This window comes from Thioclava sp. NG1 (assembly GCF_003122275.1).
Classification (GTDB): domain Bacteria; phylum Pseudomonadota; class Alphaproteobacteria; order Rhodobacterales; family Rhodobacteraceae; genus Thioclava; species Thioclava nitratireducens.
The window spans coordinates 112,048-167,954 of record NZ_QFBB01000010.1 but is presented as its reverse complement, the minus strand read 5'-3'; the positions used below and the strand labels follow the sequence as shown (position 1 = coordinate 167,954).

Annotated in this window: 56 protein-coding genes, 1 other RNA gene and 1 riboswitch (2 of these 58 only partly in view); of the genes, 30 read left to right on the top strand and 27 right to left on the bottom strand. The window is 63.7% G+C overall.

From position 1 onward, the window contains the following. The 4 genes in view from DEM26_RS17070 to DEM26_RS17055 are tightly spaced (at most 33 nt apart) and all read right to left on the bottom strand, a layout consistent with a single transcriptional unit that may run on beyond the window. A protein-coding gene (locus tag DEM26_RS17070; protein WP_109172909.1) for a Gfo/Idh/MocA family protein crosses the window boundary here: on the bottom strand, positions 1–111 show its 5' portion. Its footprint begins 924 nt before the window's first position; the window shows 111 of its 1,035 coding nt (coding positions 1–111); it begins with the start codon at positions 109–111; the stop codon falls past the left edge of the window. Then, positions 111–395 (bottom strand): YciI family protein, encoded by a 285-nt coding sequence (locus DEM26_RS17065; protein WP_038067927.1) that lies wholly within the window; start codon positions 393–395, stop codon positions 111–113. Before DEM26_RS17065 ends, DEM26_RS17070 begins: the two co-directional genes overlap by 1 nt. Before the next feature lie 10 nt (positions 396–405). Further along, entirely contained in the window at positions 406–1,482 is a 1,077-nt protein-coding gene (locus tag DEM26_RS17060) for an SDR family oxidoreductase (protein ID WP_088718332.1), read from the bottom strand. 33 nt (positions 1,483–1,515) lie between these two features. Then, positions 1,516–2,583, bottom strand: coding sequence for a 2,3-butanediol dehydrogenase (locus DEM26_RS17055; RefSeq protein ID WP_088718331.1), 1,068 nt, complete (start codon positions 2,581–2,583; stop codon positions 1,516–1,518). A 202-nt stretch (positions 2,584–2,785) separates the two neighbouring features. Here DEM26_RS17055 and DEM26_RS17050 point away from each other — a divergent pair, with 202 nt between their 5' ends. The 9 genes from DEM26_RS17050 (at position 2,786) to DEM26_RS17010 (ending at position 12,652) form a co-directional block, all read left to right on the top strand. Further along, entirely contained in the window at positions 2,786–3,700 is a 915-nt protein-coding gene (locus tag DEM26_RS17050) for an NAD(P)-dependent oxidoreductase (protein ID WP_088736280.1), read from the top strand. Positions 3,701–3,816: 116 nt separating this feature from the next. Further along, on the top strand, positions 3,817–5,439 hold the full coding sequence (locus DEM26_RS17045; RefSeq protein WP_158275146.1) for an extracellular solute-binding protein: 1,623 nt from the start codon (positions 3,817–3,819) through the stop codon (positions 5,437–5,439). A 199-nt stretch (positions 5,440–5,638) separates the two neighbouring features. Further along, positions 5,639–6,325: a GntR family transcriptional regulator gene (locus DEM26_RS17040; protein ID WP_088718328.1), complete on the top strand. Its 687-nt coding sequence runs from the start codon at positions 5,639–5,641 to the stop codon at positions 6,323–6,325. A 169-nt stretch (positions 6,326–6,494) separates the two neighbouring features. Continuing rightward, positions 6,495–7,487 (top strand): TRAP transporter substrate-binding protein DctP, encoded by a 993-nt coding sequence (gene dctP, locus DEM26_RS17035; RefSeq protein ID WP_088718327.1) that lies wholly within the window; start codon positions 6,495–6,497, stop codon positions 7,485–7,487. Between the two features lie 61 nt (positions 7,488–7,548). Then, positions 7,549–8,082, top strand: a complete 534-nt coding sequence (locus DEM26_RS17030) for a TRAP transporter small permease (RefSeq protein WP_088736282.1) — start codon at positions 7,549–7,551, stop codon at positions 8,080–8,082. Next, positions 8,079–9,374 (top strand): TRAP transporter large permease, encoded by a 1,296-nt coding sequence (locus DEM26_RS17025; RefSeq protein WP_088736283.1) that lies wholly within the window; start codon positions 8,079–8,081, stop codon positions 9,372–9,374. Before DEM26_RS17030 ends, DEM26_RS17025 begins: the two co-directional genes overlap by 4 nt. Positions 9,375–9,400: 26 nt before the next feature. Then, positions 9,401–9,856 carry a type II 3-dehydroquinate dehydratase gene (locus DEM26_RS17020; protein ID WP_109172908.1) on the top strand — a complete coding sequence of 152 codons (456 nt, stop codon included), beginning with the start codon at positions 9,401–9,403 and terminating at the stop codon, positions 9,854–9,856. After that, positions 9,856–10,737, top strand: coding sequence for a shikimate dehydrogenase family protein (locus DEM26_RS17015; protein ID WP_109172907.1), 882 nt, complete (start codon positions 9,856–9,858; stop codon positions 10,735–10,737). The genes DEM26_RS17020 and DEM26_RS17015 overlap by 1 nt, the downstream gene beginning before the upstream one ends. A gap of 13 nt (positions 10,738–10,750) precedes the next feature. Further along, positions 10,751–12,652 (top strand): bifunctional sugar phosphate isomerase/epimerase/4-hydroxyphenylpyruvate dioxygenase family protein, encoded by a 1,902-nt coding sequence (locus DEM26_RS17010; protein ID WP_109172906.1) that lies wholly within the window; start codon positions 10,751–10,753, stop codon positions 12,650–12,652. Positions 12,653–13,144: 492 nt separating this feature from the next. On the opposite strand, the gene DEM26_RS17005 is transcribed toward DEM26_RS17010, so the two are convergent. The 12 genes from DEM26_RS17005 to DEM26_RS16950 all read right to left on the bottom strand — a co-directional run bounded on the left by DEM26_RS17005 (position 13,145) and on the right by DEM26_RS16950 (position 28,777). Further along, entirely contained in the window at positions 13,145–13,837 is a 693-nt protein-coding gene (locus DEM26_RS17005; protein ID WP_109172905.1) for an adenylate/guanylate cyclase domain-containing protein, read from the bottom strand. A 24-nt stretch (positions 13,838–13,861) separates the two neighbouring features. Beyond that, positions 13,862–14,788 carry a TIR domain-containing protein gene (locus DEM26_RS17000; protein WP_109172904.1) on the bottom strand — a complete coding sequence of 309 codons (927 nt, stop codon included), beginning with the start codon at positions 14,786–14,788 and terminating at the stop codon, positions 13,862–13,864. Positions 14,789–15,187: 399 nt separating this feature from the next. Next, a complete protein-coding gene (cobA, locus tag DEM26_RS16995; protein WP_233243164.1) occupies positions 15,188–16,081 on the bottom strand; it encodes a uroporphyrinogen-III C-methyltransferase in 894 nt (297 codons plus the stop codon). Between the two features lie 64 nt (positions 16,082–16,145). Further along, a complete protein-coding gene (locus DEM26_RS16990) occupies positions 16,146–17,117 on the bottom strand; it encodes a glycosyl transferase family protein (protein ID WP_109172903.1) in 972 nt (323 codons plus the stop codon). Further along, positions 17,114–19,750 carry a molybdopterin-dependent oxidoreductase gene (locus DEM26_RS16985; protein WP_369907862.1) on the bottom strand — a complete coding sequence of 879 codons (2,637 nt, stop codon included), beginning with the start codon at positions 19,748–19,750 and terminating at the stop codon, positions 17,114–17,116. The genes DEM26_RS16990 and DEM26_RS16985 overlap by 4 nt, the downstream gene beginning before the upstream one ends. Before the next feature lie 14 nt (positions 19,751–19,764). Then, positions 19,765–20,097 carry a nitrite reductase small subunit NirD gene (gene nirD / locus DEM26_RS16980; RefSeq protein ID WP_088736181.1) on the bottom strand — a complete coding sequence of 111 codons (333 nt, stop codon included), beginning with the start codon at positions 20,095–20,097 and terminating at the stop codon, positions 19,765–19,767. After that, complete coding sequence (gene nirB, locus DEM26_RS16975; RefSeq protein ID WP_109172923.1) at positions 20,094–22,532, bottom strand: nitrite reductase large subunit NirB; 2,439 nt, start codon at positions 22,530–22,532, stop codon at positions 20,094–20,096. Before nirB ends, nirD begins: the two co-directional genes overlap by 4 nt. 11 nt (positions 22,533–22,543) lie before the next feature. Then, on the bottom strand, positions 22,544–24,208 hold the full coding sequence (locus DEM26_RS16970; protein WP_088736180.1) for an ABC transporter ATP-binding protein: 1,665 nt from the start codon (positions 24,206–24,208) through the stop codon (positions 22,544–22,546). 5 nt (positions 24,209–24,213) lie between these two features. Then, positions 24,214–25,299, bottom strand: coding sequence for an ABC transporter permease (locus DEM26_RS16965; protein ID WP_088736179.1), 1,086 nt, complete (start codon positions 25,297–25,299; stop codon positions 24,214–24,216). A gap of 75 nt (positions 25,300–25,374) precedes the next feature. Further along, positions 25,375–26,736, bottom strand: coding sequence for a CmpA/NrtA family ABC transporter substrate-binding protein (locus DEM26_RS16960; protein ID WP_109172901.1), 1,362 nt, complete (start codon positions 26,734–26,736; stop codon positions 25,375–25,377). Between the two features lie 284 nt (positions 26,737–27,020). After that, positions 27,021–28,196, bottom strand: a complete 1,176-nt coding sequence (locus tag DEM26_RS16955; RefSeq protein ID WP_109172900.1) for an ABC transporter substrate-binding protein — start codon at positions 28,194–28,196, stop codon at positions 27,021–27,023. Then, positions 28,193–28,777: an ANTAR domain-containing response regulator gene (locus DEM26_RS16950; protein ID WP_088736176.1), complete on the bottom strand. Its 585-nt coding sequence runs from the start codon at positions 28,775–28,777 to the stop codon at positions 28,193–28,195. Before DEM26_RS16950 ends, DEM26_RS16955 begins: the two co-directional genes overlap by 4 nt. Positions 28,778–28,906: 129 nt before the next feature. Here DEM26_RS16950 and DEM26_RS16945 point away from each other — a divergent pair, with 129 nt between their 5' ends. The 10 genes from DEM26_RS16945 to DEM26_RS16900 all read left to right on the top strand — a co-directional run bounded on the left by DEM26_RS16945 (position 28,907) and on the right by DEM26_RS16900 (position 37,007). Next, entirely contained in the window at positions 28,907–29,275 is a 369-nt protein-coding gene (locus tag DEM26_RS16945; protein WP_109172899.1) for a sulfurtransferase, read from the top strand. 456 nt (positions 29,276–29,731) lie between these two features. After that, an RNA gene (gene ffs / locus DEM26_RS16940) (signal recognition particle sRNA small type) lies at positions 29,732–29,828 on the top strand. Positions 29,829–29,933: 105 nt separating this feature from the next. Then, positions 29,934–30,845, top strand: a complete 912-nt coding sequence (locus DEM26_RS16935) for an MBL fold metallo-hydrolase (RefSeq protein WP_109172898.1) — start codon at positions 29,934–29,936, stop codon at positions 30,843–30,845. Positions 30,846–30,908: 63 nt separating this feature from the next. Next, positions 30,909–32,639, top strand: a complete 1,731-nt coding sequence (locus DEM26_RS16930; RefSeq protein ID WP_088720155.1) for a DNA polymerase III subunit gamma/tau — start codon at positions 30,909–30,911, stop codon at positions 32,637–32,639. 128 nt (positions 32,640–32,767) lie between these two features. Continuing rightward, a complete protein-coding gene (locus DEM26_RS16925; RefSeq protein ID WP_075775691.1) occupies positions 32,768–33,112 on the top strand; it encodes a YbaB/EbfC family nucleoid-associated protein in 345 nt (114 codons plus the stop codon). A 4-nt stretch (positions 33,113–33,116) separates the two neighbouring features. Beyond that, positions 33,117–33,716, top strand: a complete 600-nt coding sequence (gene recR / locus DEM26_RS16920) for a recombination mediator RecR (protein WP_078547815.1) — start codon at positions 33,117–33,119, stop codon at positions 33,714–33,716. A gap of 226 nt (positions 33,717–33,942) precedes the next feature. Then, positions 33,943–34,608, top strand: a complete 666-nt coding sequence (fzlA, locus tag DEM26_RS16915; RefSeq protein ID WP_075775693.1) for an FtsZ-binding protein FzlA — start codon at positions 33,943–33,945, stop codon at positions 34,606–34,608. A gap of 81 nt (positions 34,609–34,689) precedes the next feature. Continuing rightward, positions 34,690–35,730 (top strand): tRNA epoxyqueuosine(34) reductase QueG, encoded by a 1,041-nt coding sequence (queG, locus tag DEM26_RS16910; RefSeq protein ID WP_109172897.1) that lies wholly within the window; start codon positions 34,690–34,692, stop codon positions 35,728–35,730. Between the two features lie 46 nt (positions 35,731–35,776). Beyond that, entirely contained in the window at positions 35,777–36,718 is a 942-nt protein-coding gene (locus DEM26_RS16905; protein WP_109172922.1) for a DMT family transporter, read from the top strand. A gap of 103 nt (positions 36,719–36,821) precedes the next feature. Further along, complete coding sequence (locus DEM26_RS16900) at positions 36,822–37,007, top strand: hypothetical protein (protein WP_075775695.1); 186 nt, start codon at positions 36,822–36,824, stop codon at positions 37,005–37,007. 87 nt (positions 37,008–37,094) lie between these two features. Here DEM26_RS16900 and DEM26_RS16895 read toward each other — a convergent pair whose 3' ends face one another. Further along, a complete protein-coding gene (locus DEM26_RS16895; protein ID WP_075775696.1) occupies positions 37,095–37,964 on the bottom strand; it encodes a branched-chain amino acid aminotransferase in 870 nt (289 codons plus the stop codon). Between the two features lie 152 nt (positions 37,965–38,116). Between DEM26_RS16895 and DEM26_RS16890 the strand changes: the two genes are divergently transcribed. The 7 genes from DEM26_RS16890 (at position 38,117) to DEM26_RS16860 (ending at position 43,707) form a co-directional block, all read left to right on the top strand. After that, the gene (locus tag DEM26_RS16890) at positions 38,117–38,614 is read left to right on the top strand and encodes a MarR family winged helix-turn-helix transcriptional regulator (protein ID WP_075775697.1); all 498 of its coding nucleotides are present in this window, start codon (positions 38,117–38,119) and stop codon (positions 38,612–38,614) included. Continuing rightward, positions 38,614–39,327, top strand: a complete 714-nt coding sequence (locus DEM26_RS16885; RefSeq protein WP_088720151.1) for a response regulator — start codon at positions 38,614–38,616, stop codon at positions 39,325–39,327. Before DEM26_RS16890 ends, DEM26_RS16885 begins: the two co-directional genes overlap by 1 nt. Positions 39,328–39,697: 370 nt before the next feature. Continuing rightward, on the top strand, positions 39,698–40,258 hold the full coding sequence (gene petA / locus DEM26_RS16880; RefSeq protein WP_075775699.1) for a ubiquinol-cytochrome c reductase iron-sulfur subunit: 561 nt from the start codon (positions 39,698–39,700) through the stop codon (positions 40,256–40,258). A 12-nt stretch (positions 40,259–40,270) separates the two neighbouring features. Next, a complete protein-coding gene (gene petB / locus DEM26_RS16875; RefSeq protein ID WP_075775700.1) occupies positions 40,271–41,587 on the top strand; it encodes a cytochrome b in 1,317 nt (438 codons plus the stop codon). A 20-nt stretch (positions 41,588–41,607) separates the two neighbouring features. After that, positions 41,608–42,408: a cytochrome c1 gene (locus tag DEM26_RS16870; RefSeq protein WP_075775701.1), complete on the top strand. Its 801-nt coding sequence runs from the start codon at positions 41,608–41,610 to the stop codon at positions 42,406–42,408. Positions 42,409–42,485: 77 nt separating this feature from the next. Further along, the gene (locus tag DEM26_RS16865) at positions 42,486–42,833 is read left to right on the top strand and encodes an antibiotic biosynthesis monooxygenase family protein (protein WP_109172896.1); all 348 of its coding nucleotides are present in this window, start codon (positions 42,486–42,488) and stop codon (positions 42,831–42,833) included. A 91-nt stretch (positions 42,834–42,924) separates the two neighbouring features. Next, positions 42,925–43,707: an NYN domain-containing protein gene (locus DEM26_RS16860; protein ID WP_109172895.1), complete on the top strand. Its 783-nt coding sequence runs from the start codon at positions 42,925–42,927 to the stop codon at positions 43,705–43,707. Between the two features lie 21 nt (positions 43,708–43,728). Here the strand turns inward: DEM26_RS16860 and DEM26_RS16855 are convergent, their stop codons facing one another. From DEM26_RS16855 to DEM26_RS16835, 5 genes are all read right to left on the bottom strand, one after another. Next, positions 43,729–44,349, bottom strand: a complete 621-nt coding sequence (locus tag DEM26_RS16855; protein ID WP_075775704.1) for a TetR/AcrR family transcriptional regulator — start codon at positions 44,347–44,349, stop codon at positions 43,729–43,731. 230 nt (positions 44,350–44,579) lie between these two features. After that, positions 44,580–45,680, bottom strand: coding sequence for a chorismate synthase (gene aroC, locus DEM26_RS16850; RefSeq protein WP_109172894.1), 1,101 nt, complete (start codon positions 45,678–45,680; stop codon positions 44,580–44,582). A 107-nt stretch (positions 45,681–45,787) separates the two neighbouring features. After that, positions 45,788–46,135 (bottom strand): DUF2794 domain-containing protein, encoded by a 348-nt coding sequence (locus DEM26_RS16845; RefSeq protein ID WP_075775706.1) that lies wholly within the window; start codon positions 46,133–46,135, stop codon positions 45,788–45,790. A gap of 286 nt (positions 46,136–46,421) precedes the next feature. Continuing rightward, positions 46,422–46,724, bottom strand: a complete 303-nt coding sequence (locus DEM26_RS16840) for an I78 family peptidase inhibitor (protein ID WP_109172893.1) — start codon at positions 46,722–46,724, stop codon at positions 46,422–46,424. Positions 46,725–46,729: 5 nt separating this feature from the next. Next, complete coding sequence (locus DEM26_RS16835) at positions 46,730–47,098, bottom strand: I78 family peptidase inhibitor (protein ID WP_088720148.1); 369 nt, start codon at positions 47,096–47,098, stop codon at positions 46,730–46,732. Between the two features lie 73 nt (positions 47,099–47,171). On the opposite strand from DEM26_RS16835, the gene DEM26_RS16830 reads away from it, so the two are divergent. After that, positions 47,172–48,302, top strand: coding sequence for an S-(hydroxymethyl)glutathione dehydrogenase/class III alcohol dehydrogenase (locus DEM26_RS16830; protein WP_109172892.1), 1,131 nt, complete (start codon positions 47,172–47,174; stop codon positions 48,300–48,302). 126 nt (positions 48,303–48,428) lie between these two features. Here the strand turns inward: DEM26_RS16830 and DEM26_RS16825 are convergent, their stop codons facing one another. Genes DEM26_RS16825 through thiB form a run of 3 tightly spaced genes read right to left on the bottom strand, consistent with a single transcriptional unit; the run spans position 48,429 to position 51,638 of the window. Beyond that, positions 48,429–49,124, bottom strand: coding sequence for a thiamine ABC transporter ATP-binding protein (locus DEM26_RS16825; protein WP_109172891.1), 696 nt, complete (start codon positions 49,122–49,124; stop codon positions 48,429–48,431). Further along, on the bottom strand, positions 49,108–50,670 hold the full coding sequence (locus DEM26_RS16820) for a thiamine/thiamine pyrophosphate ABC transporter permease ThiP (protein WP_109172890.1): 1,563 nt from the start codon (positions 50,668–50,670) through the stop codon (positions 49,108–49,110). Before DEM26_RS16820 ends, DEM26_RS16825 begins: the two co-directional genes overlap by 17 nt. After that, positions 50,646–51,638, bottom strand: a complete 993-nt coding sequence (gene thiB / locus DEM26_RS16815) for a thiamine ABC transporter substrate binding subunit (protein WP_109172889.1) — start codon at positions 51,636–51,638, stop codon at positions 50,646–50,648. Before thiB ends, DEM26_RS16820 begins: the two co-directional genes overlap by 25 nt. 36 nt (positions 51,639–51,674) lie before the next feature. Next, positions 51,675–51,779: riboswitch (TPP riboswitch) on the bottom strand. 173 nt (positions 51,780–51,952) lie between these two features. Here thiB and DEM26_RS16810 point away from each other — a divergent pair. Beyond that, on the top strand, positions 51,953–53,554 hold the full coding sequence (locus DEM26_RS16810) for a DUF4139 domain-containing protein (protein ID WP_075775752.1): 1,602 nt from the start codon (positions 51,953–51,955) through the stop codon (positions 53,552–53,554). 31 nt (positions 53,555–53,585) lie between these two features. Here the strand turns inward: DEM26_RS16810 and DEM26_RS16805 are convergent, their stop codons facing one another. After that, a complete protein-coding gene (locus DEM26_RS16805) occupies positions 53,586–54,278 on the bottom strand; it encodes a hypothetical protein (protein WP_109172888.1) in 693 nt (230 codons plus the stop codon). Between the two features lie 137 nt (positions 54,279–54,415). After that, a complete protein-coding gene (locus DEM26_RS16800; protein ID WP_075775714.1) occupies positions 54,416–55,066 on the bottom strand; it encodes a carbonic anhydrase in 651 nt (216 codons plus the stop codon). A gap of 203 nt (positions 55,067–55,269) precedes the next feature. On the opposite strand from DEM26_RS16800, the gene DEM26_RS16795 reads away from it, so the two are divergent. Both DEM26_RS16795 and DEM26_RS16790 read left to right on the top strand, forming a co-directional pair. Then, positions 55,270–55,614: a hypothetical protein gene (locus DEM26_RS16795; protein WP_109172887.1), complete on the top strand. Its 345-nt coding sequence runs from the start codon at positions 55,270–55,272 to the stop codon at positions 55,612–55,614. Positions 55,615–55,699: 85 nt separating this feature from the next. Next, positions 55,700–55,907, top strand: the 5' portion of a protein-coding gene (locus tag DEM26_RS16790) for a leucyl aminopeptidase family protein (protein WP_233243162.1). Its footprint extends 1,217 nt past the window's final position; the window shows 208 of its 1,425 coding nt (coding positions 1–208); it begins with the start codon at positions 55,700–55,702; its stop codon lies off the right edge, out of view.

Here is a 55,907-nt window from a genome sequence, read left to right as displayed (position 1 = left end):
CTCCACTGCGCGGACGACCTTGATATCCTCGGGAGCGCTCGACAGAACGGAGAGCATCTTCTGCCCCCACCAGCCGAGCCCGACGAGGGCGATTTTGACCGGCCCCGACATCAGCGATTGTCCACGCGCTTCGAGAACGGACGGATCGAGACGGACTTCCACAGACCGACCTTCGCGAAGGGATCGTTGCGGTTAAAGTCTTCGACCTCTGCAAGGCTGTCAGCCTCCAGCACAAAGCAGCTGCCGATCATGGTTTCCTCGTCATCCGCGAGCAGCGGGCCCGAGATAACCGTCTTCACTGGCGCCTGAGCCAGATAGGCCTTGTGGTCCTCGTAATTCGCCAGCCGTTTGTCGACGGCACCGTCATGGTCAAGGCAATGGATCACGTAGTGCATTGCGGTCTCCTCAGTTTCCGGCCGGAATGATCTTGCGCGCGCGCAGTTCGTCGAACACGTCGAAGAAGCTGTCCGGCGTGCTCTGATAGGCGTCGAAGCCCAGCTTCCGGCTGTTCGTCATATCGGTGAAGCATTCCAGCTCGCGACCCAGGTCGGCGTCGCTGTGCCACCACGAGGCGAGCTTGGTCACAGGGATGTCCTGCAGCCCATATTGCGCCACCATCTCGGACCAGATCGCGGGCGCATCCGCCATCTGCTCTTCGAGCGGCGTCGTGTGACCGGGGTATTCCGCGACCTCGAGGCCGAAATACTCGGCGATCCGCGCCCAGAGCCAAGTCCAGCGGAAGACGTCGCCATTCGCAGTGTTGAACGGCATGTTCGCAGCTTCCGGCGTCGTCGCCGCCCAATAGAACTGTTTGGCGAGGATGCGCGCATCGGTCACGTCGGTGACCGCGTTATATTGCTCGGGCGAGCCGGGATAGAGGAACGGCTTGCCAGTGTGCTTGCAGATCGAGGCATAGACCGCGAGCGTAACCGCCATGTTCATGTAATTTCCGACCGTGAAGCCGATCATCGTGTGCGGGCGGTGCACCGACCAGGTGAAGCCGTATTTCTCGGCCATCTCCAGCAGCACATCTTCCTGCGCGTAGTAGAAGTTCGGCCCCGGCAGACGCGGACTTGATTCAAGGAAGGGCGTGTAGGGCGTAACCTTGGCGTAGTCGTCGAACGAACCGAGGTAATGCTTGAGGCCCGTGACCAGCGCCCCGTGCTTGATCGGCGCGCCTGCGATCCCCTCAAATAGGTTGCGCACCATCATCCCGTTCACGCGGACATTCTCTTCCTCGTTCGCCTGACGCGACCACGTGCAATAGAACACATGGGTCACGTCCTTGGCCGCAGCCAGCGCGGCCTTGCTGCCCTCTGCATCGGTCAGATCCGCGGCGATATGACGGTCGGACCACTCAAGATCGACGTCGCTGCGCGACACCGTGACGACCGTCCAACCATGAGATTTCAACTCGCGCGCGGTGTAGCTGCCCGAGAGACCGGTAGCCCCGACAATCAACGCAATATTCTGTTCAGCCATGGGTCTTCGCCCCTTTCTTGCAGTTCGGTTTCGTCAGGTGGTGACGAGAATTTTCAGATGTTCTCCGGCAGGATCGAGCAGCGCCTCGAAGCCTTTCTCCACGACGTCCTCGGCACGGATGCGGGCCGTGATGACTTTCTCGATCGGGAAATTGCCCGAGGCGACCATGCGCGCGATGCGCGGCCAGATCTGGGTCGGGTAGCACCAGGTCGCTTCGACCGTGATATCCTTGAGCGCCCAGAGCATGGCGTCGATGCTGGCAGGCTTCATGTGCAGACCGACCTGAACGACCTTGCCCTGACGGCGCACCGCCTCGACGCAGGCGTTGAGCGAGCGCTCGAGGCCCACGCATTCCAGAGCCACGTCGACGCCGACGCCTTCCTCGGTCAGATCGCCCACGACTTCCTGAAGGTTGCCCGCGCCGGGATCGACGACGAAGGCATAGGGAGCAATCTCGGAGATGATCCGGCGGCGGTTCGGATTCGGCTCGGAGACGATGATCGTGCTAGCGCCCGCTGCATGGGCCGAAAGCACCGTCAGCGCGCCGATCGGACCTGCGCCCGACACCAGCACGGTGGAGCCTGCCGTCACCCCGCCCCGATCGACGCCGTAAAGCGCAACCGCCGCCGGTTCGATCATCGCAGCCTGCTCGTCGCTCAGCGCGTCGGGCACGGGCTGGGCGTTGTAGTCCTTGACAACGGCCTTCTCGCCCATGCCGCCCCAGGCCCAGCTGAGGCCGATGCAGCCGAGCTGCGGCGAGAGGTGATAGAGACCGCGCTTTCCGTAGTAATCATTGCGTGGCGCTACGAGCGGCTGGATAGAGATCCGATCGCCCTGCGCAACATCGCTGACCGCATCACCGACCTTCAACACGCGGGCCGAAAACTCGTGCCCGAGGATCTGCGGGTTGCTCGCACCGGTGTAGACATGCGGCTCAGCGGGCGTGACGATCGGCCCCGCGATATACTCATGAAGATCGGTGCCGCAGATGCCCGTGATGATCGGCTCGATCAGCACGTCATCGGGGGCAAGCTGCCCGGACGGCTCCTCCACATCCTCGACGCGGATATCCTTTGCTCCGTGAAAACGAACGGCTTTCAATTCGACCTCCTCCTGTCCTGTCGGCGCGGCGACTGCAGCCTGTGATCCGCCTGTCGGACCGCGGCACCGTCGCGCTGCTTGCCATGATTCGTAGCAAACCGATCCGATCGCATCAGGAAAAAAATCTCCGCTCCGGAAAAATTACTTCAGCGCTCGCCGAAGCGGCATCTTAGGGTGAGGCAAGACAAACGGAGACATATGGATGAGCAACATGGCGAGTGCGCCCCACCTCCCCCAATCCGAATCTCGCGCGGTCGGCTGGATCGGCGTCGGAAAAATGGGCGGGCCGATGGCGCGAAATCTCCTGGACAGCGGCGTCGGGCTTACCGTTGTGGAACCCGATTCGGGCAACCGTGCGAAGCTTGCCGAGAAAGGCGCAAAGACCGCCGACTGCGCGCGCGATCTGCGCGATGTGCAGGTCGTCTTCTCTACGCTGCCCAATGACGACGCGCTGATGGCGGTGGTATCGGGAGAGACCGGGCTAATTCACGGCCTACCGCGCGGTGCCTTGCTGGTGGAAATGAGCACCGTCTCGCCGGAATGTTCCGAGCGCGTTGCGCAGATCCTGAGCGAGGCGGGCCTGCGCTACCTGCGTGCACCGCTCTCCGGCAGCACGGATCTCGCCGCAAAAGCGGCACTGACGGTTCTTGCGTCGGGCGATCGTGCGGGCTGGGACGAGGTGCTCCCCCTCATCAAGACCTTCTCGGCACGGCAGTTCTTCCTCGGAGAGGGCGAGGAAGCGCGCTATATGAAGCTCGTGCTAAACACCCTCGTCGGCGCCTTCTCGGCCGTGCTATCGGAGGCGCTGGCTATTGGCGCGAGCGGGGGGCTGTCGCGGGCCGACATGATGGAAGTGATCTGTGAAAGCGCCGTTGCCTCGCCGCTGTTCAAATACAAGCAAGAGGCGGTGGTCAACGATGACTACACCCCCGCTTTCACCGTCTCGCAGATGATCAAGGATTTCACGCTGATCAGCGATGCGGCGCGCCGCAATGACGTGCCGCTGATGACCACCGGCCTGATCCTCGAACTCTATCGGAGCGCGTCGAACGCTGGCATGAGGGACGAAGATTTCTTCGCATTGGTGAAATGGCAGGAAAAATTGTCGACAAGGTGACTCCGGTCGGGCAGCATCCGGACGCAATGCAACCACAGGATGCTGATCTGACGAGCCACGAGCTTTCCAGAATCGTCGATTTTCTTCGACGGTTGCGGGCGCCGTTCGACCATCAGATGCCCGGTGCCAAGCCCGACGTCTATCAGAATATCACGCTGGAACTGGTGGACGCGCATCTGCGACTGAGCCCGATCGACAAGTCAGGGCTCATCAGCCTTGCCGATGTGCCCTATAGCACCGGCAACCGCATGATCATGAAGATGATCGATGACGGGCTGATACGGCAAGTGCCGCGCGGGAACGGGTTGAAGACGCATTTCCTCGAGCCTTCGGAAAGCTTGTTAAATGCCTTCATGAGCTATGCCATCCACGTCAAAGGTCACATGGCGAAAACCTTCGGTCTGCGGCAAGGCACCGAAACGAGCGAATACTACTTCGGCGGCAGCTATTTCGCAGCGCAGATCATCTCGCCGGTGCGCGGCGAGGACATCACCGGACTCAACCTTAGCGACATCAAATTCCTGCTCAACGATGACAACTACTTCATCGCGATGCGCAACATGTGGTCGGATTTCCGAAATGAATTCGGCAAGCGTAGTAGCTTTGACCTGCAACGCCTCCCCAATCTCTACGCCAAGTCGCGCCAGACCTTTTCGGAGATGACGCCACGCTATGACGTCATTGCGATGAACATGCCGTGGCTGGGTGAATTCGCCGAACGCGGAGAGCTCGCGCCACTCGACGATCTGATCTCGAACGCCGCCATCAACTCGCTCGATTTCCACCCCTCGGTCTGGGGGACGGGCAATTGGAAGGGCACGCAATACGGCATTCCGCTCTATTGCACGATCGAGATCCTCGCCGCGCGCAAGGACTTGTTCGACGCCGAGGGGGTCACTTATCCCAAGACCTTCGACGAGACGATCGCGGCCGCGCGCGCCTTCCACGATCCACAGAACGAATTCTACGGCATCGCGTGGAACGGACAACGCGGCATGCCGATCGCGAATTCCTTCATGTTCTTCCTCGCCGCCTGTCGCACCACCGTCATCGACATGCCGCTGCGCAATCAGGAGAGCTGGAGTTTTGATACGTTCGACTCGCTCAAGCTGCAGATCGACACCGAGGATGCGCTCGAAGTGATCGAATACATGAAGCAGCTTGTAGAGGTCTCGCCCCCTGATATCGCGAGCATCGATTGGGAGCGGCGCATCCATTACTTCATGTCCGGTCAGGCCGCGATGACCTATTGCTGGACAATGCGCGCTGCCCGCTTCGAGCACGAGCTGAGCTCTCGCGTGGCCCGTCGCGTGGCTTACCTTCCCCCGCCTTCGCGCCGGATGCGGCGTGTTTCCGCGCCGGTCGGGGGCTTCCTGCTGACCATCCCCTCCTATGTCGAGCCGACCCGGCAGAAACAGATCATCGACGCGATTGCCTGGATGGTGTCTCCCGAGGCGATGAAGGAGCACGTAAAAAACGGCTTCCCCGTCGCGCCACGCTTCTCGGTCTGCGCAGACCCTGAAGCCCTCGCCTCCTCCCCGATCGTCAGCATGGTCGACCGAATGGCCCGCAAGAACGAACTTGTGACCTGGGCGCGCCCGCCGGTGCCCGCCTTCAACCTGATCGAACGGACCTTGGGCGAAGAAATCCACGACATCGTCTTCCATGGAAAATCGCCGCAACGCGGTCTGAGGGACGCCGAAAACCGCATTCTCTCGGCAATCAGGGCAGAAGCCTGAGGCCGCGAAAGTTGTCAGAAATAACCCGCGGCCAAGTCTGGCGACATTGGACGTATACTTGGGGATTTCAAAGAAAAGGTTCCCTCATTAGCGTTCGAGCCCCACAAGAAGATAGACGAAAAAATGGGGAAAGCACTTGGCTCAGTCTCGACGCGGGGCGATAACCGTCGGGACGGAACACAAGGTAGCGGCCTCAAACGTGAAGATTCATAAGTTCGATATCAGTGGCCATCCCGGGGAAACCGTCGGGGACATCACCCATCGGCGCCTTCGCGGGGACATCGTGCACGGGCGGTTCAAGCCGGGGCAAAAGCTGAAGCTCGATTTGCTGCGCAAGAAATACGATGTCAGCGTGACGACCCTTCGCGAATTGCTCAGCAGCTTGACGAACGAAGGGCTCGTCACCGCTGAAGGGCAACGCGGCTTCGAGGTTGCGCCGATCAGCAAGGCCGACCTTCGGGATCTCGCAGATCTGCGTCTGTTGCTCGAGACCCATGCGTTGCGCCAGTCCATCGCGAATGGCGACATCGAGTGGGAGGCGGGAGTCGTCTCGTCCCATTACAAACTGGAGACGATCGAGCGCGAGCTGATCGCGGGTGGCGACGGGCCGGTGCAACCCTGGGTGCGTCATGACTGGGATTTCCACTTTGCGATGATCGCGGCGTGCGACAGGCCAAACCTGATGCGCACGCACTCCTCGGTGTTCGATCGCTTCATGCGCTATCACATGATCATTCTGGAATTTCGCGGCGAAAAGGCCAAGGAAGACCACATTCGCCTGCGTGACCTGACCTTGGCCCGGGATGCGGATGCCGCCGTGGAATTGCTGATCTCCCATGTCGAAAGCGGCGTCGACCACATTCTGGCGACCGGTCGCGTTCCCTGAACTCCTCGAACGAGGGCTCCGAAAGCCGACAAGCGGGTGAAGAAGTAGAACACTCGCTCGTGATTTTGTGCGTCAAAAATAAAAATGTATGATATTTTTGAAGTTGACATATGAAAATCGAGATGTCGAATTGGATGAGCCGCTCTCGATGCGGCGAAAGGGAGGAACTATGACCAAATTGACTCGCCGCAGCGTGCTGGCGACAGGGGCCGCTGGCGCAGCCGCGACCCTGATGGCCGGCACTGCACTCGCTCAAGATCGCAAACGACTCCGCCTGTCTTCGGTGGTGTCGAATAACGATATTCGCGCCAAGGCCTTTGCCCGCATTTCCGAAGACGTTGCCAAGGATTTCGACCTGCAGGTCTACAACCAGTCGACGCTCGTCCCGCAGGGGGGTGAACTGACCTCGATCCAGCGCGGGACGCTGGAAATGGGCCTCGTCGCGCCGCAGAAGCTCGCCGATCAGGTGCCGGAATGGTCGATCCTGACCGCAGCCTACGTGCTGCGCGATGCCGCCCATATGAAAGCCGTCTTCGACAGCGACGTGGGCAAGCAACTCAATGACCTTGCCGCGAAGGCCGGGCTGCATGTCCTCGCGCCGGTCTATTTCGGCGCACGTCAGGTCAACCTGAAGCCCAAGAAGAAGATCAACACGCCGGAAGATCTGAAGGGTATGACCCTGCGCATGCCGGGCGGCGACGCGTGGCAGTTCCTTGGGGAGGCGATCGGCGCCAGCCCGACGCCGCTGGCATATTCCGAGGTCTACACCGCCCTCCAGACCGGGGCGATCGACGGTCAGGACAACCCGTTGCCCAATGATTACAACATGAAGTTCTACGAGGTCACGAGCCAGATCGCACTGACCAGCCACCTCGTCGGCTTCGACGTGCTGGGTATTTCCAAGAAGATCTGGGACGACATGAGCGCCGATCAGCAGAAGTTGCTGAAGGACTCCGTGGACAAGGAAATCGCCGCCAGCACCGAGGAGCACCTGAAGCGCGAGCAGGAACTGGTGGACTTCTTCAAGAAGCAAGGCCTCGAGGTCTATGAACCCGACCGCGCCGCCTTCCGGGATTACGCCCAGAAGAAGTATCTCGCCAGCGACTTCGCCAAGAGCTGGCCCGAGGGGATGCTCGAACAGATCAACGCGATCCAGGCCTGAACCCCGGACAAGCTGAGGGCGGGGGGTCGTGTCGGCCCTTCGCCCCTCGAAAGGCAAACCGATGCAAAACACGAGCCGCCGCTGGCGGAACGTAGCGCGCCGTCTGGCGGACGCCGTTCCGGCGCTGCTTCTGGCCGCCATGTTCCTGGCCTTCATCGTTCAGGTTTTCATGCGCTACGTGCTGAACCACCCCGTCGGCTGGACGGTCGAGCTCTGCGTCATCGCGTGGCTCTGGGTCGTGCTATGGGGACAATCCGTCTCGGCGCGTGAAGAAGACGAGATCCGCTTCGACATCATCTACGGCGCAGTCCGGCCCAAGGTTCGCCGCGTCTTCCGCATTCTGTTCTCGCTCTTCATCGTCGGCATCTACGCGGCCTCACTGCCGGATGTCCTCAGCTACATCTCCTTCATGAAGATCGAGAAGACGGCCTACATGAAGATCCCCTTCAGCTACGTCTTCTCCGTTTTCGCAATTTTCACGGCGGTCACGATCCTGCGCTACGGCTGGATTCTGATCAAAGAGCTGCGCGGCCCGGGCCCCGAAGATGACAGCCCCGATCTGACGCAAGTCGCGCGCAAGGATTTCTCCGAATGAGCTGGGAATTCACCCTCGCCGTGGCGGCCATCGTCGCCACCGCCATCGTCGGCCTGCCGATCGGGCATGCCATGCTGGGGGCCTCGATCCTCTATCTTCTGCTCGAACATCAGGACATGAGCATCGCCGCAGAGCAGGTCCTGCGCGGGCTCTACGGCTCCTACGTTCTGCTGGCGATCCCGCTCTTCATCTTCGCAGCCGACCTGATGAATATCGGCTCGCTCTCCGACCGGCTGCTGGATTTCTGCCGTGCACTGGTGGGGCGCTTCCGGGGCGGGCTTGGCCACGTCAACGTCGTGTCGTCGCTGATCTTCTCGGGCATGTCGGGCTCGGCCATCGCCGACGCGGTGGGGATCGGCAAGATCATCATCCAGCTGATGACGAAGGACGGGAAATATCCCCCCGCCTATGCTGGGGCCATCACCGCCGCCGCCGCGATCATCGGCCCGATCATACCGCCCTCGATCCCGATGGTGCTCTATGCGCTCGTCTCGGACACCTCGATTGGATACCTCTTTCTCGGCGGCGTGGGGCCCGGTCTGATCCTCGCGCTCCTGCTGATGGTGATGAACGCGATCCAGGCACGGCGTCACGGCTTCCCGGTGGAAGTGCCCGTGCCCGTGCGCGAGATGCCGCGGATCACCCTACGCGCGGTGCCCGCCCTGCTGATGCCGGTGATCCTTCTGGTTGGCATCTACGGCGGCATTACCACGCCGACCGAGGCGGCTGCACTCGCCGCGCTCTATGCCTTCCTGATTTCGACCTTCCTCTACCGCTCCGTCAGCCTGCGCGCGGCCTATGACACCGTGTGCCAATCCGCCCGCTCCACCGCGAGCGTGGGCATCCTGATCGCAGGGGCGCTGGCCTTCAACTACGTGGTCACGGTCGAGCAGATCCCGAACGAGATCCGCGGCGCGTTGGGCGACATGCAGCTCGACCGGATCACCTTCCTGCTGATGGTAAACGTGCTCCTGCTGGTGCTCGGGTGCTTGCTGGAAGCCAATGCAATCCTCCTCGTGATCGTGCCGATCCTTCTGCCGACCGCAGTCTCGCTCGGCGTGGACCCGGTGCATTTCGGGGTGATCGTCGTGGTCAACACGATGATCGGCCTTGCTACGCCCCCCTACGGATTGCTGCTCTTCGTCGTCAGCGGGATCACCAAATCCCCGATCGGCCAGACGATCCGCCATCTCGTGCCCTTCCTGATCATCATGATCGTCGGGCTCGCAATCATCACTTTCGTGCCGGGCACCGTGCTGTGGCTGCCGCGGCTTTACGGTTACGGCGGCTGACAGGGCCGCACATCAGGAGACTTCTCATGGCCCAGAAAGACCTTCCGATCCTGGTCATCAATGGCCCCAACCTGAACCTGCTCGGCACGCGTCAGCCAGAGATCTACGGGCACGACACGCTCGAGGATGCAGAGCGGTTGAGCCGCGATGCGGCTGCCGCGGCGGGGGTGGAAATCGACTTCCGCCAATCCAACCACGAGGGTGAAATCGTCGACTGGATTCAATGGGCCCGCACGAACGCCTGCGCCATCCTGATCAACCCGGCGGGCTTCACTTCGACCTCGATCGCGATCCTCGACTCCCTGCTGATCTTCGACCGGCCTATCTTCGAGGTTCACGTCTCGGCCTTGTTCCGGCGCGACGAATTCCGCCACCCGTCCTACGTCTCGAAAGCCGCGACGGCGAAGATCGAAGGCTTCGGCATCGCGGGCTACGGCTTCGCGATCACCCGGATCGCCCAACTCGTGAAAGGCGCCAAGTGATGCCTGCCCCCGGGAGCCCTTCTGAGACAGCGTCAGACGATGCAGTCATCCGGCTGGGTCTGATCGGCGACAATATCGCCGTCTCGCAGGCCCCGCGGCTTCATCGGTTGGCCGGGCTGCAGAACGGGCGGAAGGTGACCTATGACCGGCTTGTCCCGCGCGAGCTCGGACAGGGTCACGCGACGATCCTCGCCGACTGCGCGGCACAGGGCTATCGGGGTCTCAACATCACCTACCCCTACAAGGAGAAGGTGGCGGCGCTGGTTCGGATCTCCGACCCGATGGTCCAGCGGCTGGGTGCCGTGAATACCGTCCTCTTCGAACCCACCGGAGCCGAGGGCCACAACACCGATCACTCCGGCTTCATCTCCGCCTATCGCGCGGCACGCGGTTCCACACCGCCCGGAGCAACTCTGCTTATCGGCACCGGCGGCGTGGGGCGGGCCATCGCCTTCGCGCTGGTCGCGCTCGACGCTTCAGAGATCCGCCTTGCGGACCGTGACATCCAGAAGGCCGATGTCCTCGCCTCGGAACTGAAGGCGGCGAAACCGGGACTTCGCGTGATCGTGGGACGGGACGCCGCCGAGATGTCCGAAGGCGCCGAGGGACTCATCAACGCGACCCCGGTCGGTATGACCGGCCATCCGGGATCGCCGCTTCCCAAATCCGCCATCGCTGGCGCATGGGCCTTCGACGCCGTCTATACGCCGGTCGAGACCGAATTCCTCGCCGCGGCGCAAGCGGCAGGCCTGCAGGTCATTTCCGGTTACGAGCTGTTCATCTGGCAAGGCGTCGATGCCTGGAAGCTCTTCACGGGTCTACCGCTCGACGTCGCCCGTTTGCGCAGCGATCTCGCTAAAACCGTCCCGGCCACATCCTGAAAGGAGGCCTCCAATGAAAACCGCCATCGCCACTGTCTCGATCTCGGGAACGTTGCAGGAAAAGCTGGAGGCGATTGCTGCAGCGGGGTTCGACGGGATCGAGATATTCGAGCAGGATTTCATCGCCCATGACGGCGGGCCGCGCGAGGTCGGCCAGATGGTGCGCGACCACGGGCTGGAGATCTTCCTCTTCCAACCCTTCCGCGATTTCGAAGGGCTCCCGGCTCCGCTTCGCCATCGAGCCCTGAAACGCGCGGAGCACAAGTTCGAGCTCATGCGCGAGCTCGGCACCCGCGACATGCTGGTCTGTTCCTCGGTTCAGCCCGAGGCGCTTGGCGGGATAGATCGCATGGCTGGCGATTTCGCCGCCCTGGGCGAGCTTGCCGCAGATTACGACATCCGCGTCGGCTTCGAGGCGCTCGCGTGGGGGCGTCATGTCTGGGACCACCGCGATGCGTGGGAAGTGGTGCGCCGCGCGGACCATCCCAATGTCGGCCTGATCCTCGACAGCTTCCATTCGCTCGCCCGCAAGATCGAGCCGGATACGATACGGCGGATCCCGGGCGACAAGATTTTCTACGTCCAGCTTGCCGATGCTCCGGCGATCGATATGGACCTGCTCTATTGGTCGCGCCACTTCCGCAACATGCCGGGCGAGGGCGATCTGGATGTCACCGGCTTCATGCGCGCTGTGATGGCCACCGGCTATGACGGACCGGCGAGCCTCGAGATTTTCAACGACCAGTTCCGCGGCGGACCGACACGGACCATCGCACGCGACGGCTATCGCTCACTGGTGGCGCTAATGGATGACGTCCGCCGCACCGAGCCCGGGCTGGAAGACAAGATCAGCGAGATTCCGGCACGCGTTGCAGTGGACGGTGTCGAATTCATCGAGTTCGCGGCCCAGGGCGTCGAAGCGGAGACCCTGAAGACATTGCTCTCCACACTCGGCTTTCACATGTCGGGACGGCACCGCAACAAGAAGCTGGAAGTCTGGCGTCAGGGCGATATCCGGATTCTCATCAACGCCGAGACAACGGGCTTCGCCGCCTCCACTTGGACCGCGCGCGGCACCAATGTCTGTGACATAGGCCTCAAGGTCGCGGATGCCGCGGCGACAGTCACGCGTGCACGTGCGCTCGGCGCGAAGACCTTCTCGCAGCCGATCGGTCCCGGGGAATTGGAAATTCCGGCGATCCGCGGTCTTGGAGGTTCGGTTCTGCATTTCGTGGATGGCTCCAGCGGCCTCAACGACGTCTGGGACGTTGAGTTCGAGCCCGCGGAAGAGACATCGCAATGCGAGGCCGGTCTGATCTCCATCGACCATTTGGCCCAGACGATGGAGTATGACGAGATGCTCAGCTGGACCCTTTTCTACACGACGCTATTCGACATGCAGAAGGCGCCGATGGTCGATGTGATCGACCCTGACGGCCTGGTCCGCAGCCAAGCCATCGCATCGCGCGGGTCCGGGAACGGAAAGGGCCTGCAGGTCACTCTCAACGGCGCCGAGACGCATCGAACCCTCGCGGGAGATTTCCTGACACATGGATTCGGAGCATCGGTTCAGCACATCGCCCTGAGAACCACGGACATGCTGAAGACCGCTGCGTCGCTTGCCGATCTTGGCTTCGACCCGTTGCCGATGCCATCCAATTACTACGCCGATCTCGAAGCGCGCTTCGAATTGTCGCGCGAATTTGTGCAGAAGTTGCAGTCGGCCAACATCCTCTATGACGAGGACGCGCAGGGCGCCTTTCTTCAGCTCTATTCCCGCCCCTTCGCGGGAGGAATGTTCTTCGAAATCCTCGAACGAAGAAATGGTTACGAAGGCTTCGGAGCCGCCAACGCCCCCTTCCGGATCGCAGCGCAGAAGCGGTTTGGCCGCGTGAAGGGAATGCCCGACCTCTGAGCTCGCTGGTCACCGGTGAAAGATCGCCCAGTGTCTTTTGGGAGGATCCAGGGGTTTGTCGAAATCGGCCTAACCCACGAATTCGATGGCTGCCGCGAAGAAAGCGCGCTTGCGCTGATTTGCCAGCATTTTCTGGTCCGCTGGACGTAGGGGTTTCCGTCCTCATCATTTAGGCCGCTTCGGGACCGGTATCGGCCGCTGGCTAAACGTGGCGTTAAGGACCGCTAAGGGCCGTTCACTGCACCCAGGCAGGAAGGGCGGCAAGAGGACTTTCGCTGCGGCTGCACCAGCACGGTCGCTCAAGGTAAGAACCAGCCCTTCGTTGCGCTTGCAGTGACGACAACGTATGACAAAGTGGTGCTTTGGCGTATATGTGCTAACTCAAGACCTTGGCGCCAAACTTTGATACTGAGGCGGAGTATCTCGTGCACCACTAACATATGAACTTATTCGAGCCCCCGCCTCACAAAGGACATTACTCCCATTCGGCGCCTAACTTATCGACCACCAATAGGTAGAGCGATATATGCGCCGGTTATTTTGGGCCGTCCATTTTCGCTCCTCCCACATATTGATACCTTTAGAATATTTTACGTCATCACTCATGCCGTCATATACCTTGTCCGAAATCCAAGTGGGATGGCTCGATGACATAGCGGAAAGCTTGGCCGCGTGGTTCGCCGCCTTTCCTATCCATACCAGGTCGTTCGAGTTCCTAATTCCAGCTTTGGCGACCATCACATTAGTTGAGTCAATGCCAGTAACGTGCTTCATGACATATTTCGTGTTGTATTGCGCGTTCATCTTCGGTTGAATAATCTGCTTCACCGCATAATTTATTTTCAAGCCGCACCGCACAGCAGATGTGTTTTTGCTTCCTCCGATGAAAACTCCCATTACTCGGTCGCCGTCAAATGAGCGAATGTGTCCCCCCTCGCTCCTAATGATCTTGGTAGCACACTGAAGGAAGGTTTTGTAGTTTTCCGCCGCAAACTCATCATTGTAGTTGTCTACAAGCTTGGTTGATTCATCTAAATCAGTATATAAAATGGTCGCTTGAAGATCGACTGCATCGTTGCCGGCCTTTAGATCGGTATCTTCCGGAACCTTTTGGCCCTTCCTTCTCGTCCAAACAGATGAGTATATCCGCTTTACATCCTCTTCGAGGTCACTCTTTAGACCCATTTATTGCCTCCAATGCCGACCCGATTATCTGGGCCCAAGTTCCGATACGCGTTCTTCAATTTGGGTGCAAACGTCCGAAATGTCCGGTTCCGCGCCTTCATGCCAATGAAAGCGCAAAGAAGTGATGCCGGCCAGATCTGAGGGTATCTTTATGTTCTCGGCTTTCTGAACGGCAAAGAAAGACCTGGCTCGCCCGATCGCACCTGCAAAAAGCCCTAACTCGAAGACCGTATTGTCGCGCGGAGCAACCTTTTCTTCACCCCGACTTTCAACTTTGTCGTCCGCACTGAAAACTGCAACAGTGAAATCCGCGGACGCCAGTTTAGCCTCAAGACTCTCCATAGTTGACTGAGATGGCTTGAAGACACCGTCGGTCCAGATTTCGACGACGACTTCACGCGCCTCGAAATAGGCTTGTATTGCTTTGGCAACGGGCAGTGACTCAGCCGCACACGCGACGAACATGAACGGAACAGGGTTTGAAGCGCGGATGAACTTTTTGCGCTGGCGGAGACGATCCGCTATTTCTTTTGCGATTTGTCGCCACATGTCGGGATGATGTGCAGCGACTGCTACAAAGTCTTCTTCCGACACGATCAAAGCTGCAGTTGGCTCCAAAGCTATCGCTGATGCCGAGCGCGGCTGCGAGGGATCGATCAGTGCCATTTCGCCCACATGCTGACCCGCGCTGCGTTCGGCAACCTTGAAGCCTGTGATCGTGATTTGCACCTTGCCAGCCAAAATGAAAATTATAACGTTGGACCAGTCGCCCTCAGATGTAAGAATTTCCCTTTCACGAAAAAATTCCAGGTTTCCGCGTGCCATCAATTCTTCTGCGGCTGCTGCATTGCCGAGGATTGTTTTCTGATCTTTTAGTGCATCAACAATGAGTGCTTTACCCCTGATTCCGGAGAAGCGACCAAACACCTCTGCTTCTTTCGCCTCATTCATCACGAAGCCTCCTCAATGTATAACCACCCTGATGCTGAGGTGCCGACGATCAATATCGCAAGATATGCCACCAATACGTGACGCGAACAAGTTGTCCGCGTCAGCACCTGCGACGAACGGCAGAAATGTCCGCACTGCTGACCTTCGCAAGCCAGAACATGCTGCACGATGACGTGCATGGCCGGATCGGGGAAGCTGCACCGCAGCGGCGCGACGTCCCATGAAAGGCAGGTCAGGGCCGTTCACTGCGCCCAAGCAGGAAAGGGCGGTGAGCGGAAGATCGCTGCGTTTGGTTCAAATTTTTGGTTCGAACGCAAGTCGCTCTCGAGCTACTCCGCCGGAGACGCCGCAGAGAAAGAACTTGGAGGTCACCACTTCGAGCCTAACCTCCGGCATGCATCAGCAACTGACGACGAGCGGCGCGGTGCGGCCATTCTCCATCTCAGTTCCGCCGCCAAGGCGAACGGCAGCCTTGTCATACCGTATCAGGATGATCGCGGGATTTCCTATCTCTTCACGGATGATCGTCTCGGCGAGCGCATCGAGGCGACAGCGGGCGATCCTCTGACGATCGGTCGAGATATCTGAAACGATTTCGACCCCAGAGCCAGCCGGCACGCCTGCCGCGAGAAGGTTCGCCTCGATTACCGGCGCCTGCCGCACCCCCATGTAGAGGGCGAGCGTCGTTCCCGGGGACGTGGAGGCGCCCCAATCGGGCGTGTCATCGCCCGCCCGGCACATCCCGGTCGCGAAGACCACGCGGTCTGTCGCGCCGCGTTCCGTCAGCGAACGACCGAGCGCGGCCCCAGCGGCGGAGGCCGCGGTGACGCCCGGCACGATCTCGACCGAGATTCCGTTCGCGCGCGCCGCGGCGAGCTCTTCCGTCGCGCGTCCAAACATGCCCGGGTCGCCACTTTTGAGCCGCACCACCTGCTTGCCCTCCAGCGCCGCGGCGACGATCACCGCATCGATCCGTTCTTGCGGCCAGGCGCAGACTCCGACGGACTTGCCGACATAGATCTGCTCCGCGTCGGGGCGCGCGAGGTCCAGAAGCTCCGGATCGACGAGGCGATCATAGAAGATGATGTCGGCCTGTTGCAGGCGCTCGGCCGCCCGCAGGGTCAACAGATCGCGCGCGCCGGGCCCAGCACCGACGAGCGCGATCGCCCCCTGCCCCGAGCGTTCCGGGAGGCCGTTCCGGGGCGTCTTGCGTGCCAATGACAGCCCGGACAGGGCAAGGCGCGCTTCATAGAGAACCTCGCTGACGAAGGCGACGATACCGGCCTTCCGCATGGGGGCCGCAGCGCCGGTCGGGACAGGCAAAAACGATGCAAACATCTTCATGAGCGTGGTCCTTTCATGCGGCGCTTGCGGAATGGCGGCGCGTCCAGAGGTCTGTGGCGAAGGCGCGGGGCTGCGGATATCCGAGGGTCGCGAGCGCAAGCTCGGCGGTGCCGAGCACGATTTCGGTGGCGAAGAGATCCTCGCTTTCGCCCGCCCAGAGGCGGCCCAGATCGGCGGGATTGGGCGCGCTGTCGGCCAAGCGGCGGGTCTCGTCGACAAGGCCGGAGGCTTGCGCCGTCCACGGCTCCCCTGCGCGCAGGCCGAAGAGCGCAATCTCTTTCCCGGGATGACGTTCGAACTCGCCGCCCCCGCCCTTGATCACCGTCATTGCCTGCAGCCCGAGAAGCGCGCAGGCATCGACCTGCAGCTCGCGATAAGGCGGATGGAAGACCCCCTGAACCGAAGCCCGCGCGCGCGCCGGGTTGAGCACGCGCATCACGGTGTTGACCGCCGAGCGCAGTCCCAGAACCTCGCGCAGCCGCAGCAGGTCGAGCGCGCGCGGCGCGAAATGCTCAAGCGGTAGATAGACGACCTTGTCGCGTTCAATCAGCGCGGCGGCGTCTTGCACATCCTGCGCCAAACCGATCTCCGCCGCGTCCAGCGCATCGCGCACCGAAGCCACCGGCGATTGATGCGACTTCCAGCCATGGAGCAACACTGGCTCCCCCGCCATTGCCACCAGCCGCGCGGACAGCAGGAACCACGGTAGCCCGCGCGAGCGCCCCGCCGCATAGCTCGGCCAGTCAAGCGCGGGCACGGGGCCGGTCCACTCGGGCAAGGTCCCACGGACGGCTTCGGCGAAACCCGCGATCTCGGCGGCGCTCTCGCCGCGATAGCGCATCAGCATCAGAAGCGCGCCGACCGCCTCGGGGGCGGCCTCGCCGCACAGGATTTGGCCCAACGCGTCGCGGGCTTCCTCGCGGTTCAGCGACCGTGCCCGGCCCGGGCCTCGGCCCATCGCGTGGATGTAGGGGGCGAGGCTCATTCGGCGGCCTCGCGGGGTTGGGCGTCCGCCAGAAGGGCCGCGAGTTCCGGGCGGCACGACCCGCAATTGGTGCCCGCCTGCAGCGCCGCACCCACGGCTTCAACGGAGGTCAGCCCCTGATCGGTGATAGCGGCGAGGATCGTGTTCACCCCGACATCGAAACAGGCACAGACGATTGCCCCCGGATCGGGCTGATCGGCGCCTGCGCGCCCGGCCAGAAGCGCGGGTTGGTCGGTCTCGCCAAGCAGCCCCGCGACATGGCCGCGCGACACGGCCACGGGCTCGGGGGCCGCAAAGAGCACCGCCGAGACGCGCCCTTCGACCATCAGCGCGATCCGCGCAAGCCCCCGGCCCGCGTCGATCATCGTCACCGCCTCGGCGTCGGGGAGCGCGAAGAACTCTCGCGCGAAGGCCTCCCAATCGGCAGGTGCGGCGCGCCCGGCCAGCTCGGTCCGCCAGCCGCCTTTCGCGCGGGCCTTCGCCCAGTAATCGGCGCGCGGGACGACGTCCTGCGCGCTCACCGCGAAGCCATACCACGCCGCCTTGTAAGGCGCGACCTGCACCGCGCCGCCCTTGTTTTCGGGCTGACCCGAGACCGGATCGACATGGGCGGCGACCAGCGCATCGATGCGCCCGCCGGACGCGGTTTCGCCTGTCCAGTGCATCGGCGCGAAGACCGAGCCGGGTTGCGCGCGCGTGCTTTCCAGAACCCGCAGGACGGCGCGGCCGTGGCTGTTCGACACGTCGGCCAGACCCGCCGCGCTCAGCCCCAGTTTGGCGGCGTCCGAGGGGTGAATTTCCAGATAAGGCTCGGCCATATGCAGGCTCAGGCGCGGCGATTTCGCGGTGCGGGTCATCGTGTGCCAGTGATCGCGCACCCGGCCCGTGTTGAAACGGAACGGGGCCTCCGGGCTCAGCGCGGTTTTCGGCGCGCGCGGCGTGATCGGGAGCATCCGGGCCTTTCCGTCGGCCGTAAAGAAACCGCCATCGGCGAAGAACCGGCCCCCCTTCTTGGTCGGGCCCTGCGGCCAGACAAAGGGCACGAGCGCCTCGTAATCCGCGTCTGAAATCGCCTTGAAATCGGAAATGTCGAAATCGCGCCCAAACTGCCCCGCGACTTCCGACAGCGCCGCGTATTCGCGAAAGATCGCTGCGGGGCCTTCATAGGCGAAATGCTCGGCCCAGCCCATCTTCGCAGCCACGTCGCAGAGGATCTTCCAGTCGGGACGCGCCTCACCCGGTGCGGGTAGAACCGCGCGCTGGCGCGAGATGCGGCGCTCGGAATTCGTGACGGTGCCGTCCTTCTCGCCCCAGCCGGTAGCGGGCAGAATGACATCGGCCAGCCTCGCGGTATCGGTGTCGGCCGTGATATCGGAGACGACGACGAAATCGCAGCCCGCGATGGCGGCACGCACGCGGTCGGCCTCGGGCATCGACACGGCGGGGTTGGTGCAGATGATCCAGAGCGCCTTGATCCGGCCGTCTTCAACGGCGCGGAACATGTCTATCGCTTTCAGACCCGGGCCGGGCGCCATGGTCGGGCTGGCCCAGAAGCCCTGCACGGCGTCGCGATGCGCCACATTCTCGATGTCGAGGTGACAGGCGAGCATATTGGCCAACCCGCCCACTTCGCGCCCGCCCATCGCATTGGGCTGGCCGGTGACCGAGAACGGCCCCGCGCCGGGCTTGCCGATGCGGCCCGTCGCGAGATGGCAATTGAGGATCGCGTTGACCTTGTCGGTGCCGGAGGTCGACTGGTTCACGCCCTGACTGTAGATCGTGACGACCTTCTCCGAGCCGATCCAGAGGCGGGTGAACTCGGCCAGATCGGTGGCGCTGAGCCCGGTCACTGTGGTATCGCTTTCCTTCGCCGCCGCAAGCGCATCCGCGAACCCGCTGACATGGGCCTCGACATAGGCGCGATCGACCGCACCTTGCGCGTCGATCTCGGTCAGCAGCGCATTGAACAGCGCCGCATCCGCGCCGGGCGCGACGGGCAGATGCAGATCGGCGAGATCGCAGGTCGCGGTGCGGCGCGGATCGACCACTACGATGCGCATTCCGGGTCGCGACTTTTTCGCCGCTGCGATACGCTGAAACAGCACCGGGTGGCACCACGCGAGGTTGGAGCCGACCAGCACGATGACATCGGACTGCTCGAAATCCTCGTATTGCCCCGGCACGGTATCGGTTCCGAAGGCGCGCTTGTGACCGGCCACCGACGACGCCATGCAGAGCCGCGAATTGGTATCGATATTGCCCGAGCCGATGAAGCCCTTCATCAGCTTGTTGGCGACATAATAATCTTCAGTCAAAAGCTGGCCCGAAACATAGAACGCCACGCTGTCGGGACCGTGCGCGTCGATCGTAGCCCTGAACCTCCCGGCGACCAGATCGAGCGCGCTGTCCCAATCCGTCTCCTGCCCGTTCACGACCGGCGCCAGCAGCCGACCGTCCAGATCGACCGTCTCGCCAAGCGCCGAGCCTTTCGAGCACAGCTTACCGGCATTGGCCGGATGGGCGGTGTCGCCCCGGATGTCCAAGCCGCCCCTGCCGTCGGGCGTCGCCTGAACACCGCAGCCGACGCCGCAATAGGGGCAGGTCGTGCAAATGGTCTGAGCCGCGCGCATCATCATCTCCCTCCGGTTCAGGCGGCGCTTCGCGCGGCGAACTTGCGGGAATCGATAAGCACGCGGCCCGCATCGACGCGCAGGTCATAGGTCGGGACCTGTCCCGCGTCGGCGCCCTGAGCCGCGCCGGTTTCCAGGCTGAACACCCAGTTATGCAGCGGGCAGGTCACCTTGTTGCCGTGCACGATCCCTTCCGAGAGGGGCCCGCCCTTGTGCGGGCAGCGATCCGAGAGGCCGAAAACCGCGTCATCAGCGGTGCGGAACACCGCGACGCAGCCAAGCGGCGTCTTGATCACCCGCGCCCCTTGAACGGGGATGTCTTCGAGGGCTCCGATATCGATCCAGCTCATTCCGCGGCCTCCTGCATAAGATTGGCAAGCGGGCTCCAGGCGCGTTCGTATTCCGGGGTCGCGCGCTCGGCCCATGGGTCTTTCTGATAGACGGATTGCGAGATATCGAAGCGCGCGATCAGCGCCGCGCGATTGTCGAGATCGTCGACGACCTGCTCGCGGATCCAGTCCAGACCGCCGGTCTTGGCGATCCATTTATAGGGTCTATCGAGGTAATTCGCGCTCTCGCGATAGAGCTGCATGAAGGCCACGGTGATGTCGATCACTTCCTGTTCGGTGCCGACCTTGGCCAGCGGCTCGGTCTCTTTCAGCTCCATTCCGGCCGCGCCGCCGACACCGATCTCGAAGCCGGAATCGACGCAGACGACGCCAAGATCCTTGCAGGTGGCCTCGGCGCAATTGCGCGGGCAGCCCGTCACCGCGAGCTTGAACTTGTGCGGCGTCCACGCACCCCAGAGCCGCTTTTCCAGCTTGATCCCCAGCCCGGTCGAATCCTGCGTACCGAAGCGGCACCAGTCGGTGCCGACGCAGGTCTTCACCGTGCGCAGCCCCTTGGTATAGGCGTGACCCGAGACCATCCCGGCGGCGTTCAGATCGGCCCAAATGTTGGGCAGGTCCTCCTTCTTGATGCCCAGTAGGTCGATGCGCTGACCGCCGGTAACCTTGACGGTCGCGTCGTATTTCTTCGCGGCCTCTGCAATCGCCAGCAGTTCTTCCGGGGAGGTCATCCCGCCCCACATCCGCGGCACGACCGAATAGGTGCCGTCCTTCTGGATATTGGCGTGGTTGCGCTCGTTCACGAAGCGGCTTTGAGGATCGTCGGTGTATTCCAGCGGCCAGTCGGCGAGCAGGTAGTAGTTCACCGCCGGGCGGCAGACATGGCAGCCATTGGGCGTCTTCCAGCCAAGTTCCTGCATCACCGCCGGTTGCGATTTCAGCTCTTTCGCCTTGATCAGGCGGCGGACATCCTCGTGCGGATGATCGGTGCAGGCGCAGATCGGCTTCGCGGTAGGCAAGACGAATTCGTCGCCCAGCGTGACCGCGAGAACTTGTTCGGCCAGACCCGAACAGGTGCCGCAGGACGCACTTGCCTTCGTGGTCGCCTTGATCGCGTCGAGCGTCGTCGCGCCCGCCTCGATCGCCGCAACGATCTGACCTTTGCACACGCCGTTGCAGCCGCAGATTTCTGCGTCAGCCGGTAAGGCTGCAACGGCCGCCATAGGGTCCGCCGAGGCGCCCCCCTGGAAGGCCGGGCCGAAGATCAGCGTCTCGCGCATCTCCGAGATGTCGGTGCCGTCCTTGATCAGCCCGTAGAACCAGTTGCCATCGGCCACATCGCCATACATCACCGCGCCGATGACGCGGTCGCCCTCGAGCACGATGCGCTTGTAGACGCCGCGCGCGGGATCGCGGAATACGATATCCTCGCGGCCCTCGCCTTCAGCGAAATCGCCCGCCGAGAACAGGTCGCATCCCGTGACTTTCAGCTTGGTCGAGACCTCGCGGGGGATGTATGCGCTGGCCTCCCCGGTCAGGGTCTGCGCCGCGACCTTCGCTTGATCGTAGAGCGGCGCGACAAGGCCGAAGATCTGGCCATCGAATTCCACACATTCGCCAAGCGACAGGATATCCGGGTCGGACGTTTGCATCTGCGCATCGACCTGAATGCCGCGCTCGACCTCAAGCCCCGCATCCTTTGCCAAGGCGACCGAGGGACGGATGCCCACGGCCATAACCAGTAGATCGCAGGGCAGTTCGGTCCCGTCATCGAGCATCAGCGCGCGCAGCTTGCCGTCCTCGCCCAATATCTCCTTGGAATTGGCCGAGCAGCGGACATCTATACCGCGATCGGTCAGCGCGCGGCGCAGGAGGTAACCCGCCGCCTCGTCCAGCTGACGTTCCATGAGGTGGCCCATGATATGGACCACTGTCACGTCCATGCCGCGCAGGCGCAGACCCGCCGCAGCTTCCAGCCCCAAAAGACCGCCGCCGATCACCACCGCGCGCGCGCCGGGCCGTGCGGCCTCGATCATACGGTTGGTGTCGTCGAGATCGCGATAGGCGATCACCCCGTCCAGATCATGCCCCGGGAGCGGGATGATGAACGGGTTCGACCCGGTGGCGATGACCAGCTTGTCGTAAGCAACCTCGCCCATCTCGCCGATCACGACCTTGCGGTCGCGGTCGATGCCCGTGACCTTTTCCCCGAAGCGGCAGGTCACGCCATGGGCGTCATACCAATCCTCGTCGTGGGTGACGATTTCCGCGTAGCTCTTCTCGCCCGAAAGCACCGGCGACAGCATGATACGGTTGTAATTGCCGCGCGGCTCCGCGTTGAAAAGCGTCACGTCCCACTTGCCGGGAGCCGTCTCGAACAGATGCTCGAGCATCCGCCCCGAGGCCATGCCAGCGCCGATAACGACCAGTTTCTGCATCTCGGTTTCCATTACGCAGCCTCCGCTTTCCTGGGCGCGTGGCCCTGTTCGTATTCCTCGAGGAAGTTCAGAACCTGCTCGCGGTAGTAGTAGTAATCGGGGTGTTCGAGCAGCGCCTTGCGGGTGCGCGGACGCGGCAGATCGACCTCCGTCACCTTGCCGATCGTGGCGCGCGGACCGTTGGTCATCATCACCACGCGGTCGGCCAGCAGGATCGCCTCATCCACGTCATGGGTGACGCAGACGGCGGTGACCTTGGTGCGCGACCACACCTCCATCAGCACTTCCTGCAGCTCCCAGCGGGTCAGGCTGTCGAGCATCCCGAAGGGCTCATCCAGCAGCAGCAGCTTCGGCGAAAGCGCGAAGGCGCGCGCGATCCCCACACGCTGGCGCATCCCGTTCGACATGTCCGAGGCGGGCTTGTCCATCGCATCGCCCAGACCCACGCGCTCGAGGTAATAGTCGATCACGTCCTGACGCTCGGCGCGCGACGCCTTGGGATAGACCTTGTCGACGCCCACGGCGACGTTTTCGCGCGCGGACAGCCACGGGAACAGGGACGGTGCCTGGAACACTACGGCGCGTTCGGGATCGGCGCCCTTCACCTCGAGCCCGTCGAGCTTGATGCCGCCTTTCGACACGTCGTTGAGGCCCGCCGTCATCGTCAGCACGGTCGATTTCCCGCAGCCCGAATGACCGATCAGCGAGACGAATTCGCCCTTCTTCAGCGTGAGGTTGAAATCCTCGACGACCGTGAGCGGCCCTTTCGGGGTCGGGTAGATCTTGTGAAGCTGCGAGTACTCCAGATACTTGCCTTCGAGCGCCGAGCGCGCGGCTTCCGACACCGCCTTGGGCAGCGCGTGGAGCGGCGTGACGTCGGGCAGTTTGCGGGTGCCTTCGGCCTTGGCCTGCATGCCGACATCCATCAGGTAGTTGGTAACGGCGGCGCGCAGGCGCTTGAACCCTTCATCGTGGTTCATCGCACCGCGGTCGCGCGGGCGCGGGATCGACACCTTGAACTCCTCGCCCAGAGTGCCGTCGGGGTTCATCGCGATGATCCGGTCGGCTAGAACGATCGCCTCGTCCACGTCGTTGGTGATCAGCACGCAGGTCTTCTTGTCCTGCTCCCAGATATGCTCGACCTCGTCGGCGAGGTTGCCCCGAGTCAGCGCGTCGAGCGCCGACAGCGGTTCGTCGAGCAACAGCACTTCGGGGTTCATCGCCAGCGCACGCGCCACGTTGACCCGCTGGCGCATGCCCCCCGACAGCTCCGCCGGATGGCGGCTCGCGGCGTGGCGGAGCCCCACCATCTTCACGTAGTGATCGACCTTCACCTGACGCTCTTTCTTCGACAGGCCGGGGAAGATCGTCTCGACGGCGAGGCCAACATTCTGGTCCACCGTCAGCCACGGCATCAGCGAGTAGTTCTGGAAGATCACGCCGCGCTCGGGGCCCGGACCGGTGATCGGCTGGCCCTTGAACAGGGCCTCGCCTCTGGAGGGCATCTCCAGTCCCGCCATCAGGTTGATCAGGGTGGTCTTGCCGGTGCCGGAGAAGCCGAGCAGCACGAGGAACTCACCCTCTTTCACGCTCAGATCGATATTCTTCAGCACATCGCTGCGCGCCGGGCCTTCGCCGAAGCTTTTGGAGACAGACTTGAATTCGAGAATGCTCATGAGGGTCACCGGTTGTTGGAGAAGGTGAACATCGACTGGATCGCGAACATCAGGCGATCGAGGACGAAGCCGATGATGCCGATGGTGAATACGGCCACCATGATCCGCGCGAGGCTCTCCGAGGAGCCGTTCTGGAACTCGTCCCAGACGAATTTGCCCAAGCCGGGGTTCTGCGCGAGCATTTCCGCCGCGATCAGCACCATCCAACCAACCCCGAGCGACAGGCGCAGACCGGTGAAGATCAGCGGCAGCGCCGAGGGCAGCACCAGCTTGGTGATCTTCGTCCAGGTACCCATCTTCAGCACTTTCGAGACGTTCACGAGATCCTTGTCGATCGAGGCCACGCCAAGCGCCGTGTTGATGATCGTCGGCCAGAGCGAACACAGCGTCACCGTGATCGCCGAGACGAGGAAGGACTTGGAGAACATCCCGTCAGAGGTGGTGTAGACCGCCGAGACGATCATCGTCACGATCGGCAGCCATGCCAGCGGCGACACCGGTTTGAAGATCTGGATCAGCGGGTTCATCGCGGCATTCGCGGTTTTCGACAGGCCCGCCATGATGCCCAGCGGAACGGCCACGATCGTACCGAGCGCGAAGCCGAAGAACACCGTCTTGATCGAGGTCCAGATCTGGTCGAAATAGGTCGGCGCCCCGGTATAGTCGCGGTATTTCACCCGGTCGGCCTTGCCTGCCGCCACCAGCTTGGCGTTGCGCGCGTCCTGACGGTCGTAGAAGGCGGCGGCCTTCTCGCGTTCGCGCAGGTGGTCGGCATAGAGAACCTCCGCCTGCTCCCAGACCTGCGCCGGGCCGGGAATGACCCCGAGCGAAGTCTCCACCTTGGGCGCGAGCATCGCCCAGGCGGCTAGGAAAACGACGATCGCGGCGACGGGCACGCCCAGTAGCTGCCAGATTTCTTTCATCTGCGATTTCGGGTTGTCTCCGGCGACGGCCCGCAGGATCGGGGTCACCCAGCTCAGGCCCAACACCCTCAACCAGCCATCGGCCTTGTTGATACGGGTGAAGAGGCGTTCGCGACGGGCCTCGCGAGCTTGCTGCGCGGTCAGGGCGTCAGGATCGATGGCGGTCATGGCTTGTCGTCCTTGCAGATATTTTGGGAAGGAAAAGGCGGGCGAGACCGGGCGGCCCCGCCCGCAGGTCGGGGATCAGCCTTCGACCTTGCTGCCGACGATCGTCTGGCCCGATTTCAGGCCGATCGGCAGGCTGTCGATGTAAGCGTTGGGGGTTTTGCCGTCATACTCTATCCCGTCGATCATCTCGTCGGTTGGCGCGCGATACCCATCGGTATCCCATGGGAAATCCGACTTGTCGGCGAGCCCCTCGTCGACCAGCATCTGCGCGGCTTTCAGGTAGATTTCCGGCTTGTAGACGGATTTTGCGACCTCGTCATACCAGCTGTCGGGCTTGCTCTCGGGGATCTGGCCCCAGCGGCGCATCTGCGTGAGATACCAGACTGCGTCCGAATAATAAGGATAGGTCGCGAAGTAGCGGAAGAAGACGTTGAAGTCGGGAACCTTGCGTTTGTCGCCCTTCTCGTATTCGAACGTGCCGGTCATCGAGTTGGCGATCACCTCGGCATCGGCGCCGACATATTCCGAGCGGGCGAGGATCTTCACCGCCTCGGGGCGGTTGGCGTTGTCGTTCTCGTCCAGCCACATCGCGGCGCGGATCAGCGCCTTGGTGATGGCGAGCGTCGTGTTGGGGTATTTCTCGGCGAAGTCGGCGGTTATGCCGAAGACCTTCTCGGGGTTGTTCTTCCAGATCTCGTAATCGGTGACCACGGGCACGCCGATGCCCTTGAACACCGCCTGCTGGTTCCACGGCTCGCCCACGCAATAACCGTAGATCGTGCCGGCCTCGAGGGTGGCGGGCATCTGCGGCGGCGGCGTCACCGACAGCAGCACATCCGCGCCGATCTGGCCCGAAACGTCATCGGGGGAGTAGTAGCCCGGCTCCAGACCGCCGGCGGCCAGCCAATAGCGAAGCTCGTAATTGTGGGTCGAGACCGGGAACACCATGCCCATGTTGAAGGGCTTGCCCTCGGCGCGGTATTTCTCAACGACCGGCTTGAGTGCGGAGGCCGAGATCGGGTGCACCGGCTTGCCGTCATCGCTCACGGGGATGTTCTTCTTCATCTCGTCCCAGACCTCGTTCGACACGGTGATGCCGTTGCCGTTCAGATCCATCGAGAATGGCGTGATGATATGCGCCTTGGTGCCGTAGCCGATCGTCGCGGCCAGCGGCTGACCGGCAAGCATATGTGCGCCGTCGAGTTCGCCGTCGATCACGCGGTCCAGCAGAACCTTCCAGTTCGCCTGCGGCTCGAGCGTGACGTAGAGCCCTTCATCCTCGAAATAGCCATTCTCGTAGGCCACCGCGAGCGGTGCCATGTCGGTGAGCTTGATGAAGCCGAATTTCAGCTCGTCTTTCTCGACGTCGAGCATCTCCGCGAAAGCGGGGCCAGCGAGGAGCGTCGTGGTGGCAATTGCTGCCAGAAGCTTTTTCATCGTTCACAGTCCCTTTGCATCCTGAGGGGTGTCGAAACCAAAAAAGCCGCCCGACCCGAGCGCACATCTTCCAAGGAGGAGGAAGATCGGCGATCAGGGTCGAACGGCTTTGTTCGGAGCCTCACAGCGATGCGAGGCGGAATATGTTGGAAATCGAAACGTCCTTGCTTCGATATTTCAAGGAAACGCCTTTCGCGCCTGCAGCGTCAACGTCCCGGCGGGATGCTGCGCCTGCAAAGCGCCCATTTTCTCAGAGTGCCGAAAAATTCGTCGCCAGAAAGCCCTCAATCCGCGAAAGGATCAAAAATCCAGCCGTCAAAAAACGCATCCGGGGGCAGAATCACCTGACCTTGGACCCCCGGAACAGCGCCAAAAGAGTCGAGCGCACCTTCCACCTTGTCGCGCGCTTCGGGCAGATCACCGTCCAGATCGGCGAGGTTGCGGGTATAGAGATCGGTGCGGCAGATCGACCGTGCGGCGGTCATCGCCTCGTTACGTGACAGCCCCATCCGTGCGGCGAGCTTCGCGGCGACGAGCGCCCCCTGCGACGCCCAGGGGTAGCCCGCAGCACCACTGTGAAAGCTCATGTAGCCCGGCACGTTGCGCATCTCGCCGCGCGGAGAGATCACGAGATTTCCCGTCAAGGCCCGTTCGATCAGCTCCGTCGGCAGGTCCAGATAATTGCGTCGGGACAGAAGCTCTGCCGCCGTCAGCAGGTTGCGCTCCGACCCGAGCCAGCGCCCGGCCTGCCATGCGGCGCGCATCAGCCGCCGCGTCAGCCCCGGCTCCGTCTCGGCCCAGTCGTGGCGCACGGCGAGCACCTTTTCCGGCGCATTGGAGCGGATTGCGGTTCCGGGTAGAAGCAACTCTCCCACCCCCATCTCCACCGCGATCGACCCCCAGGGCGCGCCCACGCAGAACGCATCGATCTCGTCCGCCGCCAGAGCCTCGGCCATCAACGGCGGCGGCACGGTGTGGACGTCGAGGTCCTGCGGCGCGCTCAACCCGATCGCGCCCAGCCAGTGATACAGCATCTCCGCATGCATCGAGAACGGAAACGGCACGCCGATGCGCAAGCGTCCCTGCGCGGCCGCGATCAGCGCCGCCCCCGCCGCGCGGGCATCTGAGAAATCGAAGCCGTAGCCCGCCACACGCATCCGGTCCGCCAAAGCGCGCGAGACGCCGATCGAATTGCCGTTATGCGAAAGCACCTGAAGGATATCGATGCGCGTGTTGAACCCGCCCAGCCCCAGGGCCGCCGCGATCGGCATCGGGAACAGCATATGCGCCGCCTCGATCCGTCCCAGCATCAGTTGATCGCGCAGGGTCGACCAGCTCGGCGCGGCGGTGAGCGTGAGCGCCAGCCCCTCTTCCTCGGCAAATCCGATCTCGCGCGCGATGATCAGAGGCGCGGCATCGACCAGCGGGATATATCCGACCGAGAGCGGCACGCCACTCATGACAAGAGCCCCGCCGCCGTCACCAAAGCATGGGCGACATCCGCAACCCGCCGACCCTGATCCATCGCCGTCTTGCGCAACAGCGCATAAGCTGCGTCCTCGTCGATCCCCCGCGCTTTCATCAAGAGACCCTTGGCGCGGTCGATCACTTTGCGCTCTTCCAGCGCGCGGCGCGTCGTCTCCAGTTCGGTGCGCATCCGCTGCACCATGTTGAACCGCGCGATCGCGGCATCCATGATCGGCTTGATCCGGTCCGCGCGCAGCCCGTCCACTACGTAGGCCGACACGCCCGCATCGATCGCGGCCTTCGTCGCCGCGTCGTCCGAGCGGTCTACGAACATCGCGACCGGTCGCTCCAGCGGCCCCGAGGCCAGCGTCAACTCCTCGAGCATGTCGCGCGAGGGGCTCGCCATATCGACCAGCACGATATCGGGTTTGATCTCCGAGATACGTCGCGCAATTCCCGTCGTCTCGGGGATTACAGTGATCTCGTAGGCCCCCGCCTCGCGCAGGCTGTCTTCGATGAGCCCGGCGCGCTCAGGATCCGTTTCGACCACGATGATGGAAAGGAGTTCGGGCATGCGTCACTTCTGTCGTCCGTCGCCCCGGCATAGAGCCACCAAGCGAACATCCGAAGCGCAGAGACCGATTGACCAAGCGCGAATTTTCGTCTGTCGGATTAAAGGTCGTCTTTTGGGCGGCGCGCCCGAATTTCATGCAGTTTCGAGTCGCTTGCTTGGGCATTTCAAAAACGAAACCGATCGTGCGGCAGCGGTCCAAAGTCGGGCCACCATGATCGAGAACCGCAACACAGCGGCATCCCCAGCGCGGCACATCTTCCCTTCGATGCCCTCCTCAACGAGGCTACCACCTTCAAATCGGCGGCGGCTACCCAGGCTATCTTGGCCGAACATGTCGACGGCCCGGACGTATCGATCATATCTTACTGTCGGCTCGCACACCGCGCGACGCTCGCAAGCTTCGCAATGACTGAACTGCTCGGTTACAACAACGTTCGCGTCTATGACGGATCGTGGACGGAATGGGGAAGCATGGTGGGGATGCCGATCGAGCGTTAATTTCTTAATACATGTGAGCATCGTCAGCATATCGATGTCGCGTTGGGAGGAAGGAACAACGGACTTTCGCTGCGCAGGGGCAAAACGGCCGCTCTGGGCCGAGAGCAGCAGGATGCTGTGTCCTCAGCTATGCGGCGGCGCAGAGTTTTTCAGCTACACGCCCACTTTGACTGCCAATGCAATTGGCACGAATGTTGTTTTTTTGGTGGGAAGCTGAAAACATGCCGGAATTGATGGATCTGCTGCCACTCGGTTACGAAATCGGGAACATGCTGCGACTTCATTGCGACTTTTCAGATCGCCACTTAAGGTCCAACCCGCATTGTGCAGTCTGAGATTCTTCTATTTCCTTATGAAGCCGTCTGCCAAATAACAGTCAAACTAGGCCCCCTCTCCCCGCGAAGTCTTGCCGCACAACGCTTGCGAATCTGATCAGGGTTTCCTATATCGCCCCTCGAGAGGTTGGCGCGGGCGAGCGCCTCGCCAACCCGGTCAGGTCCGGAAGGAAGCAGCCGCAACGAGCCCCGCTTGGGTCGCTGTCCAGCCTCTCACCCCCCTCCTTCCCCACGAAACGCACCAAACTTGTCGGCGCGTCACCATGCCCGATTGTGGGCTGATGTCGCCGCGTTAAGCTTCCCGTCAAAGGGGAGGTTTCACCATGTTTCGTTTTGCTCTGGCCGCTCTGGCCATTCTGCCTGTGCCGCTCTTTGCCGGGACGCTTACCGCCGTCGAAGTCGCACCGAATACCTATGCGATCGAGGGCCCCTTCGGGCAGCGCGATGCCGAGAACCTCGGCAATAACGCGACCTTCGGGCTGATCGTCACGGATGAGGGCGCGGTGCTGGTGGATGCGGGCGGCACCTACAAGGGGGCGGCGGCGCTCGACGAGGTGATCGGCACGCTGACCGATCAGCCGGTGAAATTCGTGATCGACACCGGTGGGCAGGATCACCGCTGGCTCGGCAATGGCTACTGGAAAGAGCATGGCGCCGAGATCATCACCTCGACGGATGCGCTCGCCGACCAGAAGGCCCGCGCCTCGCTGGAACTGACGATGCTCGACGCGCTGGTCGGCAAGGACGCGCTCGCCGGCACGGAGCCGGTCTACGCGGACACCACCTTCGACGAACGCTACACGCTCACCCTCGGCGGGCGCGAGATCGAGATCACCCATCCCGGCCCGGCCCACACTCCTGGCGACAGCTTCGTCTGGCTGCCTGCGGAAAAAGTGATGTTCACCGGCGATATCGTCTTCGTGGGCCGCATCCTCGGCGTGCTCGACATGTCGTCCTCGAAAGGCTGGGTCGAAGCCTTCGAGGCGATGGCCGCCTATGAGCCCACCCATGTCGTTCCCGGCCACGGCCCCGCCACCGATCTCGCGACGGCGACTCGCGACACCTATGATTACCTGACCAATCTGCGCAGCCGGATGGCCGATTATATCGATGACGGCGGCGACATCATCGGCTCGGTCGACGTGGACCAGTCGCAATTCGAATATCTCGCGGACTTCGACAAGCTCGCCAAACGCAACGCGCAGGCGGTATTCAGCCAGATGGAGTGGGAATGAGCCGGGTGGACGTCGACGCCCGGGGGGCCTAGTCTGGCGGCTGCTTATGATACCGGAGCTTCGATGACCGACACCCAATATCAGGTTCTCGCCCGCAAGTACCGCCCCGAGACCTTTGCCGATCTGATCGGACAGGCACCGATGGTGCGCACGCTCAAGAACGCCTTCGCGGCCGACCGGATCGCGCAGGCCTTCATCATGACCGGGATTCGCGGCACCGGGAAAACCACCACGGCGCGGATCATCGCCAAAGGGCTGAACTGCATCGGCCCCGACGGCAACGGCACCCCCACAACCGATCCCTGCGGCGTGTGCGAACATTGCCGCGCGATCATGGAGGGCCGCCATGTCGACGTGATGGAGATGGACGCCGCCTCGCGCACCGGTGTGGGCGACATCCGCGAGATCATCGAGAGCGTGCATTACCGGGCGGCCTCGGCGCGCTACAAAGTCTATATCATCGATGAGGTTCACATGCTGTCGACGAGCGCGTTCAACGCGCTCCTGAAGACGCTCGAGGAACCGCCCGCCCATGTGAAGTTCATCTTTGCCACCACCGAGATCCGCAAGGTGCCCGTCACCGTGCTCTCGCGCTGCCAGCGCTTCGACCTGCGCCGGATCGAGCCCGAGGAGATGATCGCGCTGCTGCGCCGGATCGCCGATGCGGAAGGTGCCGAGATCGCCGATGACGCGCTCGCGCTGATCACCCGCGCCGCCGAAGGCTCCGCGCGGGATGCGACCTCGCTGCTCGATCAGGCGATCGCGCATGGCGCAGGCGAGACTACGGCGGAACAAGTCCGCGCGATGCTGGGTCTGGCCGACCGTGCCCGCGTCCTCGACCTCTTCGACATGATCCTGCACGGTCAGGCCGCCGAGGCGCTGACCGAGCTCGCCGCGCAATATGCCGACGGCGCCGATCCGATGGCGATCATGCGCGATCTGGCCGAGATCACCCATTGGGTCTCCGTCATCAAGGTCACACCTGAAGCCGCCGAAGACCCGACCGTTCCGCCCGAGGAACGCAATCGCGGTCAGGAGATGGCGGCTGCGCTTCCGATGCGTGTGCTGTCGCGGCTCTGGCAGATGCTGCTCAAGGCGCTCGAAGAAGTCGCAGGCGCGCCCAATGCGATGATGGCGACCGAAATGGCCGTGATCCGCATGACCCATGTGGCTGACCTGCCCGACCCGGAAACGCTGATCAAGAAGATCCAGCAAAGCAACACCCAGACCCAAGCGGCAGGCCGGGGCCCCGCGCCTTCGACCGGGCCGGTGCATGGCGCGACGCTGCGCGCCCGGCGTGCCGGTGGCGGCGCTGTTGCCGCCGCCGCCCCTGCCCAACAGCACGATCCGATGGCCGACGCGCTTGCCCGTTTCGCCAGTTTCGACGACGTGGTCGACCTGATCGCCCGGATGCGCGACATGACCCTGCTGCTGGAGGTCGAGAGCAACCTGCGCCTCGTGAATTACCGCCCCGGCCGGATCGAGTTCGAACCGACCCCACAGGCCTCGCGCGACCTCGCCGCGACGCTTTCGGCAAGGCTGCAGGGCTGGACCGGCGCGCGCTGGGGCGTCTCGGTCGTCTCCGAAGGCGGCGCGCCGACCATCGCCGAGGTGAAGGCAGAGGAACTGGCGAAAGCCGAGGCCGAGGCGATGAAGAACCCGCTGGTCGCAGAGATATTCGCCCGCTTCCCCGGCGCGAAGATCGAAATCCTGCCCGAGGAAGACACCACCGCGATCGAGGCCGAGGCCCTGGCCGAGGTCGAAGACGAATGGGATCCCTTCGAGGAAGGCTGAGCCGCGCCGGGGGCGGTCCCGCGCGATCGCACGCGCCGTCCCTGCCGCGCCGTTTTCCCAGCTTGTCCCTTGTTCCTCCGCGCAGCGATGCGTATCTCTCACTCAAGCCAAACGTGACGGAGAAAGCGATGTTCAAGGGATTGGGCGCCATGGGCGACATGGCCAAGATGATGAAGGCCGCCAAGGAAATGCAGGAGAAGATGGGTCAGCTCCAGGAAGAGCTCAAATCCATCGTCGTCACCGGCGAGGCCGGGGCCGGTCTCGTACAGGCCCGCGCCACCGCGAAGGGCGAATTGACCGGGCTCTCCATCGATCCCTCGATCCTGCAGGCGTCCGAGAAGGAAGTCGTCGAAGATCTGATCCTCGCTGCGATCAAGGACACGCAGGAAAAGGCCAAGTTCCGCGAACAGGAAGAGCAGAAACGCCTTCTGCGCGAGTTGGGCCTGCCCGAGAACATGGACCTGCCGGTCTGATCCGATGAGCGGCGCGCGCGACGAGATAGAGGCGCTGATCGCCCTGATGGCGCGGCTGCCGGGGCTCGGCCCTCGCTCCGCCCGGCGCGCGGTGCTGCATCTGATCTCGAAACGCGCGCAGCTGATGGGCCCCTTGGCCGAGGCGATGGCGCAGGTGGCCCGCACCGCGCGCGAGTGCCAACGCTGCGGCAATATCTCCACCGCGCCGATCTGCGACATCTGCGAAGACCCGAAACGCGCCACCGGCGAGATCTGCGTGATCGAGGATGTGGCCGATCTCTGGGCGATGGAGCGCGGCCACGCCTTCAAGGGCCGCTATCACGTCCTTGGCGGCACGCTCTCCGCGCTCGATGCGATCGGCCCGGAAGACCTTCGCATCCCCGACCTGCTCGAACGCGCCACGGAGGAAGGCATCACCGAGGTGATCCTCGCCCTCAACGCCACCGTCGAGGGTCAGACGACCGCCCATTACATCGCCGAGGCGCTCGAAGGGCGCGGCATCGCAGTGACCAGCCTCGCCCAGGGCGTGCCGATCGGGGGCGAGCTGGACTATCTCGACGACGGCACGATCCAGGCGGCGCTGCGCGCGCGTAAAAGTTTCTGACGCCCCCCCTACCCGCCCCGAAACCGAAGTCCAAACCGATATCCCGGCGCTGAGCGCTCCTTTCGGCTTGGGGAAAATATCCCAGCCGGAGGCATCCGCCCCATGCGGCCCGCGCGCCCTCCCGGCAAGGGAGCGCCCATCGGCGGGCTCGTCGCCATTGAACCCGCCCGCGCCCGCCGTTATCACTTCCCCCAAATCCCCAACGAGAATTGCGAGCGTCGCCCCGATGATCCGCCTCTACCATGTCGCCCTCTCCCCGTTCTGCCGCAAGGTCCGCCTCACGCTCGCCGAGAAGAAGCTGGAGGTGGAACTGGTCGAGGAACGATACTGGGAGCAGCAGGCCGATTTCCTCCGTCGCAACCCGGCGGGCAAGGTGCCGGTGCTGAAAATGGACGGTATGATGATGGCCGAGAGTCAGGCGATCTGCGAATATATCGACGAGACGCATGCTGACGCGCCACTGATGCCGCGCGATCCCGCCGCACGCTACGAGGTGCGCCGCCTGTGCTCGTGGTTCGACGACAAGTTCAACACCGAAGTCACGCAGCGGATCATGGGCGAGCGGGTCTGGAAGAAGGTCCGCAAGGAAGGATATCCGGATAGCAAGACGGTCAAGGCGGGCCTGTCCGCGATCAAGTATCACCTCGATTACATGGGCTGGCTGCTGGAGCAGCGGCGCTGGCTTGCTGGCGACGTGATGACGCTTGCGGATTTCTCTGCGGCCGCGCATCTGAGCTGCCTCGATTATATCTCCGACGTGGACTGGAACCGACAAGAGGCCGTGAAGGACTGGTATGCGAAGATCAAGTCGCGCCCGGCCTTCCGCTCGCTTCTCGCCGATCAGCTGCCCGGCATGCCGCCCGCTCCGCAATATGCGGAGTTGGATTTCTGAGGACTTCGCGCGCGCCGAGGGGGCTCTGCCCCCGCCGGCCTGCGGCGCGGCCCCCCGGGATATTTGCACCAAGGCGAAGCCATGAATGCGGAGTTGAAAGCGCGGTTGATCGAGACGGCCCTTGCCGAGGGTTTCTCGAAGGCGCGCATCACCACGCCGGACGCGATCCCGCAGGCGGCCGAGCGGCTCGCCGCCTTTGTGGGTGCGGGCATGCATGGCCAGATGGGCTGGATGGAAGAGCGCATGGGCTGGCGCGGCGATCCGGCGGCGCTGTGGTCCGAGGCACGCTCGGTCGTGATGCTGGCCGAGACCTACACGCCCGATTACGACCCGCTGGACCTGCTGGAGGCGCGCGATCGCGGGGTGATCTCTGCCTATGCGCAGGGCAAGGATTACCATGATCTGGTGAAGAAGCGGCTCAAGCGCGTCGGGCGCTGGTTGCTCGATCAGGCACCAGAGGGCGCGGAGATCAAGGTCTTCGTCGACACCGCCCCGGTGATGGAAAAGCCCTTGGGCGAGGCGTCGGGTCTCGGCTGGCAGGGCAAGCACACCAATCTTCTCGCGCGCGATCTGGGCAGCTGGTTCTTCCTCGGCGCGATCTTCACCACGGTGGAGCTGCCGCCCGACGCGCCGGAGATCAGCCATTGCGGAACCTGCACGGCCTGTCTCGACATCTGCCCGACCGAGGCTTTTCCCGCGCCCTACCAGCTCGACGCACGGCGCTGCATCTCCTATCTGACGATCGAGCATAAGGGCCCGATCGACGAAGAGCTGCGCGCCAAGATGGGCAATCGCATCTATGGCTGCGACGATTGTCTGGCCGTCTGCCCATGGAACAAGTTCGCCGCAGAGGCGCGGGAGGCGCGCTATCACGGCGGCGTCGGCGCGCCGCCCCTGGCAGAACTGGCCGCACTCGACGATGCCGGGTTCCGGGCGCGGTTCTCGGGCTCGCCGATCAAGCGGATCGGGCGCGACCGTTTCTTGCGCAACGTTCTTTACGCGATCGGAAATTCCGGCGATCCGGCGCTGGCCGAGGCCGCGCGCCCGCACCTGAGCGATCCCGATCCGGTGGTGGCCGAGGCCGCGCGATGGGCTCTTGATCGGCTCGAGCGCGTCGCATGACGAAACCGATTGCCCCGGTCCCGTCGCGGCCTATCTCATCGCGGTCATGATGCCCGTAACCACCCAGACCCCTCGCCCGCTCCTTGGAATCGCGCTGAAGCTCGGCACGGTTACGGGTTTCGTCATCATGCAGGCACTGATCAAATCGGTCTCCGACCGGGTGCCACCGGGCGAGGCAGTGTTCTTCCGCTCCTTCTTCGGCATTGTGCCGATCCTGCTCTGGCTGCTGTGGCGCGGTGAGTTGCAGGGCGGATTGCGGGTGGAGAAACCGATCAACCATGTCCTGCGCGGGGTGGTGGGAACCACCGCGATGGCGCTGAGTTTCGCAGCGCTCGCCTTCCTGCCGCTGCCCGAGGCGACCGCTCTGGGCTATGCGGCACCACTGCTGACGGTCGTCTTCGCGGCGCTCTTGCTGGGCGAGACGGTGCGGATCTTCCGCTTCTCGGCGGTCGGGCTGGGGATGGTCGGTGTTCTGATCGTGCTGTGGCCCCGGCTGGGCGGCAGCGAACCCGAAGGCGGGGCGGAAGCGCTTGGCGCGGGGCTGGCGCTTGCGGGGGCCACATGCGCGGCGCTGGCGCAGATCCAGATCCGCCGCATGGTCGGCTCCGAGCGCACCTCCGCGATCGTGTTCTGGTTCTCCTGCACCGCCTCGGTGCTCTCACTGGCCTCGCTGCCCTTCGGCTGGGTGATGCCGACAGCGTGGGAAGCGACACTCCTGATCCTCGCGGGGCTGATCGGCGGCACCGGGCAGATCATGCTGACCTCGGCCTATCGCTTCGCCGATGCCTCGCTGGTGGCACCTTTCGATTATGCCTCGATGCTGCTGGCGCTGGTGATCGGCTATACGGTCTTCTCGGAAGTGCCGAGCCATGCCACCTTGGCGGGGGCTGCGCTGATCATCGTCGCTGGCATCGCGATCATTCTGCGCGAGCACTGGCTTGGGCTGGAGCGCAAGCGCGCGCGCAAGGCCGCGACGCCGCAGGGCTGAGCGCCGATCCGCGCGCGACAAAAAATCTCCTGTCATTGAAACACGACTCGGTCGAACCGTGTTATACTTAAAGGATCAGAGGCGATGACGAGAGGAGGAAGACATGTCCCGTCACATCATCGACCGCGCCGAACTCAAGGCCGAAGGGCCGCGCGTGAAGCGGTTTCTCGAACTGCAGCGGCGCGAAGGTATCCACCCGGCAATCAAGGAGCTCAGCAAGCGTGGGCGGCCGGATAACGGCGCGCGCATGAAACAGTTCCTGCGCATCGAACGGAACGAAGTCACCTGACCGTCCTGTCAGCGCTCGAGAGCATCGAAAACGCGAAAGGGCGTGCCGTCAAGCACGCCCTTCTGTTTTCTCAAAGCGTTACGTGGATCAGGTGCGCACGAGCTTTTCGTAGGTTTCTGCGATGTCGCGGGTCAGCGCGCCGACCTCGAAGTTGAACTCGCGGATCTGGCTGACCGGGGTCACCTCGGCGGCGGTTCCGGTGAGCCAGCACTGCTCGAACTCGGCCAGTTCAGTCGGCTCGATCAGGCGCTCGTGCACCTTGATACCCTTCTCTTCCAGCAGCCCGATCACCGTACGCCGCGTGATCCCGTTGAGGAAGACGTCAGCCTTGGGCGTGTGCACCTCGCCGTCCTTCACGAAGAAGATGTTCGCGCCGGTCGCCTCGGCGACGTAGCCACGCCAATCCATGAACAGCGCATCCGAGAAGCCGCGATCTTCGGCGGCGTGCTTCGACATGGTGCAGATCATGTAGAGACCGGCCGCCTTGGCCTCGGCCGGGATCGTGCGCGGGTCGGGGCGACGCCATTTCGCGATGTCGAGCTTGGCGCCCTTCATCTTCGCATCCCCGTAATAGTTGCCCCATTCCCAGCCGGCGATCGCCAGACGCACGGGGTTCTTGCGCGCCGAGACGCCCATATCCTCGCCCGCGCCACGCCATGCGACCGCGCGCACATAGGCGTCGGTCCAGCCATTGGCCTTCAGCATGTCGTATTTCGCCTTCTCGATCTCTTCGACCGAATAGGGGATTTCCATATCGAGCAGCTGCGCCGACTTCCGCAGGCGGGCGGAATGCTCTTCGCCTTTGAAAATCTTGCCGTTGTAGCAACGTTCGCCTTCAAAGACGGAGGACGCGTAATGCAGCGCGTGGGTCAGGATGTGGACATTGGCGTCGCGCCAATCCACAAGCTGTCCATCCATCCAGATCTTGCCGTCACGATCCTCATACGAGCCCGACATCTTACTCTCCTTGCAGCCACGCCAATTTACGATTATTGCGCAATCTACGTCCGAAGTGGACATTTTCTTGCGCGAAAACTGCTTTGCGGTAACAGTTGAGTCTTGGAAAGTCAACAAGGCTGACATAAAGTCACGCAAAAGAGAGGGACGATATGGCAGATAGCGGCAGCCCCGGGGGCGAGACACTTCTTTTCCTGACGGACGAGCAATTGCGCAAGGGCATCGAAGCGATGTTCTTCGCCTATCGCGCCTTTACCGCCGACCCTGACCGACTGCTCGAAGAATACGGCTACGGACGCGCGCATCACCGCGCCCTGCATTTCATCAACCGCCAGCCGGGGCTGACGGTGACGACGCTGCTCGCAGTTCTGGGCGTAACCAAGCAATCACTGAACCGGGTGCTGCGCACGCTGATCGAGGACGGGCTGGTGGAAAGCCGCGTCGGTACCCGCGACAAGCGCGAGCGGCGATTGCATCTGACGGCCGAGGGCGAGACGCTGGAACGCGCACTGTCCGAGGCGCAGCGGGGGCGAATGCGCTCTGCCTATCGCGCCGCGGGGCCGCAGGCGGTGGCGGGTTTCCGGCAGGTGCTCGAGGCGATGATGGGCCCCGATCTGCACAAGCTCTATCAAATGATGAAAGACGACTGATGCCCTACTCGGCCGAACCTCATCTGCTTATCGTCGACGATGACGAACGCATCCGGACGCTGCTGAAAAGCTTTTTGCAGCGACACGGCTTTCTCGTCACCGCGGCGCGCGACGCGGGCCATGCGCGCTCGTTGCTGGCGGGGCTGGAGTTCAATCTGATCGTGATGGATGTGATGATGCCGGGCGAAGACGGGCTCAGCCTGACCCGTGACCTGCGCGGCAGATCGGTAAGCACGCCGATCCTGCTGCTGACCGCACGGGGCGAGACGCGCGAGCGGATCGAGGGGCTCGAAGCCGGCGCCGACGACTATCTCGCAAAGCCGTTCGAGCCGAAGGAACTGCTGCTGCGGATCAACGCGATCCTGCGCCGGGTTCCGCAGGAAACCGAGAGCGGCCCGAAATACCTCTCGCTGGGGCCGCTGAAATACGATCAGGACCGGGGCGAGCTGTGGGATGGCGACACGCCGGTGAAGCTGACCGCGACAGAGGTGCAGTTGATGCGCATCTTCGCGACTCATGCGGGCGACGTGGTCAGCCGCACGGAATTGATCGAGGAACTGGGCCGCGAGCGGGGCAATGGCGAAGAAGGCGGAGGCGACCGGGCGGTCGATGTGCAGATCACACGCCTGCGCCGCAAGATAGAGCGCGACCCGCGCGAACCCCGCTACCTGCAGACGGTGCGCGGTCTGGGCTACATGCTCGCGCCCGACTGAGCGGAGGCGGACACTACATCTTGATTGCGCCTCGCAGTGGCATGGCAGGCGGCGGTTCTGGTCAGTTCACGCTAAAGCATGTGAAACTTTTCCATGTTCAAAACGCCACGAATCGCTTTTCCTCAATCGGGAGCGGCATTTGTGCATTGAACTTGCCGGGCGGCCCCTTCCCCGGCACGCACGGCCATTGACCCGGGGTGATCTGTTGCAAGAGCGACATTTAACTGCCCCTCAGCACAAATTCAGTTGATTGTGTTCTGGACTGACAAATTCGTGATTGGTATGAGAGCGGCCATGTTTGGCGGCACCGCGCGACGTGCCCCGGCACGTCACTATCGGCCCCCTCGCGGGCCCGGGAAGGAGAGACAACGTGTCCCACGCAGATAATAACGCAGGCACCCGGAGGGATTTCCTCTACTACGCCACCGCCGGCACCGGCGCGGTGGTGACCGGCGCGGCCGTCTGGCCGCTGGTGAACCAGATGAATGCATCGGCCGACGTCAAGGCGCTCTCGTCGATCTTCGTCGACGTTTCCGGCGTCGAGCTCGGCACGCAGCTCACGGTGAAATGGCGCGGCAAGCCGGTCTTCATCCGCCGCCGCACCGAAGAAGAAATTCAATACGCCCGCGAGGTTCCGCTGTCCGAACTGGTCGACACCTCGGCCGAGAACGCGAACAAGCCGGGCGCCGAGGCGACCGACCAGAACCGCACCCTCGACGAGGCAGGCGAATGGCTGGTGATGATCGGCGTGTGCACCCACCTGGGCTGCGTGCCGATCGGCAACGAGTCGGGCGATTACCACGGCTGGTTCTGCCCCTGCCACGGGTCGCATTACGACTCCGCCGGCCGGATCCGCAAAGGTCCTGCCCCGCGCAACCTGAACATCCCGGTGGCCCAGTTCACCGATGACACCACGATCAAACTGGGCTGAGGAGGCAGTTAGATGTCGGGCATTCCCCACGACCATTACGAGCCCAAGACGGGCTTCGAAAAGTGGACGCACAAGCGTCTTCCCATCATCGGGCTGATTTACGACACGATCATGATCCCCACCCCCAAGAACCTGAACTGGTGGTGGATCTGGGGCATCGTGCTGGCGTTCTGCCTCGTGCTGCAGATCGTCACCGGCATCGTTCTGGTGATGCATTACACCCCGCATGTCGACCTGGCCTTCGCCTCGGTCGAGCACATCATGCGCGACGTGAATGGCGGCTACATGCTGCGCTACATCCACGCGAACGGCGCCTCGCTGTTCTTCCTCGCCGTGTATATCCACATTTTCCGCGGCCTTTATTACGGCTCCTACAAGGCGCCCCGCGAGATCACCTGGATCATCGGCATGATCATCTATCTGTGCATGATGGGCACGGCGTTCATGGGTTACGTTCTGCCCTGGGGCCAGATGTCCTTCTGGGGCGCGACGGTGATCACCGGCCTGTTCGGCGCGATCCCGGGCATCGGCGAGTCGATCCAGGCATGGCTGCTCGGCGGCCCGGCGGTGGACAACGCGACGCTGAACCGCTTCTTCTCGCTGCACTACCTGCTGCCCTTCGTGATCGCAGCCCTGGTGATCGTGCATATCTGGGCCTTCCACACCACGGGCAACAACAACCCGACGGGCGTTCCGGTCCGCACCGGCTCGAAAGCGGAAGCGGAGAAGGACACCCTGCCCTTCTGGCCCTATTTCGTGATCAAGGACCTGTTCGCGCTCGCCGTGATCCTGCTGGTCTTCTCGGCTGTCGTGGGCTTCATGCCGAACTACCTCGGCCACCCCGACAACTACATCGAGGCGAACCCGCTGGCGACGCCCGCACACATCGTGCCCGAATGGTACTTCCTGCCGTTCTACGCGATCCTGCGCGCCTTCACCTCGGACGTCTGGGCCGTGATGTTCGTCAACTGGATCACCTTCGGTATCGTCGACGCCAAGTTCTTCGGCGTGCTCGCGATGTTCGGCGCGATCCTCGTGATGGCGCTGGCCCCGTGGCTCGACACCTCGAAAGTGCGTTCGGGCTCGTACCGCCCAATGTTCAAATGGTGGTTCTGGCTTCTGGCGATCGACTTCATGGTGCTGATGTGGGTGGGCGCGATGCCGACCGACGGGATTTATCCCTACATCTCGCTGATCGGCGCGACCTACTGGTTCGTCTATTTCCTCGTGATCCTGCCGCTCCTGGGTCTGATCGAGAAGCCGCAAGCGATGCCGGCGACGATCGAGGAAGACTTCAACCACCACTACAATATCAAACCGGCTGAATGAGTAAGGAAGAGGGACACAAAATGAAACATCTTCTGATCTCTGCCCTCTCGGCGCTGGTGATCGGGGCGAGCACCCTGGTCAACCCGGCGGTGGCGGCCGAAGGCGGCCATATCGAGGATATCAGCTTCTCCTTCGAGGGCCCCTTCGGGACCTTCGACCAGCAGCAGCTGCGTCGCGGCTTCCAGGTCTACCGGGAGGTCTGCTCGGCCTGCCACGGGCTGCGCTACGTCGCGTTCCGCACGCTTGCGGATCAGGGCGGCCCGATGATGGACCCGGCTTGGGTGCGTGCCTACGCGGCCGAGTTCACCGTGATGGACAAGGAAACCGGCGAAGAGCGCCCCGGCAAGGAGACGGACCACTTCCCGTTCATCTCCGGCATGGGCATGGGTCCGGACCTGTCGCTGATGGCGAAAGCGCGCGCGGGCTTCCACGGCCCCTACGGCCTCGGCATCAACCAGTTCTTCCGCGGCATCGGTGGCCCCGAATACATCCACGCGGTGCTCACCGGCTTCACCGGCGAGGAAAAGGAAGAAGCGGGCTCGATCTTCTACGAGAACCACGCCTTCCCGGGTGGCTGGATCGCGATGCCCCCTCCGCTCTCGGAAGACCTCATCGAGTATGAGGACGGCACGCCCGCAACCGTCGACCAGATGGCCCGGGACGTCTCCGCATTCCTGATGTGGACGGCCGAACCGAAGCTGGAATCGCGCAAGCGCTGGGGCTTCGTGGCGGTGATGATGCTGATCGTGCTGAGCACGCTGCTTTACCTGACCAACAAGAAGCTCTGGGCGCCCCACAAGGGTAAGCAGTTCGATCTGTAAACCTGGGTCCGACCTGCTAGACTGATGAACGCCCCCTCGCCCGCGAGGGGGCGTTTTCCATTTCCCGGAGCTGCCCGATGTCTATCCCGCCGCCAGGCTTTGCGCCGCTGCCCGACCCGCCCTATTACGCGGTGATCTTCGCCTCTCTCCGCAGTGCACCCGACGACGGATATGGCGCGATGGCCGCGGAGATGGCCGCGCTTGCCGCCCAGCAGCCCGGCTATCTCGGGGTGGAGAGCGCACGCGACGGGACAGGCTTCGGCCTCACCGTCAGCTACTGGGCCGACGAGACCGCTCTGATTGCGTGGAAGGCGGTGGCGAAGCACCAGCTCGCCCAACGCCTCGGCAAGGATCGCTGGTATCTCCACTACGCGCTGCGCGTCGCCAAGGTCGAACGCCAGTATGACGGTCCTGAGGGGCGCTGAACTGCGCCTGCTGCTGACGCCGCGCAATGCGGTTGCGCTCTTGGATGTCGGGGGCAAGCGGGCTATCTGGAAGGGGACACGAGGAGTAACAATGCCCGACATTTCCGACCTGCCGCATATCAGCCCCGCCTCCCGCGCCCCGCGTCTGTGCGTGCTGATCGACGCCGATAACGTGCCCGCCGGATATGCCGAAGCGATCTTCGAAGAGATCGCCTCGCTCGGCGAAGCCTCGGTGCGCCGGATCTACGGCGACTGGTCGGCGCAGCGCCTCGCGGGCTGGGCCAAGCGCGTCGCCGAACTCGGCCTCGTCGCGGATCAGCAATTTGCCAATACCAAGGGGAAGAACGCCTCCGATATCGGCCTCGTCATCGCGGCGATGGATTTCCTGCATTCCGACCTGTTCGATGGTTTCGTGCTGGTCTCCTCGGACAGCGACTTCACCCGCCTCGCCGCTCGCATCCGCGAACAGGGGCTCGATGTCTACGGCATCGGCGAGCAGAAGACCCCCGAAGCCTTCCGCAAGGCCTGTAAACGCTTCATCTATGTCGAGAACCTCGGCAATGGCGAGAGCACCGCGGAGACCGCGACCAGGCCCGCCTCGGACAAGACCAGCGCCGCCGCCCCGAAATCCTCGAGTGGCAAGCAGGAGCCGAAGGCCGCGATCCCGATCATTGTCAACGCGATGAAGGCGATCGGTCTGGAAGAGGAATGGTATTCGCTGGGCCAGCTCGGTCAGTTCATCACGCAGGCAAACCCGGATTTCGACACCCGCACCTATGGCAGCGCGAAACTTTCCGACCTGCTGATCAAGACGGGCCGTTTCCAGCTGCAGCGCGGCGAAGGCAATCAGTGGATGGTGCGCGATCTGGCCTGATCGGGCCAGATCGGTCCGCGCTCAGGTGGGGACGCCGTAGCGCGCAAGGAACATCGCGACCGCGCCGCGGATCACGCGCTCTTTCTCTTCACGGCTGAAGCTGTCGCAAATCCCGAACAGCAGCTTCGGATGCAGTTCCGACTTGCACAGCTCGATGAACAGATAAGCGGCGAGGTCGATATCGTCGATCACCAGCTCGCCCCGCTCCACCGCGCAGCGCAGGTAATCCATCAGCAATTCGTGCACCAGCGCCGGCCCCGCCGCGTAGAAGGCGCGGCCAAGCTCGGGGAACCGCTCGGATTCGGAAACGCAGAGCCGATAGAGCCCTTCGTTCATCTTGCAGCTCATCGACTCGACGATCTGCGACGCGGCAAGCGAAAGCACCACTTCGGGGGCTGCGCCGAAATCGATCGTGGCGACGGCGCTGTCCGTCTGCTCTTTCAGTTGCGAGCGCACGACTTCGACGAACATCAGCCGTTTGTCCGGGAAATAGCTGTAGAGCGTGGCTTTCGACACGCCCGCTTCCTTGGCGATATCGTCGACCGAGGCCCCGTCGAACCCGTCGCGCAGAAAGATCGTGCGCGCGCCTTCGAGCACCTGGTCGAATTTGCGTCCGCGATTGATCTGATCTGCCTGCGACATCTGTCCTCCGGTTCCGGGAAACGACCCCCGGGGTCCGCAGAATAAACCGCGCGGTTTATATCCCGCAAGGTCGCACAACGTCACGTCATGGCGGCACGCGCGCGGCAATCCGCTAAAGCATCCGCCCTGTTTCGGCTTGGCAGCAAATATCCCGAGGGGCTCCGCAGGAGCGGGGGCAGAGCCCCTCTTTCCTCGGTCATCTCGCCTTCCGTCGACGGGGGCGGCGCCCCTCAGCCGATCGTGCCGCGAATACCGCCGGTCTGCGCCCGGTCCATCAGGAACTGGTCAAGGATCACGCAAGCCATCATCGCCTCGGCCACCGGTACCGCGCGGATGCCGACGCAGGGATCGTGGCGGCCCTTGGTGATCACCTCCACCTCTTCGCCCGCGAGATTGACCGAACGGCGCGGCGTCAGGATCGACGAGGTCGGCTTGACCGCGAAGCGCACCGTGATCGGCTGGCCGGTGGTGATCCCGCCCAAGATACCGCCCGCGCGGTTCGAAAGATATTCGACACCATCGGCGCCCATCACCATCTCGTCGGCATTCTCCACGCCAGTCAGCGCCGCCGCGGCCATGCCCTCGCCGATCTCGACGCCCTTGACCGCGTTGATCGACATCATCGCGGCGGCCAGCTCGGTATCCATCTTGGCGTAGATCGGCGCGCCCAGCCCCGCCGGGCAGCCCTCGGCCACCACCTCGATCGCAGCGCCCACCGAATTCTGGCCCTTGCGGATCGCCGCGAGGTAATCGGCCCATTCGTCCACTGCTTCGGCGTCGGGCAGGAAGAACGGGTTCTGCAGGATCGCGTTGCGGTCGAACTTCGCGCGATCGAGATGTTTCGCGCCCATCTGCACCATGTAGCCGTAGATCTGCAGATCGGGGACCAACTGGCGAAGCGCGGCCTGCGCCACACCGCCAGCCGCCACCCGCGCCGCCGTCTCGCGCGCGCTCGAGCGCCCGCCGCCGCGATAGTCGCGGATACCGTATTTCTGGTGATAGGTGATATCGGCATGGCCGGGGCGGAACTGCCGCGCGATCTCGCCATAATCCTTCGAGCGCTGATCGGTATTCTCGATCATCAGCTGAATCGTCGTGCCGGTCGTGCGGCCTTCGAACACACCCGACAGGATGCGCACCGCGTCGGGTTCCTTGCGCTGGGTCGTCTCCTTCGACTGGCCCGGACGGCGACGGTCGAGGAATTGCTGGATGAACGCCTCGTCAATCTCGATGCCGGGCGGGCAGCCATCCACCGTCGCGCCAAGCGCAGGCCCGTGGCTTTCGCCCCAGGTGGTGACGCGGAACTGATGACCGAAAGTGTTGAACGACATGGGACGCGCGCCTCGCAGGTTTCCTTCGGCGCTGGCTTAGCAAGTCGGGGGCTGCGAGGCAACGTGCATGGCAGCAGGGCGACACTCTCTCAAAGCGCGTAGCGCCCCTACTCCACCGCGCGGATCAGCTTACGCTCGAGCACGCGCAGCACCTGGCGCAGATCATGGCCGCGCCGCAGCACCTGCCCCTGCTGACCGATCACCGCATATTGCCCCTGTTTCGCACGCAGCGCGGGCCGCTTCTCGATCCGGTAGATCGGCACTTCGGCGGCGCGGCGAAAGATCGAGAACACCGCGACATCGCGCAAGAAGCTCATCCCGTAATCGCGCCACTCCCCGGCCGCGACCGCGCGCCCGTAAAGCGACAGGATCACGCCAAGCTCGGAGCGGTCGAAAGCGATCTGCTCCGGTGCGCCGGAAGGGTTCGGATAGGGGGAAGGCGTTTGAACCGTCATTTACAAAGGGTACATCGCGCGCGGCGCAAATCAAGCCCACCCGCGCTAAGGTTGAACGCGCCTTCGCCGCGCCGGATTATGACCTAGAAAAAGCCTGATTTCCTGCGCCTTCCTGCCGGGTTTCATCGACATCCTGTAGTCAGCGGAAAACGCTAAAGCCCGACGGTGCGGTTAACAGCCCCCACCCAGTACGTATCGTCGGGCGCTTTTCCCTCCTGCAGAAGAAGCCCCGCGTCCTGGTCAGACACGGGGCTCTTTCATGTGCAGAGCATCAGCGGCCCCCTGCCTAGTAGCAGCGCACCGCCTCGATCGTGCCGTTCTCGTCGATCTCGAAATTCACCCGGCCGGGGGCGTAATCCATCGTCACCGCGTCGCCCGGATGAATGATGCGATGCGGCCGCGCGATATCGAGCGCCGCCAGCACGGTTTCAGGCCGCCCTTGGAGCGCCGCGAGCTCGGGCGGCGGACAGGTTCCCGCGCCGGGCGGGCCCGACCGAGGCGGCGAAACGCGGGGTTGGCAGGCCGCCAACCCGAACGCTGCGACCCCTAACGTGACAATGAGTCCGATCCGCGCCCTGCCGCGCTCCATCAGGCTCACCCGCAATCGATGTTGTAGACGTTCCCGCGCGAGTCGAGACGAAACACGACGCGCTGCGGGTTGTAGACCTGATCCTCGACGCCGCGCCATTCGACGATGCGATAGGGTTTGGTAATCCCGAGCGTCCGGATCTGCGCCGCCGGCTGACCCAGAACCGAGGTATATTTCACCGCCCCGCAAGTGTCGGGCTCACGCTCCTGCAAACCGCCCTTCGTGACGCTCACCGGGGGGGTGACATAGGGCGCGGGCGCATAGGGCTGGGGCGCGGGGTATGCCCCATCGGTGGGTGTCTCGCTCATCGGACCGGCGGGGTCGCAGGCCGCAAGCGCCAGCATCGACCCCATGACGAAAAATCGTTTCAACATGTCGCACCCTTCATTGCATTGGCCGCGCCGATAACGCAGGCTCTCTCCGAATTTATACAAGGAGTATGCGCTTATGAGAACCCGTGCCGCAGTCGCGCTCGAAGCGGGAAAACCGCTCGAAATCATGGAAGTGGAACTGGACGGCCCGAAAGCGGGCGAAGTGCTCGTCGAAATCAAGGCAACCGGTATCTGCCACACGGACGAATTCACCCGCTCTGGCGCCGATCCCGAAGGCATCTTCCCGACCATCCTCGGCCATGAGGGCGCGGGCGTCGTGCTCGAAGTCGGCGAAGGTGTCACCACGCTGAAGCCGGGCGACCACGTGATCCCGCTCTACACGCCGGAATGTCGCGAATGCCCGTCCTGCCTGTCGGGCAAGACGAACCTCTGCACCGCGATCCGCAACACGCAAGGTCAGGGCCTGATGCCGGACGGCACGACGCGCTTCAAGATGCTCGATGGCACGCCGATCTATCACTACATGGGCTGCTCGACCTTCGCGAACCACACCGTGATGCCCGAGATCGCGCTCGCCAAGGTCCGCGACGATGCGCCGTTCGACAAGATTTGCTATATCGGCTGCGGCGTCACCACCGGCATCGGCGCGGTGATCAACACTGCAGGCGTCGAGATCGGCTCGACCGCTGCCGTCTTTGGCCTCGGCGGGATCGGTCTGAACGTGATCCAGGGCCTGCGCATGGCGGGTGCCGATATGATCATCGGCGTCGATCTGAACGACGCGAAAGAGGACATGGCGCGCAAGTTCGGCATGACCCATTTCGTGAATCCCTCGAAGCTCGGCCACTCGGTCACGCAGGAAATCATCAACCTGACCAAGACCGAGCGCGACCAGATCGGCGGCGTGGATTACTCCTTCGACGCAACCGGCAACGTGAAGGTCATGCGCGACGCGCTCGAGTGCTCGCATCGCGGCTGGGGCGTTTCGGTCATCATCGGCGTCGCACCCGCGGGCGCGGAAATCTCCACCCGCCCGTTCCAGCTCGTCACGGGCCGGACCTGGAAAGGCACCGCTTTCGGCGGCGCCAAGGGCCGCACCGATGTGCCGAAATTTGTCGAGTGGTACATGAACGACAAGATCGAGATCGACTCGATGATCACCCACACTATGCCGCTCGAAGACATCAACAAGGCCTTCGATCTGATGCATGCGGGCGAGTCGATCCGCTCGGTCGTGATCTACTGACCCCAAGGCCGGGGGCGCTGCCCCCGGCCCCCCCGGGATATTTCCAGCAAGCCCGAAGCGCAGACCGTTTCGGGCTTGTTCAAATATCCCCGGGTGAATTCGCGCCAGCGAAGAGGGGCAGAGCCCCTACTCTCCTAGATAGTCCCGTAGCGCGGGCGGCGGATCGTCGAGAAGCGGTCCGGTCTCTTGCGGCGCATGGGCGCGGCCCTCGGCCACCAGAACCGTCTGCGGGCAAAGCGCACGCGCATCCTCGGGATCGTGGCTGACCATCAGCACCGTCGTGCCCTGCTCGCGGGCGATCTCGGCCACCAGCGCCAGCATCTCGGATTTCAGCGCGGGCCCCAGCGCCGCAAAGGGCTCGTCGAGCAGCAGGATCGGGCGGCCACGGAGCAACGTCCGCGCCAGGCCTGCGCGGCTTTGCTGCCCGCCCGACAGTGCGCCGGGTTTGCGCCTCTCCATCCCCTCAAGGCCCACACGCGCCAACGCGGTCTCGATCCGGGCGCGGTCGGTTGCGTCGATCTTGCCTTTCGGGTTCAGGCCAAGCGCGAGGTTGGTCTCCAGCCGCAGATGCGGGAAGAGGTTCTGATCCTGAAACAGGATCGAGAGCGGACGCTCGCCGGGCGGCGCCTCGGTGATGTCCTCGCCGCACCAGAGCACCCGCCCCCGGGTCGGACCAAGAAACCCCGCAAGTACCGAGAGCAGCGTCGACTTGCCCGCCCCCGAGGGGCCAATCAGCGCGACCCGCGCGCCGGCCGGGATCGTGAAATCGGCTTCGAGGCGGAAATCGCCCTGTTCGATCAGAAGCTTATCGAGGGTCAGCATAATGCCCCGCGCGGTCGAGCGCCCAGAAGAGCGCGAAAGTGAGGATCAGCAACAGGCTTGCAGTGCCCGCCGCCTGATCCATGCGATAAGACCCCATGAGCTGGAAAAGCGCCAGCGGAAGGGTGCGGGTCTGGCCATCCGAGAACAGCGTGATGACGCCCAGATCGCCCATAGAGAAGGCCGCGGCCAGCCCCGCCGAGAACCCCAGCGGCCGGGCAAGGCGCGGAACCGTCAGCAGACGAAGCCGGGCAATGCCGCGCAGCCCGAGCGAGGCGGCGAGCCGGTCGTAATCGGCCTGCAGCGTGCGGATCTCGGGCATCAGGATGCGGGTCGCGAAAGGCACCGAAAGCGCGGCGTTGGTCAGCAGCACCATTGGCAGCGCGAGGCTCGTCGGGTTCACGAAGGGCCGCGCGATCAGGAAGGCGCCGGTGCCCATCACGAGGCTCGACGCTGTCATCGGCAGCATCGCCGCGATCTCCGCCCAGCGCTGCCGGGTCGCCACCAGTGCGAGCGGCAGGGCGATGGCGAGCGTCACAACCGTGGAGAGCAGCGCGATCACCAAAGAGGTCAGCGTCGCGGGCCAGACCATCTCGGGCAGGTTGGCCACCGCCGGAATGCCCCGGGCGAAAACGGTGCCGATGGGAAGCAGCAGGAAGGCGCTTGCGAGCCCGATCGCGAGCGCGTCGAAGAGCGCACGCCCTATCCCGCCGGACAGCTGCGGGATCGGCGCGGCGCGGCGGTCATGCCCCGCGCCGAAACTCGACGGCAGGGTGGCGCGCGCCGCGATCAGCAGCGCTGCGACCGAGATCGCGACCTGCACCAGCGCAAGGCTCGCCGCGCGGCCCATGTCGAAATCGAAGCGGAAGGCCTGATAGATCGCCAGCTCCACCGTGGTCGCGCGCGGCCCGCCGCCAAGGGTCAGGGCCACCGCGAAGGACGTCAGGCAGACGAGGAAGATCGCAAGGAACGCCCCGGGCAGCACGCTGCGCAGCATCGGACGTTCGAGGTGACGCGTGACCTCCGCAGGGCCGAAGCCGAGGGTCGCAGCAAGGCGAAACCGCTCGGCCGGGATCGCCTCCCAGCCGTGCAGGATCATCCGGGTCGCAAGCGGCAGGTTGAAGAAAACATGGGCCACGATGACGCCCTGCGCGCCGTAGATCGAAATCGGATCGATGCCGAGCGGGGCGAGGGCCGCATTGACCAGCCCGCGCCGCCCGAAGACCGCGATCAGCCCGAAGACCGCGACGATCACCGGCAGGATGAAGGGAGCCCCCAGGAGCGAAATCAGCAGTCCGCGCCCGGCGAAGCGGCGGCGATGCAGCGCACGGGCGACCGGCACCGCCAGCGCGCAGGAGATCAGCGCCGAGGCCGCCGCCTGCCAGAGCGTGAAGCGGATCGCGGCGAGATCGGTTTCGCGCAAGCCGGTCAGCCCGCCTGCCCGGAGCGCGACTGCCGCCAAAGTGCCAAGGACAAGCGCGGCCAAAGCCGCACCCGCCAGCACCGCCCAGATGGGCGTGCCTCTTATCTGGAGAAGGCGCGTTGCCATTCTTCCAGCGCCGGACCGCGCAATTTCTCGGCCTCGGCCTCACCCAGGTAGAGCGTCTTGTCGGGCATCGGGAGTTTCTGGAACACCTCAGGCAGCTGATCGTGGGGCAGTTTCGCCGGGAAGGACCAGTTCGCCGTCGCGATCATGCCTTGGAAATCGGGGCTCAGCACGTAATCCATGAATTTCTGCGCCAGCTCGGGATGCTTCGAGGTCTTGAGCTGCGCGACCAGTTCGGGGGTGAAGTAATGCCCCTCGGGGAAGATCGCGGCGGCCTTGGAGTCGTCGTCCTCGGCCATGATGTGATAGGCGGGCGAGGTGACATAGCTCAGTACCATATCCGCCTCGCCATCGGTGAACATGCCGTAGGCCTCCGACCAGCCCGGCGTCACGGTCAGCACCTTGGGCGCGATTTTCGTCCAGGCCTCTTCGGCCTTGTCGCCATAGATGTCCTTCACCCAGAGCAACAACGACAGACCCGCGACCGAACTGCGCGGATCTTCGATGACGATCTTGTAGGCGTCGTCGGGCGCATCCAGCAAATCCTGGAAGCTCGTGGGCGGGTTCTTCAGCTTGGTCTTGTCATAGACGAAGGCCAGTTCAGACCAGTCGAAAGGCAGGAAGATCGGATCGTCCCATTTGACCGGCATGGTCAGGTCGGACGTGTCCTCGTTATGCGGGGCGAACAGGCCCGTGGCGCGCGCCTTCGCGGTCACGTCGGTGTTCAGACCGATCGCGACATCGGCGGAGGTCTTGTCGCCTTCGAGCAGGATGCGCGGCAGCACATCGCCCGACACGAATTTCAGATCGCAATCGCAGGTCGCCTCGAACCCCTTCTCGATCGCGGGACCGGGGCCCCATTCGCTCGTGAAATAATCAGGCGCATAGACGGTGAGCACGGGCTTGTCCTCGGCCGCCGCCATCGTGGCGATCAGGCTCAGGGCTCCCGCAAGCATCAGGTGGGTTTTCATGCCTCACTCCTTGGGCTTGCCGGGCGGAGTGGGGCCGGACTATCCGGCTACCTTCCCTCCGCCGGTCTTAACCGGTTCAGGTTCAACGGGTTCGCGTGGCTCGCATCTCAGCCGGATCATCCGGCACCCCGAGGTAGGGCGCAACCTATGCGCGCGGGACTTCGGACGCAAGGGCAAGCAGTCGTAGCCCCCCGACGCCTAGCACGAACGCTCTGGCGAGTTCCCGCCAGTGACGACCCGCGCCGGATTTCAATGGCTTGCAACTGCGCGCAGGCCGACGCAGGCTCGATCCGGAACGGATGTGGGAGGAACCGATGCGCATCACCCTGACGGCGGCCCTTATGGCCGCGACCGCCCTGCCCGCCTTGGCCGACACGATCGAGGCACCGGGCAAGATCACGGCCGTGACGCTCTTTCCGCAGGGCGCGCAGGTGGTGCGGCAGGTGGAGGTGAAGGCGCCCGAGGGCAGCCATGACCTGCTGGTTCCGGGGTTTCCCGAAGGCACCGACATCTCGACGCTGCGGGTGTCGGGTGACGGTGTGCAGATCGGCGCGGTGAGCCTGATCTCAGGGCGCGCGCCGGCGACCAGCGGAACCGAAAGCGCAGCGGTGAAGGCTGCGCGTGACCGGCTGGCCTCTGCAAAGGAAGCCCTTGCGGAAAAGGAAGACGCGGTGGCCGTGATCCGCGCCAAGGCGCAGGCCGCGCGCGACCAGATCACATATCTCAAGAACACCGACTCGCAGGTCACCGCGCCCGAACAGCTGCGCGCGCTGGCGCAGATGGTGGAGGATCAGATTCTCTCGGCCACCGAACGCGCAATCGCCGCCGAAGCGGAAGCGCGCCGCGCGGAAGCCGCGCTCGACCCCGCGAAAGAGGCGGTGAAGCAGGCGCGAGCGGCGCTCGATGCGCTGCTGAACCCGGCGAAAGATCGAGAGATGCTCAGCGCGAAGGTGCAGGGCTCGGGCACGCTGACGATCACCTCTTACGTTAACAATGCCGGGTGGCAGCCCTCCTATGATCTGCGGCTCGACCGAGACAAGGGCGCGGTGGATATGGAGCGCTTCGTCTCGGTCCATCAGGCCACCGGCGAGGACTGGCGTAACGTCGACCTGACGCTCTCGACCGCTCGCCCCGGCGGGCGCGCAGAGCCGGGCGAAGTCTATCCGCGCCTCGCGCACATCGGCGACCCGGATGCGCCGCCCGCACCGGTGCCGATGAAGCGCTCCCTCGCGGCATCGGATGGCGCCGCCGCGCCGATGGCGGAAGCAGCGATCAGCGACCGCGCCGATCTTCAGATGCAGGGCGAAACGGTGACCTACCATTACCCGAGCGCGGTCGATCTGCGCGACGGGGTCGACGATCTCCGCCTGAGCCTCGATTCCAAGACCCTCCCGATGGAGGTCTTCGCCGAAGCCGCCCCGCTGACCGATCCCCAGGCCTATCGCGTGGCCGAGGGCAAGAACGGGACCGGCGAGATCCTGTTGCCCGGCCCCGCGAACCTCTATGCCGATGGCGCGCTGGTCGGCCAGTCGCATCTGCCGATGGTGGCGGCAGGGGATGACCTGACGCTGGGCTTCGGGCCGATCGAGGGCATTCGCGTGGACCGCCGCATGCCCGACACGATGGAGGGCGACAGCGGCTTCATTTCCAAGTCGAACGAGCGCCGCGAAGTCGTCGAGATCGAGGTGAAGAACCTGACGGACAAAGGCTGGCCGATGCGGGTGATCGACCGGGTACCCTATTCCGAACAGGAAGACCTGAAAATCACTACCAAGGCGACCCCGCCCGCGAGCGAGACCGATTACGACCATCGCCGCGGCGTGCTCGCATGGCGCTTCGATCTGGGCGCGGACGAGACCAAGACGATCCGCACCGAGACCACGCTGAGTTGGCCCACCGACAAGGTGCTGCGCTAGGTCAGCCTAACGCAAAGGCCTCCGCGCGCGATCAGGCTGCGTTTCGCGGGTTCGCCGCAGCCCGCAGTTTCGCGAGCAACGCTGGCGACAGGCGCAGGAACCCGCGCGCGGGCGGTTCGGCCTTGGCCGCCTCGGGCGGCTCTGTCTCTGCACCGCCGGTCTTTTCGGCCGCCTTGGACGCCTTCTCCTCCTGCACGGCTTGCGCCCCCGCCGCCTGCGCCGCGGCATACTCGGCGGCGGCGGCCTGTGCCGTCACCGTTTCCGCCGCGCCCTGCCCAGACCTCGCGCCGACGATCTTGGTGCGGCCGCCATCGTCCCCCGGAAACGGCGCGGCGAAGCGCAGCACCAACTCCGTCAGGCTCGGGCCGATCTCGTCGAGCAGCAACAGGAAGCGGTTCGTCGGCCAGGCATGCAGACCCAGCGCGCCCCCGCCCGCAAGCCGCAGCACGAAGCCCGCATCCCGCAGCCGATGTTGCAGATCGAACCAATCGCGCGCCTGATCCAGCGCCGCTTGCACCGCCGCCATTTCCGGCAGCGGCTCTTTCGTGGTGGGGAGGGCGGATGTTGGCTCCTCCGGCAGCCCCTCCTGCAGGACGCGCCGGATCAGCTCTGCCGGAGGCAGGCCGAACGCGCGCGCCTCCGCCGCAATGCGATCGATCATATCGAGCGGCAGCCGCAGGGAGACGAGACGATGCTGGGAATGCGGTCGGGATGCAGGTGACATGTCGGGTCAAAGCTCGTTGGCGTGGGCGGGGTACCCGCAGCCTCGCCCATCAAGCTTAACAGCCCGTGAATGCCAATTGGTTTTCCCCAAGGCGGAGCAATCGGCCTCGCGAAGGGGGTCAACGAATTTGCAAAGCCTCAGAGCTTCTCGAACCGATCCGAGCCGGAGACGTATTGCTCGAGCGTACCCTCGCCGATGTCGTGGCGCAGCCCGTGCAGCGTCATCCGATCGGCGTCGAGCGCTTCGCGCACGAAGGGGAAAGTCATCAGGTTCTCGAGGCTGACTTTCACGGCCTCACGCTCGAGCGCCAGCACCTGCTGATCCTCGGGCAGGTCGGTGACGCGCTCGTAGCCCGGACGCAGAAGGTTCAGCCAGGTGCCGACGAAAGAGCTTTTCTCCTCAAGTTCCGGCGCATGACCCGAACACATCGCGTGGCAGCCCGCGATGCCGCCGCAATTGCTGTGGCCCAACACGATCAGATGCGCGACCTTCAGGCTGGTCACGGCATATTCGACCGCCGCCGACGTGCCATGGTGATCACCATCGGGCGTGAATTCCGGCACGAGGTTCGCGATATTGCGGTGGATGAAGAACTCACCCTGATCGGCACCGAACATCGAGGTGACATGCACGCGACTGTCGCAGCAGGCGATGATCATCGAGCGCGGACGCTGCCCTTCGGAGGCGAGACGGCGATACCAGGCGCGGTTTTCGTCATACGCAGTCGCGTGCCATCCCTGGTAACGGTTCACAAGGTAGCTCGGCAGCGGCTTCACATGCTCTCTCATCGGTCCCCCGGTGTTTTTGGGTCTGGTGTCTCGCGTCTTATCGCAGCGTCAAATACCGCGATGCAGGCCGGGTTACGAGAGGTTTCTCCGCGTCGCTCAATGAAATCTTGAGACCTGTCGGCCATATTGCCGCCCGGGTGATGGCGAAATCAAAGGGGGGTGTCGTGGTGACACAGGTGTCTCGTTTGCGTTGCAAGGAACGGATGTCGCTGGATACGACGCGGCTATCGGTGCTCTACGTGGAGCTGGGACAGGTCGATGCGGAGCGGGTCATCTGCGCCACGGTCGAGGATCTCGCCGTGCAACTCGCCGCCTTGGAAGAAGCCGCGAAATGGCGCCAACGCGCCAAGATGCGGTGCGCAATCGTCAAGGTGATCGACCTCTCGGAACATGTGGGTCTGGTGTCGATGGTGCGCACCGCGCGCGACCTGTCCGAGTGTATCGCGACCGGCGATGCGGTGGCGCAGGCGGCGGTAATGGCGCGGCTGAGCCGGATCGCGGAACGATCTCTTACCGAGGTCTGGGACATCGGCGACCTGTCCTCCTGAAGTGCGCGCAATCGGGCCTTGCGGGCAGGCGCCGCGGCGCTAGGCTCTGGGGCGAAGAAACCACCAGAGCCAAGGAGCCGCCCCCATGAGCGCAGACGCACCCGCAGATTTTTCCTTTCTCGCCCCGCGCCCGGCAATGCGCTTCGCCGAAGCCGACGCGCCTGCCCGCGCCCTGATCGCCGTCGCGCCCGAGGATATGGAGCAGGCCCTGGCCGATCTGCCGCCCGCACAGCGCGCCTTCGTCGAGGCAACGGGGTTCAAGGCGAAGGCGGGCCAGGTCGCACTTCTGCCGG

Bases quoted from the DNA above. Each gene is read 5' to 3' on its own strand.
- DEM26_RS16950 (WP_088736176.1), bottom strand. From the start codon at position 28,777: ATGCCCGAACTCCTTTCCATCATCGTGGTCGAAACGGATCCTGAGCGC.
- cobA (WP_233243164.1), bottom strand. From the start codon at position 16,081: ATGCGGAAGGCCGGTATCGTCGCCTTCGTCAGCGAGGTTCTCTATGAA.
- DEM26_RS17010 (WP_109172906.1), top strand. From the start codon at position 10,751: ATGAAAACCGCCATCGCCACTGTCTCGATCTCGGGAACGTTGCAGGAA.
- DEM26_RS16890 (WP_075775697.1), top strand. From the start codon at position 38,117: ATGGCAGATAGCGGCAGCCCCGGGGGCGAGACACTTCTTTTCCTGACG.
- DEM26_RS16800 (WP_075775714.1), bottom strand. From the start codon at position 55,066: ATGAGAGAGCATGTGAAGCCGCTGCCGAGCTACCTTGTGAACCGTTAC.
- DEM26_RS17045 (WP_158275146.1), top strand. From the start codon at position 3,817: ATGCCCGGTGCCAAGCCCGACGTCTATCAGAATATCACGCTGGAACTG.
- DEM26_RS16805 (WP_109172888.1), bottom strand. From the start codon at position 54,278: ATGTCACCTGCATCCCGACCGCATTCCCAGCATCGTCTCGTCTCCCTG.
- DEM26_RS16865 (WP_109172896.1), top strand. From the start codon at position 42,486: ATGTCTATCCCGCCGCCAGGCTTTGCGCCGCTGCCCGACCCGCCCTAT.
- nirD (WP_088736181.1), bottom strand. From the start codon at position 20,097: ATGAGCTGGATCGATATCGGAGCCCTCGAAGACATCCCCGTTCAAGGG.
- aroC (WP_109172894.1), bottom strand. From the start codon at position 45,680: ATGTCGTTCAACACTTTCGGTCATCAGTTCCGCGTCACCACCTGGGGC.
- DEM26_RS16955 (WP_109172900.1), bottom strand. From the start codon at position 28,196: ATGAGTGGCGTGCCGCTCTCGGTCGGATATATCCCGCTGGTCGATGCC.
- DEM26_RS16810 (WP_075775752.1), top strand. From the start codon at position 51,953: ATGCGCATCACCCTGACGGCGGCCCTTATGGCCGCGACCGCCCTGCCC.
- DEM26_RS16900 (WP_075775695.1), top strand. From the start codon at position 36,822: ATGTCCCGTCACATCATCGACCGCGCCGAACTCAAGGCCGAAGGGCCG.
- DEM26_RS16965 (WP_088736179.1), bottom strand. From the start codon at position 25,299: ATGACCGCCATCGATCCTGACGCCCTGACCGCGCAGCAAGCTCGCGAG.
- DEM26_RS16960 (WP_109172901.1), bottom strand. From the start codon at position 26,736: ATGAAAAAGCTTCTGGCAGCAATTGCCACCACGACGCTCCTCGCTGGC.
- DEM26_RS17065 (WP_038067927.1), bottom strand. From the start codon at position 395: ATGCACTACGTGATCCATTGCCTTGACCATGACGGTGCCGTCGACAAA.
- DEM26_RS16860 (WP_109172895.1), top strand. From the start codon at position 42,925: ATGCCCGACATTTCCGACCTGCCGCATATCAGCCCCGCCTCCCGCGCC.
- DEM26_RS16855 (WP_075775704.1), bottom strand. From the start codon at position 44,349: ATGTCGCAGGCAGATCAGATCAATCGCGGACGCAAATTCGACCAGGTG.
- DEM26_RS16835 (WP_088720148.1), bottom strand. From the start codon at position 47,098: ATGTTGAAACGATTTTTCGTCATGGGGTCGATGCTGGCGCTTGCGGCC.
- DEM26_RS16935 (WP_109172898.1), top strand. From the start codon at position 29,934: ATGTTTCGTTTTGCTCTGGCCGCTCTGGCCATTCTGCCTGTGCCGCTC.
- petB (WP_075775700.1), top strand. From the start codon at position 40,271: ATGTCGGGCATTCCCCACGACCATTACGAGCCCAAGACGGGCTTCGAA.
- DEM26_RS16990 (WP_109172903.1), bottom strand. From the start codon at position 17,117: ATGAGCCTCGCCCCCTACATCCACGCGATGGGCCGAGGCCCGGGCCGG.
- DEM26_RS16985 (WP_369907862.1), bottom strand. From the start codon at position 19,750: ATGATGCGCGCGGCTCAGACCATTTGCACGACCTGCCCCTATTGCGGC.
- DEM26_RS17020 (WP_109172908.1), top strand. From the start codon at position 9,401: ATGGCCCAGAAAGACCTTCCGATCCTGGTCATCAATGGCCCCAACCTG.
- thiB (WP_109172889.1), bottom strand. From the start codon at position 51,638: ATGAAAACCCACCTGATGCTTGCGGGAGCCCTGAGCCTGATCGCCACG.
- recR (WP_078547815.1), top strand. From the start codon at position 33,117: ATGAGCGGCGCGCGCGACGAGATAGAGGCGCTGATCGCCCTGATGGCG.
- DEM26_RS16930 (WP_088720155.1), top strand. From the start codon at position 30,909: ATGACCGACACCCAATATCAGGTTCTCGCCCGCAAGTACCGCCCCGAG.
- DEM26_RS17030 (WP_088736282.1), top strand. From the start codon at position 7,549: ATGCAAAACACGAGCCGCCGCTGGCGGAACGTAGCGCGCCGTCTGGCG.
- DEM26_RS16905 (WP_109172922.1), top strand. From the start codon at position 35,777: ATGATGCCCGTAACCACCCAGACCCCTCGCCCGCTCCTTGGAATCGCG.
- DEM26_RS17000 (WP_109172904.1), bottom strand. From the start codon at position 14,788: ATGAATGAGGCGAAAGAAGCAGAGGTGTTTGGTCGCTTCTCCGGAATC.
- queG (WP_109172897.1), top strand. From the start codon at position 34,690: ATGAATGCGGAGTTGAAAGCGCGGTTGATCGAGACGGCCCTTGCCGAG.
- fzlA (WP_075775693.1), top strand. From the start codon at position 33,943: ATGATCCGCCTCTACCATGTCGCCCTCTCCCCGTTCTGCCGCAAGGTC.
- DEM26_RS17050 (WP_088736280.1), top strand. From the start codon at position 2,786: ATGAGCAACATGGCGAGTGCGCCCCACCTCCCCCAATCCGAATCTCGC.
- DEM26_RS16840 (WP_109172893.1), bottom strand. From the start codon at position 46,724: ATGGAGCGCGGCAGGGCGCGGATCGGACTCATTGTCACGTTAGGGGTC.
- dctP (WP_088718327.1), top strand. From the start codon at position 6,495: ATGACCAAATTGACTCGCCGCAGCGTGCTGGCGACAGGGGCCGCTGGC.
- DEM26_RS16795 (WP_109172887.1), top strand. From the start codon at position 55,270: ATGTCGCTGGATACGACGCGGCTATCGGTGCTCTACGTGGAGCTGGGA.
- DEM26_RS17025 (WP_088736283.1), top strand. From the start codon at position 8,079: ATGAGCTGGGAATTCACCCTCGCCGTGGCGGCCATCGTCGCCACCGCC.
- DEM26_RS16830 (WP_109172892.1), top strand. From the start codon at position 47,172: ATGAGAACCCGTGCCGCAGTCGCGCTCGAAGCGGGAAAACCGCTCGAA.
- DEM26_RS16870 (WP_075775701.1), top strand. From the start codon at position 41,608: ATGAAACATCTTCTGATCTCTGCCCTCTCGGCGCTGGTGATCGGGGCG.
- DEM26_RS17015 (WP_109172907.1), top strand. From the start codon at position 9,856: ATGCCTGCCCCCGGGAGCCCTTCTGAGACAGCGTCAGACGATGCAGTC.
- DEM26_RS16845 (WP_075775706.1), bottom strand. From the start codon at position 46,135: ATGACGGTTCAAACGCCTTCCCCCTATCCGAACCCTTCCGGCGCACCG.
- DEM26_RS16820 (WP_109172890.1), bottom strand. From the start codon at position 50,670: ATGGCAACGCGCCTTCTCCAGATAAGAGGCACGCCCATCTGGGCGGTG.
- DEM26_RS16895 (WP_075775696.1), bottom strand. From the start codon at position 37,964: ATGTCGGGCTCGTATGAGGATCGTGACGGCAAGATCTGGATGGATGGA.
- DEM26_RS17005 (WP_109172905.1), bottom strand. From the start codon at position 13,837: ATGGGTCTAAAGAGTGACCTCGAAGAGGATGTAAAGCGGATATACTCA.
- DEM26_RS16925 (WP_075775691.1), top strand. From the start codon at position 32,768: ATGTTCAAGGGATTGGGCGCCATGGGCGACATGGCCAAGATGATGAAG.
- DEM26_RS16825 (WP_109172891.1), bottom strand. From the start codon at position 49,124: ATGCTGACCCTCGATAAGCTTCTGATCGAACAGGGCGATTTCCGCCTC.
- DEM26_RS16885 (WP_088720151.1), top strand. From the start codon at position 38,614: ATGCCCTACTCGGCCGAACCTCATCTGCTTATCGTCGACGATGACGAA.
- nirB (WP_109172923.1), bottom strand. From the start codon at position 22,532: ATGCAGAAACTGGTCGTTATCGGCGCTGGCATGGCCTCGGGGCGGATG.
- DEM26_RS17060 (WP_088718332.1), bottom strand. From the start codon at position 1,482: ATGGCTGAACAGAATATTGCGTTGATTGTCGGGGCTACCGGTCTCTCG.
- DEM26_RS16970 (WP_088736180.1), bottom strand. From the start codon at position 24,208: ATGAGCATTCTCGAATTCAAGTCTGTCTCCAAAAGCTTCGGCGAAGGC.